This window comes from Fictibacillus sp. FJAT-27399, assembly GCF_001510655.1.
Lineage (GTDB): Bacteria > Bacillota > Bacilli > Bacillales > Fictibacillaceae > Fictibacillus_C > Fictibacillus_C marinisediminis.
Genome location: NZ_LMVC01000003.1, coordinates 399,881 through 457,551 on the forward strand (window position 1 = coordinate 399,881; position 57,671 = coordinate 457,551).

General features: G+C 43.2%; 51 protein-coding genes and 1 pseudogene (2 of these 52 running past the window's edge). 40 read left to right on the top strand and 12 right to left on the bottom strand.

Going from position 1 to position 57,671, the window contains the following annotated elements; genetic code table 11:
- The 7 genes from AR335_RS16045 to AR335_RS16075 all read left to right on the top strand — a co-directional run.
- Positions 1–472: the 3' portion of a flagellin gene (locus AR335_RS16045; RefSeq protein WP_062237773.1), read on the top strand. 704 nt of this gene lie to the left of the window's left edge; 472 of the gene's 1,176 nt are visible here — the last part of the coding sequence; its start codon lies beyond the left edge, outside the window; the stop codon is at positions 470–472.
- 241 nt (positions 473–713) lie between these two features.
- Positions 714–3,335 (top strand): Ig-like domain-containing protein, encoded by a 2,622-nt coding sequence (locus tag AR335_RS16050; RefSeq protein WP_062237775.1) that lies wholly within the window; start codon positions 714–716, stop codon positions 3,333–3,335.
- Positions 3,336–3,571: 236 nt separating this feature from the next.
- Positions 3,572–4,774, top strand: a complete 1,203-nt coding sequence (locus AR335_RS16055; RefSeq protein WP_062237777.1) for a hypothetical protein — start codon at positions 3,572–3,574, stop codon at positions 4,772–4,774.
- Positions 4,775–4,888: 114 nt separating this feature from the next.
- Positions 4,889–5,224 (top strand): flagellar protein FlaG, encoded by a 336-nt coding sequence (gene flaG / locus AR335_RS16060; protein ID WP_062237779.1) that lies wholly within the window; start codon positions 4,889–4,891, stop codon positions 5,222–5,224.
- 15 nt (positions 5,225–5,239) lie between these two features.
- Entirely contained in the window at positions 5,240–6,799 is a 1,560-nt protein-coding gene (locus AR335_RS16065) for a flagellar hook-associated protein 2 (RefSeq protein ID WP_062237781.1), read from the top strand.
- A 31-nt stretch (positions 6,800–6,830) separates the two neighbouring features.
- Entirely contained in the window at positions 6,831–7,232 is a 402-nt protein-coding gene (gene fliS, locus AR335_RS16070) for a flagellar export chaperone FliS (RefSeq protein WP_062237782.1), read from the top strand.
- A 1-nt stretch (position 7,233) separates the two neighbouring features.
- Entirely contained in the window at positions 7,234–7,584 is a 351-nt protein-coding gene (locus AR335_RS16075; protein ID WP_062237783.1) for a flagellar protein FliT, read from the top strand.
- Between the two features lie 91 nt (positions 7,585–7,675).
- Here AR335_RS16075 and AR335_RS25380 read toward each other — a convergent pair whose 3' ends face one another.
- Entirely contained in the window at positions 7,676–9,529 is a 1,854-nt protein-coding gene (locus AR335_RS25380; protein ID WP_062237785.1) for an acyltransferase family protein, read from the bottom strand.
- 444 nt (positions 9,530–9,973) lie between these two features.
- On the opposite strand from AR335_RS25380, the gene AR335_RS16085 reads away from it, so the two are divergent.
- The 3 genes from AR335_RS16085 (at position 9,974) to AR335_RS24255 (ending at position 14,829) form a co-directional block, all read left to right on the top strand.
- Positions 9,974–10,300 (top strand): hypothetical protein, encoded by a 327-nt coding sequence (locus AR335_RS16085; protein ID WP_062237787.1) that lies wholly within the window; start codon positions 9,974–9,976, stop codon positions 10,298–10,300.
- 835 nt (positions 10,301–11,135) lie between these two features.
- A complete protein-coding gene (locus tag AR335_RS16090; protein ID WP_062237789.1) occupies positions 11,136–14,510 on the top strand; it encodes a hypothetical protein in 3,375 nt (1,124 codons plus the stop codon).
- A 154-nt stretch (positions 14,511–14,664) separates the two neighbouring features.
- Positions 14,665–14,829, top strand: coding sequence for a hypothetical protein (locus AR335_RS24255; RefSeq protein WP_156419038.1), 165 nt, complete (start codon positions 14,665–14,667; stop codon positions 14,827–14,829).
- A 134-nt stretch (positions 14,830–14,963) separates the two neighbouring features.
- On the opposite strand, the gene AR335_RS16095 is transcribed toward AR335_RS24255, so the two are convergent.
- Positions 14,964–15,683: a PdaC/SigV domain-containing protein gene (locus AR335_RS16095; protein WP_062237791.1), complete on the bottom strand. Its 720-nt coding sequence runs from the start codon at positions 15,681–15,683 to the stop codon at positions 14,964–14,966.
- Between the two features lie 519 nt (positions 15,684–16,202).
- On the opposite strand from AR335_RS16095, the gene AR335_RS16100 reads away from it, so the two are divergent.
- Complete coding sequence (locus AR335_RS16100) at positions 16,203–17,708, top strand: malate:quinone oxidoreductase (protein ID WP_062237793.1); 1,506 nt, start codon at positions 16,203–16,205, stop codon at positions 17,706–17,708.
- 298 nt (positions 17,709–18,006) lie between these two features.
- The gene (locus tag AR335_RS16105; RefSeq protein ID WP_062237795.1) at positions 18,007–18,774 is read left to right on the top strand and encodes an SDR family oxidoreductase; all 768 of its coding nucleotides are present in this window, start codon (positions 18,007–18,009) and stop codon (positions 18,772–18,774) included.
- Between the two features lie 68 nt (positions 18,775–18,842).
- Here the strand turns inward: AR335_RS16105 and AR335_RS16110 are convergent, their stop codons facing one another.
- Positions 18,843–19,598, bottom strand: a complete 756-nt coding sequence (locus AR335_RS16110) for a Nif3-like dinuclear metal center hexameric protein (RefSeq protein ID WP_062237797.1) — start codon at positions 19,596–19,598, stop codon at positions 18,843–18,845.
- 44 nt (positions 19,599–19,642) lie between these two features.
- Positions 19,643–20,881, bottom strand: a complete 1,239-nt coding sequence (locus AR335_RS16115; protein ID WP_062237800.1) for a helix-turn-helix domain-containing protein — start codon at positions 20,879–20,881, stop codon at positions 19,643–19,645.
- 268 nt (positions 20,882–21,149) lie between these two features.
- Between AR335_RS16115 and AR335_RS16120 the strand changes: the two genes are divergently transcribed.
- The 4 genes from AR335_RS16120 (at position 21,150) to AR335_RS16135 (ending at position 24,684) form a co-directional block, all read left to right on the top strand.
- A complete protein-coding gene (locus AR335_RS16120) occupies positions 21,150–22,325 on the top strand; it encodes a styrene monooxygenase/indole monooxygenase family protein (RefSeq protein ID WP_062237802.1) in 1,176 nt (391 codons plus the stop codon).
- Between the two features lie 189 nt (positions 22,326–22,514).
- Positions 22,515–22,841, top strand: a complete 327-nt coding sequence (locus AR335_RS16125; RefSeq protein ID WP_062237804.1) for a hypothetical protein — start codon at positions 22,515–22,517, stop codon at positions 22,839–22,841.
- Positions 22,813–23,958, top strand: a complete 1,146-nt coding sequence (locus AR335_RS16130) for a pre-toxin TG domain-containing protein (protein WP_062237806.1) — start codon at positions 22,813–22,815, stop codon at positions 23,956–23,958. The genes AR335_RS16125 and AR335_RS16130 overlap by 29 nt, the downstream gene beginning before the upstream one ends.
- A 27-nt stretch (positions 23,959–23,985) precedes the next feature.
- Positions 23,986–24,684: a hypothetical protein gene (locus AR335_RS16135; protein ID WP_062237808.1), complete on the top strand. Its 699-nt coding sequence runs from the start codon at positions 23,986–23,988 to the stop codon at positions 24,682–24,684.
- A 56-nt stretch (positions 24,685–24,740) separates the two neighbouring features.
- On the opposite strand, the gene dhaM is transcribed toward AR335_RS16135, so the two are convergent.
- The 5 genes from dhaM to AR335_RS16160 all read right to left on the bottom strand — a co-directional run bounded on the left by dhaM (position 24,741) and on the right by AR335_RS16160 (position 28,936).
- Positions 24,741–25,106: a dihydroxyacetone kinase phosphoryl donor subunit DhaM gene (dhaM, locus tag AR335_RS16140; RefSeq protein ID WP_062237811.1), complete on the bottom strand. Its 366-nt coding sequence runs from the start codon at positions 25,104–25,106 to the stop codon at positions 24,741–24,743.
- Positions 25,099–25,701 (bottom strand): dihydroxyacetone kinase subunit DhaL, encoded by a 603-nt coding sequence (gene dhaL, locus AR335_RS16145; protein ID WP_062237813.1) that lies wholly within the window; start codon positions 25,699–25,701, stop codon positions 25,099–25,101. Before dhaL ends, dhaM begins: the two co-directional genes overlap by 8 nt.
- Before the next feature lies 1 nt (position 25,702).
- A complete protein-coding gene (dhaK, locus tag AR335_RS16150) occupies positions 25,703–26,689 on the bottom strand; it encodes a dihydroxyacetone kinase subunit DhaK (protein ID WP_062237815.1) in 987 nt (328 codons plus the stop codon).
- A gap of 192 nt (positions 26,690–26,881) precedes the next feature.
- Positions 26,882–28,477 carry an APC family permease gene (locus tag AR335_RS16155; RefSeq protein WP_082683570.1) on the bottom strand — a complete coding sequence of 532 codons (1,596 nt, stop codon included), beginning with the start codon at positions 28,475–28,477 and terminating at the stop codon, positions 26,882–26,884.
- Positions 28,478–28,606: 129 nt separating this feature from the next.
- Positions 28,607–28,936: a MerR family transcriptional regulator gene (locus AR335_RS16160; protein WP_053357005.1), complete on the bottom strand. Its 330-nt coding sequence runs from the start codon at positions 28,934–28,936 to the stop codon at positions 28,607–28,609.
- A gap of 211 nt (positions 28,937–29,147) precedes the next feature.
- Between AR335_RS16160 and AR335_RS16165 the strand changes: the two genes are divergently transcribed.
- The 5 genes from AR335_RS16165 (at position 29,148) to AR335_RS16180 (ending at position 32,619) form a co-directional block, all read left to right on the top strand.
- Entirely contained in the window at positions 29,148–29,510 is a 363-nt protein-coding gene (locus AR335_RS16165; protein WP_234293321.1) for a CidA/LrgA family protein, read from the top strand.
- Positions 29,507–30,208, top strand: a complete 702-nt coding sequence (locus tag AR335_RS16170; protein ID WP_062237818.1) for an LrgB family protein — start codon at positions 29,507–29,509, stop codon at positions 30,206–30,208. Before AR335_RS16165 ends, AR335_RS16170 begins: the two co-directional genes overlap by 4 nt.
- Positions 30,209–30,225: 17 nt before the next feature.
- Positions 30,226–30,369 carry a Fur-regulated basic protein FbpA gene (locus tag AR335_RS23260; RefSeq protein WP_082683571.1) on the top strand — a complete coding sequence of 48 codons (144 nt, stop codon included), beginning with the start codon at positions 30,226–30,228 and terminating at the stop codon, positions 30,367–30,369.
- Positions 30,370–30,621: 252 nt separating this feature from the next.
- The gene (locus AR335_RS25560; protein ID WP_062237820.1) at positions 30,622–31,869 is read left to right on the top strand and encodes a site-2 protease family protein; all 1,248 of its coding nucleotides are present in this window, start codon (positions 30,622–30,624) and stop codon (positions 31,867–31,869) included.
- 132 nt (positions 31,870–32,001) lie between these two features.
- Positions 32,002–32,619, top strand: a complete 618-nt coding sequence (locus tag AR335_RS16180; RefSeq protein WP_062237821.1) for a methyl-accepting chemotaxis protein — start codon at positions 32,002–32,004, stop codon at positions 32,617–32,619.
- A gap of 89 nt (positions 32,620–32,708) precedes the next feature.
- Here the strand turns inward: AR335_RS16180 and AR335_RS16185 are convergent, their stop codons facing one another.
- Entirely contained in the window at positions 32,709–32,981 is a 273-nt protein-coding gene (locus AR335_RS16185; RefSeq protein ID WP_053357009.1) for a YqhV family protein, read from the bottom strand.
- Positions 32,982–33,318: 337 nt separating this feature from the next.
- Between AR335_RS16185 and cspD the strand changes: the two genes are divergently transcribed.
- Positions 33,319–33,516 (top strand): cold-shock protein CspD, encoded by a 198-nt coding sequence (gene cspD / locus AR335_RS16190; RefSeq protein WP_053357010.1) that lies wholly within the window; start codon positions 33,319–33,321, stop codon positions 33,514–33,516.
- A gap of 163 nt (positions 33,517–33,679) precedes the next feature.
- Here the strand turns inward: cspD and AR335_RS16195 are convergent, their stop codons facing one another.
- Positions 33,680–35,104 carry an amino acid permease gene (locus AR335_RS16195; RefSeq protein ID WP_234293322.1) on the bottom strand — a complete coding sequence of 475 codons (1,425 nt, stop codon included), beginning with the start codon at positions 35,102–35,104 and terminating at the stop codon, positions 33,680–33,682.
- Positions 35,105–35,287: 183 nt separating this feature from the next.
- On the opposite strand from AR335_RS16195, the gene hpf reads away from it, so the two are divergent.
- From hpf to prfB, 5 genes are all read left to right on the top strand, one after another.
- Positions 35,288–35,845 carry a ribosome hibernation-promoting factor, HPF/YfiA family gene (gene hpf, locus AR335_RS16200; protein WP_062237825.1) on the top strand — a complete coding sequence of 186 codons (558 nt, stop codon included), beginning with the start codon at positions 35,288–35,290 and terminating at the stop codon, positions 35,843–35,845.
- A gap of 167 nt (positions 35,846–36,012) precedes the next feature.
- Complete coding sequence (locus AR335_RS16205; RefSeq protein ID WP_062237827.1) at positions 36,013–36,837, top strand: GNAT family N-acetyltransferase; 825 nt, start codon at positions 36,013–36,015, stop codon at positions 36,835–36,837.
- A gap of 79 nt (positions 36,838–36,916) precedes the next feature.
- A complete protein-coding gene (locus tag AR335_RS16210; RefSeq protein ID WP_062237829.1) occupies positions 36,917–38,170 on the top strand; it encodes a dicarboxylate/amino acid:cation symporter in 1,254 nt (417 codons plus the stop codon).
- Positions 38,171–38,492: 322 nt separating this feature from the next.
- The gene (gene secA / locus AR335_RS16215; protein ID WP_062237831.1) at positions 38,493–41,009 is read left to right on the top strand and encodes a preprotein translocase subunit SecA; all 2,517 of its coding nucleotides are present in this window, start codon (positions 38,493–38,495) and stop codon (positions 41,007–41,009) included.
- A 130-nt stretch (positions 41,010–41,139) separates the two neighbouring features.
- Positions 41,140–42,238 (top strand): peptide chain release factor 2 gene (prfB, locus tag AR335_RS16220; RefSeq protein WP_234293323.1). Its coding sequence is split into 2 segments (ribosomal slippage): positions 41,140–41,202 and positions 41,204–42,238, totalling 1,098 coding nucleotides; the frame shifts between segments, so codons are not numbered across the junction.
- Between the two features lie 309 nt (positions 42,239–42,547).
- Here prfB and AR335_RS16230 read toward each other — a convergent pair.
- Positions 42,548–42,802, bottom strand: a complete 255-nt coding sequence (locus tag AR335_RS16230) for a hypothetical protein (protein ID WP_062237836.1) — start codon at positions 42,800–42,802, stop codon at positions 42,548–42,550.
- A 333-nt stretch (positions 42,803–43,135) separates the two neighbouring features.
- Between AR335_RS16230 and AR335_RS16235 the strand changes: the two genes are divergently transcribed.
- From AR335_RS16235 to AR335_RS16290, 13 genes and pseudogenes are all read left to right on the top strand, one after another.
- Complete coding sequence (locus AR335_RS16235; RefSeq protein WP_234293325.1) at positions 43,136–44,008, top strand: YitT family protein; 873 nt, start codon at positions 43,136–43,138, stop codon at positions 44,006–44,008.
- Between the two features lie 458 nt (positions 44,009–44,466).
- The gene (ftsE, locus tag AR335_RS16240; protein WP_062237838.1) at positions 44,467–45,153 is read left to right on the top strand and encodes a cell division ATP-binding protein FtsE; all 687 of its coding nucleotides are present in this window, start codon (positions 44,467–44,469) and stop codon (positions 45,151–45,153) included.
- The gene (gene ftsX / locus AR335_RS16245; RefSeq protein ID WP_053357018.1) at positions 45,143–46,036 is read left to right on the top strand and encodes a permease-like cell division protein FtsX; all 894 of its coding nucleotides are present in this window, start codon (positions 45,143–45,145) and stop codon (positions 46,034–46,036) included. The genes ftsE and ftsX overlap by 11 nt, the downstream gene beginning before the upstream one ends.
- A 254-nt stretch (positions 46,037–46,290) precedes the next feature.
- On the top strand, positions 46,291–47,496 hold the full coding sequence (locus tag AR335_RS16250) for a murein hydrolase activator EnvC family protein (RefSeq protein ID WP_062237840.1): 1,206 nt from the start codon (positions 46,291–46,293) through the stop codon (positions 47,494–47,496).
- Between the two features lie 152 nt (positions 47,497–47,648).
- The gene (locus AR335_RS16255) at positions 47,649–49,109 is read left to right on the top strand and encodes a S41 family peptidase (RefSeq protein WP_062237841.1); all 1,461 of its coding nucleotides are present in this window, start codon (positions 47,649–47,651) and stop codon (positions 49,107–49,109) included.
- Between the two features lie 406 nt (positions 49,110–49,515).
- On the top strand, positions 49,516–50,712 hold the full coding sequence (locus AR335_RS16260; RefSeq protein ID WP_062237843.1) for a PDZ domain-containing protein: 1,197 nt from the start codon (positions 49,516–49,518) through the stop codon (positions 50,710–50,712).
- Between the two features lie 765 nt (positions 50,713–51,477).
- Positions 51,478–51,762, top strand: coding sequence for an EamA family transporter (locus AR335_RS25565; protein ID WP_082683573.1), 285 nt, complete (start codon positions 51,478–51,480; stop codon positions 51,760–51,762).
- A 197-nt stretch (positions 51,763–51,959) separates the two neighbouring features.
- Complete coding sequence (locus AR335_RS16265; protein WP_062237846.1) at positions 51,960–53,468, top strand: spore germination protein; 1,509 nt, start codon at positions 51,960–51,962, stop codon at positions 53,466–53,468.
- 6 nt (positions 53,469–53,474) lie between these two features.
- The gene (locus AR335_RS16270; RefSeq protein WP_062237848.1) at positions 53,475–54,665 is read left to right on the top strand and encodes a Ger(x)C family spore germination protein; all 1,191 of its coding nucleotides are present in this window, start codon (positions 53,475–53,477) and stop codon (positions 54,663–54,665) included.
- Positions 54,666–54,686: 21 nt separating this feature from the next.
- Positions 54,687–55,775: a GerAB/ArcD/ProY family transporter gene (locus AR335_RS16275; protein ID WP_062237850.1), complete on the top strand. Its 1,089-nt coding sequence runs from the start codon at positions 54,687–54,689 to the stop codon at positions 55,773–55,775.
- 448 nt (positions 55,776–56,223) lie between these two features.
- Positions 56,224–56,445, top strand: coding sequence for a hypothetical protein (locus AR335_RS16285; RefSeq protein ID WP_062237854.1), 222 nt, complete (start codon positions 56,224–56,226; stop codon positions 56,443–56,445).
- A gap of 151 nt (positions 56,446–56,596) precedes the next feature.
- A pseudogene (locus AR335_RS25385) lies at positions 56,597–56,848 on the top strand (ArsR/SmtB family transcription factor); the annotation flags it as partial.
- A gap of 15 nt (positions 56,849–56,863) precedes the next feature.
- A protein-coding gene (locus AR335_RS16290; protein ID WP_062237857.1) for an arsenic transporter crosses the window boundary here: on the top strand, positions 56,864–57,671 show its 5' portion. It continues 491 nt past the right edge of the window; the window shows 808 of its 1,299 coding nt (coding positions 1–808); the start codon lies at positions 56,864–56,866; its stop codon lies beyond the right edge, outside the window.

The following is a 57,671-nucleotide window of genomic DNA, read 5'->3' on the forward strand; positions in this document are numbered from 1 at the left end:
AGACGCTAGTAAAGTTAAGGTAGGGGATTCATTTACCCTAGTTACTCGTAAAGAAGAAAATGCTGCTGGAGGTGCATCTGGGGAAATGACATTCCAAATTGGTTCTAACTCGAACCAAACGTTAAACGTTGGAATTGAATCAATGAAAACAGCTGATCTTCACATCAATAATGTAAATGTTTCCTCTGCTGAGCAAGCAACGGCAGCTATCTCTTCTCTTGATGATGCTATTAAAAATGTTTCAGCAGAACGTTCAAAACTTGGTGCATACCAAAACCGTTTAGATCATACTATTAATAACTTAGGAACATCTTCTGAAAACTTAACTGCGGCTGAGTCTCGTGTGCGTGACGTAGACATGGCGAAAGAAATGATGAACCAAACTAAAAACTCAATTCTATCACAAGCTGCTCAAGCTATGTTGGCTCAAGCCAATCAACAGCCACAAGGGGTACTTCAACTTCTTCGTTAATTTTTGTTACTTCTTAAAGGAGGACCTTAGGAATTTCCTAAGGCCTTTTTTTTTCGATAGAACAATGTTACCTATGCCAAAACAATGATTTATTACTTGTTTCAGGCGGCATAGGATATCCCATACGAGATGGTTTATTTACTTTAGAAGGGTGCCGAAAACAAATGGAAGAGGAAAAGAATGTTTAGTCTGCCTGAATGGTTTATTCATATATTTGAAACATCAGAGGGAGAAAATTGGCTTGTATAAAAATAAAATTATAACAAAAATTATATTCATTATTTTATCTTTAATGTTAATACTTCCTAAGTTTACTTCTGTAAAAGCTGAGGAATTGAATTCGGTTCAATCTGTCGGGGATTTAGTGAATAACGGATTTGAGTCCGGAGATTTAGCCAGTTGGAATATATTAAACAAAACAGATAGTATCGATGTTATTAGTGCTGATAACTACACATTTCCTTACAGTGGTAATTATATGATGAGGCTGGGGACAGCTGCACTATCAAAAGATGTGAAACAGACAATTGGAGAGAATAGTGTCTATCAAGATTTTATTGCACAGTCTCAAAATTTAACATTTCATTATAATGTTTTTACGTTTGATTACACAGGTTTTGATGAGTTCCAATATAAACTTGAGCGACTTGATACAGGGGAAGTTGTAGCGGATTTTACTCAAGGTGGATGGGGACCATCGGGAGACACAACCTTAAAAAATACTGGATGGCAAACCGTAAGCCTTGACTTATCAAAGCAATTAGGAAAGCCACTTAGATTAACCTTTAATGGAGCAGGTACTAAAGATACTTTGTATCCTATGTGGGCTTACATAGATATGGATCAAACTGATAATTTGGCTGGTTCTATCCTGATTAATCAACCTTCAGCTAACATGAATATAACAGAGGGAGGGCCACCAATAAGTTATCAATTATCCTTATCCAAGCAACCAACAAATGATGTTGTTATTGATTTATCGGAAGATGCAAATACGCAAGTTTCTATACAACCGAAGCATGTTGTGTTTACAAAAGATAACTGGAATCAACCGATAACAGTACAAGTCTCCGCTATTGATGATAATGTTTACGAAGGAAACCATTTTGCCAAAATTAATCATAGTGCTACAAGCAATGATGCTAATTATAAAAATTCAACAAAATCTTTAACAATAAATATAGGAGATAACGATACTCAAAATTCAGGATATTTTAGCATAACCTCAACTGTTTCAACAGGAAAAGGAACTGTTGAACCAGCGGCCCAAAATATTAAATTAGGAGACTCTGCTAGTATCAATTTATCACCTGAAGAAGGTTACTTTCCTCAAGTTATGGATAATGGACTAAATGTATCAAATTTAATTATAAATAATAAATATTATATTGAAAATGTAAATCAACACCATAATGTAGTAGTTTCATATATTCCTATAACTCCACCAAAAATTATTAAAACAGTGCCATTAAATAACGAAAGTAATGTAGGTGTAGACCAGACGGTATCTATTATGTTTAATGATAATATAACTGCTAGCACTGCATTTAATAATGTCTATTTAAAAGACAGCAGTGGAAATAACGTAGCAATTACAAAAAAAATTACAAATAACATTTTGGAAATTGGTCATGTAGAACCTTTAAAAGCAGCTACAAACTATACCCTTACTTTACCAAAAGACTCAATCCAAGACTCTTATAAAATAGGTCTTCAGAGTGAATATAGTTTAATGTTTACAACCGATAAGTCCTCAGATTCAGAGAATATTATACAAAATATTATGTTTAAACCAGCAAGTATTACTATGGGGACAGGTGAAACTGAACAATTTATGTTAATTGCCGAAATGAGTGACGGGACCACAAAAGATGTGACAAATTTAGCGACGTATACCAAGTCAAGTGCATTTGTTACAGTGACAGGGACAGAAGGGATATTCAAGCTTGCCGGTACTACGCCAGTCGATCAAAAGATCATGGTAACAGCCAACTATGACGGAAAAACAGCAACAAGCGAAATCACAGTGGTCGATACCACCCCGAAACCAGTGAGCATTGCGTATGGCCCATCGAGTGTCACGATGGGTCCAGGAGAAACGAAGACGTTTAAATTAATGGCCGAGATGAGTGACGGAACCACAAAAGATGTGACAAGTTTAGCGACGTATACCAAGTCAAGTGCATTTGTTACGGTGACAGGGGCAGATGGGACATTCAAGTTGACAAGTACAACACCGATAGGGCAAAAAATTACGGTTACATCAAACTATGCAGGCAAGACAGCTACAAACGAAATCACAGTGGTCGATACCACCCCGAAACCAGTGAGCATTGCGTATGGCCCATCGAGTGTCACGATGGGTCCAGGAGAAACGAAGACGTTTAAATTAATGGCCGAGATGAGTGACGGAACCACAAAAGATGTGACAAGTTTAGTGACGTACACCAAGTCAAGTGCATTTGTTACGGTGACAGGGGCAGATGGGACATTCAAGTTGACAAGTACAACACCGATAGGGCAAAAAATTACGGTTACAGCAAACTATGCAGGCAAGACAGCTACAAACGAAATCACAGTGGTCGATACCACCCCGAAACCAGTGAGCATTGCGTATGACCCATCGAGTGTCACGATGGGTCCAGGAGAAACGAAGACGTTTAAATTAATGGCCGAAATGAGTGATGGGACCACGAAAGATGTGACAAGCTTAGCTACGTATACTAAATCAAGCGGCTTTGTAACTGTGACTGGAGTAGATGGAACTATCAAACTCTCAAACGCCACGCCAGTTGGTCAAAAGATTACCATAACGGCCAATTATGGTGGTAAAACGGGAACAATTGAAATTATGGTGGAATAGTACTAATTACAAATGGCCACCTCTCTGGAGATGGCCATTTTTATTTCTTATTTCCCCTAAGCTTATAGGCAACTGACCATTCGAGCGGTCAACGACTGGTTGCCACAATCAACTGACCATGAGTAATGAGGATAGCTATGTTTTCGGCTTTCCTAAAATTTGGTGTTTTTTTACCGATAAAACTACTAGACCGATTTTTCAGGGTCGCTTAAATCATCAAAAAGGGGGAAATTACAATGAATCAAAAATCAAGTAAACTGTATACAAAACTAATTACCAGTGCACTTGTAGCAGGAAGTATCGTTATGCCTGCTTTTCAAACTACTGCGTTTGCTGAGGGTTCAGACTATTTCGCAGTAAACAATAATGTAGGGACAGCTGATACTGTGACTTTTTTCAGTGCTAAAGCGAAAGATGTTGTTAAAGTATATAGTGCTGATGGAAATACGTTATTGGGATCGGGGAAAGCTTCGAAGGCAGGAGACTTAACCGTGAAACTAAAGAACCAATTAACGGAATCCAGTGTTCAAGTGAGCTTGACCAACTACAACAAAAGAGAAAGTGAAAAGGTAGATGTTGATGTACCTGAAGAAACAACGACAGAATCCTTATCATCAGACAATATCGTTGTTAACAATAATGTGGGTACTGCAGATACTATAGTAGTTAGTGGAGTTAAGGCTAAAGATGTTGTGAGAGTGTACAATGCTGCGGGTGAAATCTTGCTGGGATCAGCAAAAGCATCGAAAGACGGGGCCGTAACGATAAAACTTAGATCTCAGTTGGCAGAAGATACTGTTCAAGTAAGCTTGAGTACATATAACAGCCTGGAAAGTGACAAAATAGATGCTGAAGTACCTGAAGAAATGGCATCTGATGAGTTATCAGCGGATTCGATTACCGTTAGTAATAATGTAGGCAACTCAGACACCGTATTCATTACGGGACTTAAAGCGAAAGATGTTGTAAAAGTGTATAACGCATCTGGCGAAACCCTCTTGGGGACAGGAAAGGTATCTAAAGATGGAGATTTAACGGTGAAATTGAAGGCTCAGCTGGCAGAAGAAAGTGTTCAAGTGAGTTTGACCAGCTACAACAAAATTGAAAGTGAAAAAGTTGATGCTGAGGTACCTGAAGAAACGACAACAGAAGCTTTAACACCGGAAACTATTATAGTTAACAATAACGTAGATATGGCAGACACTGTAGTTGTCCCAGGCCGTAAAGCGAAAGATGTTGTGAAAGTGTACAATGGATCTGGTGAGACCCTGCTTGGTACAGCGAAGGCATCCAAAGGTGGCGATGTGACGGTGAAACTGAAGGCACAATTAACAGAAGAAGGCATTGTCCAAGTAAGCCTGACCAGCTATAACAGCCTGGAAGGTGAAAAAGTGGATGTTGATGTACCGGAGGAAGAAATCACAGAGTTTCCCAATTAATTTTATTTAGAATCCTAGCAAAGGCTAGGGTTCTTTTTTGATTTCATCTTGATTTTTATGGATGTTTACCGATAAAACTAGTAGATCAACTTTTTCATTTCAGGAGAGATTATTGTGAAATTAACTCGTATCACTTCATCTGTAGCCCTAAACACACCATTAGATCCAGCAGAAAAAGTCAGCGAATTCCCAACGGACAACAAATCAACAAGTGAAGGCCCTCCGAATCCAAAAAAATTAAAAGAATTGGTGAAAGGAATCAACGATTTGTTAATTCCGGCCCACACTTCATCCAAGTTTGTACTCCATGAAAAGTTAAATGATTATTACGTTCAAATTATTGATGATAAAACACAGGAAGTCATTAAAGAGCTTCCTTCCAAAAAGTTTTTGGACATGTATGCGTCCATGCTTGATTTTGTAGGACTGTTTATTGATAAAAAAATTTAATGAGAGGTGAAGTGAATGACTACACGAATTAGCGGACTGGCCAGTGGAATGGACATTGATTCGATGGTTAAGGATCTAATGAAGGCAGAGCGGATACCCTTGGACAAGCTGACACAGAAGAAACAGCTTCTGGAATGGCAGCGGGATGACTATCGCGATATGAATAAAGTGCTGAAAGACTTTGATCAGCTGATTTTTAACGGGGTAGGAAGGCAGAGTACTTTTCTGAAGAAAACGGTGACGAGTACAAATGAATCTGCTGTGACCGCTACTTCAAACGGTTCCTCTGGAAATATCAGCACGACGATGGATGATATTACTCTAGCTACAGCGAGAACCTGGATAGGCAACGGAGTAAAAGATTCGAACGGAAAGGTACCTGGTTCTGATGTGAAACTGAAGGATGCTGGATTGCTGCCATTGAATTCTACTTTGAAATTTAACCTAACAAAAGCTGGCGCAACAGATTATGTCAAAGAAGCTGACGGAACTACCAATAAAATATTTTCTATAACTATTGATCCGGAAACTGAAACCATGGACTCTTTGGCGAAAAAAATTTCTGATTCTGAACTAGGAGTAAATGCATTTTATGACAGCCGCTCAGGTCAGATGGTTATCACCAACAAGGAAACAGGTACAGGTTCAAAAATTAAACTTTCAGATTCAAACACCCAGGGTTTTTTTAAGTCTTTAGGTTTTACAACAAATACGTATAACAATTTGACAGGCAATTCTAAGAGCACCCAAGGTACAGACGCAACCTTCACTCTTAATGGACTTAAAATGACTCGTCCATCCAATTCCTTCACTGTTTCTGGGGTTACGTATAACCTTAAATCCAATACAACGGATCCGGTTACTATATCAAGTTCAACGGACTCACAGGGGATTTTTGATTCCATTGTAAAGTTTGTAGATCAGTACAATACGACCATTGGAAAGATCAACGATAAAGTTTCTGAAGAGCGTTATCGTACCTATACGCCTCTAACCGACGAACAGCGGAAAGATCTTTCGGATAAAGAAGCTGAATTGTGGGATGTCAAGGCTAAGAGCGGGATGCTAAAGGGAGACACCATTTTATCGAGCGGACTTAACCAACTGCGAAGCAACATGTATGCCAGTGCGAATACCGGAAAATCCGACTATGATCAGCTGGCGAAAATCGGCATTCAAACGTCTGCCAACTACCTTGAAAAAGGCAAGCTGATCATCACTGATGAAAATAAGTTGAAAGATGCCATCGCAAAAGATCCAGAAGCTGTTATGAAACTATTTACGAATAATGGAACAACAAGTGATACAAAAGGAATTGCCTACCGTCTTCGTGATACCATTGACTCTATTATGGATAAGGTTGAAGCGAAAGCAGGTAACGCGCTTCGTACGAACAATCAGTTTGCGATCGGAAAGCAGCTTATCGATATGGACACACGAATCACAAATTTCAACACGAGGCTAACGCAGGTAGAAGACCGCTATTATCGCCAATTCACCGCCATGGAACAAGCCATCTCACGTTCCAATCAACAAAGTATGTACTTGTCTCAACAATTTGGCGGCGGACAATAACAAAAGCAACAAAACCTAAGGGAGTGACATGATGTCTTTACCAAACCCGTATCAGTCGTACCAGAATAACTCGGTTCAGACGGCTTCGCCCGGTGAACTGACATTGATGCTATATAATGGCTGTCTGAAGTTTATTACTCAGGCGAAGCAAGCCATACAAAATAAAAACCTTCAAGAGAAAAATACAAATCTGCTTAAAGCACAAAAGATCATCCAGGAGCTTATGGTGACACTAAACATGGATGCTCCAGTATCACAAACGCTGATGCCGATGTACGATTATTTGAACCGCCGCTTGATCGAGGCGAACGTGCAAGGCAGCATTGAGATTTTGGATGAGGTGGAGAGTTTTGTGACGGAATTCCGTGATACGTGGAAGGAAGTTATCCAGATCAACCGCCGTCAGCAATATGGTCAGGGAGGAAGAGTATAAGATGGGAGCGGTCAGCGTTTTACTTGAGATCACACATAACCTGCACGGCCACGTGGCGAGCGGTCTTCCGAAAGAAGAGCGCGAACCCTACATTGAGCGGTTGAATGAGCTGTTGGATCAGCGGGAATCGCTGCTGAGCGAAATCCCGGTTTCTTTTACGGAAGAAGAAAAGCGGATGGGACTCGCCATCCTCCAGCTGAATGAAGTCGTTCAGCCTTTGCTCGACCGCCAGCTCGCTGAAATTAAGCGTGACATTACTTTGATGAACCAAAAGAAAACCCATTCTGCGCAGTACGCGAATCCGTACGCAGCAGTTTCGGGTGACGGCATGTTTTTCGATAAAAAGAATTAAGGAACTCTGGCCTATATGAGCCGGAGTTTTTTTCTTTGCCATAAAAAAGCAACGGCAGCTAAGCCGTTGCTCTCTTTTTCCTTCTATTATTCTAGTTCACTGCGCTCTCAACAAGCTTCGCATAGGCAGAAGCGCCTTTTGGCTTGAGATGGACGCCGTCATTATAAAAATACGAGGTTTGTCCATTGCTTGCCTGGTTCCAGTTTACAAGCTTGGTATGAGGATGTGTAGAAGCCACTTCCGCGAGCATCCGGTTCACATCTTTTTCCCACGAACGGGGAACCTGGCTGTTGATCAGTACGATTTCTTTGTCTTTACCAACTTTATCGAGCACGTTTACGAGCTGGTCTTTTGAGAAAGGACCGTTCGTTCCGAGACCGATGACGACCGTGTGGCCGAGGCTTCCGGTTGCCTTCATGTGATCGATGACATCTGAAGCATCCTTCAGCTGGCGGCCGATCTTGGCGTCAACCGTTGCCTTTGGAAATTTTTTCTTGATATAAGGTGCCACGTTCACCATGACCGAGTCACCGATTACTGAGATTCGTTCGTCCGCCGGTTTAGACGGCGGGGCAGGTGCTGGTTTTGAATCTGGTTTTTGGTCAGGCTTTGGTTTCGGTTTATCTTCCGGTTTTGGATGCTCATGTTTTGGTTTTTCCTTGTGCTTTTCAGCGTCAGGATTCATGATCGCCTGCTCGGCTTTCTTTTTCTGTCCTGCTTCAAGCTTGTGAAGCTCCGGAACGACAACCGTGAAGAAGATGACCACTATAACCGCTGCTGAGCAGCCAAGGATCGATTTTTGAACGAGTGTCGCGCGTTTCCATGAACGGGTCGTGACATTTAGTTTTGCTCTCCAGCGTTTCAATGCACCGTGCCGGACAGGCTCCTCGATAAAGTGCCAGGACAGGGCGGACAGAATAATGATCAAAGCAAACTGAGCGATTCTGAGCCATACGGATGGATGGGCGTTTTCCTGTGCCGGGTTGGTGAGAACAATGACCGGAAAGTGCCAAAGGTAAATTCCGTACGACCGGACACCGATCCAGCGAAGCGGCTTCCATCCCATCGCCATGCCGAGCCGGCTGGACGGATGGGCAAGCGCCGCTACGACAAATAAGGTGAAAATCGACAGAATGACCATACCGCCTCGATATAAGAAGCTATCAAATTGACTGGTGAATCCGATTAAGAGCAGAATGCCTAAAAGACTGAGTGTTCCTACGATATCCAGTGCTTTGCGCTGTTCTTTCGGCAGGCGGGTGGACAGCTTTCGGCTTGGCCAAATGATCGCAAGTCCGGCTCCGATCAGCAGGGAAAAGGCTCTCGTGTCGGTTCCGTAATACACACGGCTCGGATCTTCTCCCGGTGAGTAAATCATAGCCATCGCAATGGCTGAAAGGATGGCTGCGGCGAGTATGCTCCCGAGAATCAATCTATTATTTTTTATGTAGCGAAGGCCGAGTAACAGCACGAGCGGCCATATGAGATAGAACTGTTCCTCCACCGCCAGCGACCATAGATGGTTGAGCGGAGAGGGAGGACCGAACTGCGCGAAATAAGACACTTTGTGAAAAATGAGCCACCAGTTGCTTACGTACGTAAGGACAGATAGAACATTGCCCCAGAGGTCCAGTAAAAACGATCGTTCAAAAAGAAGGACCCAAAGAATGACAAGAGCAAGCATGGACAGTAAAGCCGGCAAGAGTCTGCGTGCCCGTCTGATCCAGAACTGTTTAAAGTCGATTTCTCCGGTTCGATGGTATTCCGTTATGATTAAATCTGTGATCAGGTAGCCGGATAGAACGAAAAAGATGCCTACGCCCAATAATCCGCCAGGTGCCCATCCAAGATTTAAGTGATAAGCGATGACGGCGAGAACAGCGAACGCCCGCAGCCCGTCAATCCCGGGCATATACCGCTTGTTTTTCTGGGTAGGTTCAGGCATCCAACTCCTCCCTTACCCTGAAATTTTTCTTCTTTTTATATTGTAACGTTGCCGCCTCATAACCCGCAGTGAATTCTTGCTGCTGGCAGCATGCGATGTAAAACATGGTCGTTCTCCCTTCGCATAAAGCAGATCTTTTTATCTCCCATAATAGTTTAGTGGTTTTCAAGGGTATTGGAAACAAAACAATTCTACTATTTTCGACAAATTTTTATGTTAAAAAATCCCTGCTGACAGGGGAATTTAGCCTAGAGTCTACTATAGTGCAATTGGATTTGCCGAATCAAGGAATAAATGGCTAATGAGGCGGGAATAGGAAATATGTCGCAGTGGAATGGGGATAAAAGGCCGAGTAATTACCTGATTTTAGTAAAATCGGCTAGTACCTCTGCCCGTGTGCCTTCTTTACAATAGGAAGAGAGAGAATAAGCAGGCGGTGATCGGATGTTTTTTGACAAGCAAAAATACAGGATGCAGGCGGAAATGCTGGATTGGTATTCCGGCAAGGTAACGGAGTCGATGCATAAGCTGGGTCGCCTCGGACGAGACCGCGCACATGTATTGACCAAAGCTCAAGACTGGGAAAGCAAAAGCAAAGCGAGCTATAAGCAGATCATGTCAGAAGCAGCAAGTACTTATTTTTCATCAGCCAGTACGGGAGAACAGTTGAAGGATGCGTTGAAAAGAGAAGCGACAAGGCTTAGGGAAAAGGCGAACGATATCGAGAGGCAGGAAAAGCTGGAAGAAGCAAAAAAGTTAAATAAGCATTGATCTGAGGTAACCATGACGAGAGAGGTGGCTTTATAAAATAAATCAAGTAGTAACAGAAAGGACTATCGTAATATGGGTTGCTTAGGTTCAGTTTTTCGATTTTTTTTATTAGTCGTATGTTTAATCCCCATTATATGTTTCGGTTTCTTGTCTATTTATACTTTTTTCTCTGCCTTATTTGGAGGGAACTGGATCGCTTTTGGTAAGGTTTTTTTCGTATGGCTCACATTAAGTTATATTATTGGGTGGCTGTTTGATGTTCCGTGGAAGGATACAGATATGGGGGATAGTTTTCTGGGAATAGTCCTTGAAATGAGCAGTATCATAGTTTATCGAGGGGTGAATCGAGTTGGCAGGTTGGTTACAAGAAGTTAATTTGCTCCTTTGATTTAAGAAAAAGTAATCCCTCTTTATTCCAATAACTAGTTTACTAGGCTAAAGGATATATTTGGTAATGAGGAGGATTCGGCCTTTGCTAAAAAACCATTCCTGGATTTTTCCACCTCGAAATGATCATTGTTATAATTCCGGCTCTTATCGTAGGTTATGTCAGGGGGGGCATTCCTCTGTACGTCTGTATAGGATTGATTATTTTGTGTGTAGTCTTGTATTCCTATTTTGTAAAGAAAACAAAGAAAAACGGGAAGGTACGAGAGATATAAACGTTAGAATCCAAGCTTTAGAGGCTGTGCTTCTAAAGCTCATTTTTTGTAGAAATGTCTGCAATAGGGACCCTTTTATTTCCAAAAGTGATGTATAATGTGGTTGATACATAGAATGAATAAATGTTCATTAGTTGGTTTTTAGCAATAACGATGTAAAAGCGGGGTGTCGCATGAAGGGTCCAGAATTGATCAAGGACTTGTTTGACCTGAAGGAAAAGGGATATTTAAAATATGAAGATTACTTAAGAGTGGTTGAAGGGATCAACCGCTATGAAAAGGACCAGAGAAGGATTGCGGAAGGGAAGGAACCGTATATACAGGCAACATCCGGACCAAAGCGCTCGGAGGAAACACCCCAGGTTGAGAGGGAACAGCCGAACATGACCAGCACGGTGCCAGCGGCTCAGGATCAGCCTGTACCGAAGCCGAGGCCAGTGACTCAACCAGCCCCCAAGCCGGCACTGACCGCTGAACAAAAGCGGGAGCGGAACTTGACGCTGCTCATGACAGCGGGTGTCGTGCTTCTTCTGCTTGGCGGGCTTACCCTTGCAACGAGCAACTGGGACGTATTCAGTTCTCTGGCGAAAACCTTGCTTGTAGGCGGAATCGCCGCTCTATTCGGAGGGCTCGGTGCATTGTCACAGCGGGTGCTTCACATCAGGAAGACAGCATTTGCGTTCTTTGTGCTGTTTGCGCTATTCGTGCCGATCACCATTCTGTCGGCAGGATATTTTGAGCTGTTTGGCAGCTGGCTGAGTTTTTCGGGGAACGGTAAGTATGTGCTGGGGGCTGTAACCAGTCTAATCTGTCTGCCGATTTATTGGATGTTCACGAAGTCGTTTTCATCCAAATTGTTCGCCTGGTTTACACTGATAGCTTCAGCTATCGGCTATGCGTTTGTTCTTTTGGCGTTCGGCATTGAGAAGAACGCTTTCTATTTTGCATATGCACTCGGAAATGCGGGTTACATCTATCTTTTTCATGTGCGAAAAGCGAAGGAGGCAGACATTTATCAAAAGGTCTTGCCCATCTTTATTCAAAGCAATCTGATCCTATCCACGTTATTCATTATCATTTCGTTTGAACAGCCGCTTTCTCAGAGCTTTAACCTGATATTGACCGCTGTTCTGTATTTGGCGATGAGAATGGTCAACAAACGGGTGGAGTATGAGCTCTTGTTTATGGCTTTTGTTTCGTATGGCCTCTATCAGCTCGTTGAACAAGCCGCTGGTGCCGGGCTGAGCCTGGTCCTCATTCCAATTGTGCCGGTGGTGCTGCTCGCTGTTGCCCGCTATTCGAAGGGCAATTTGAAAAAGTACTACCAGATCGCCAACGGGGCTGTCTCTGCTCTTGCGTTTTTACTCGTTACGGGAAAAGGGCTGATGCTTTCAAGCGGTGAGGGAAGCGTGTGGATGTTTCTGGGGTATATCGTGATTGCCGGTAACTTTGTTTACTTAAGCTATAACACGGCTTTCCGCCTCTTTACGTATCTTGCGCCTTTTTACATTTTCAGCGCTGCGCTGGAGGTGTATCATCTCACCAGCCCGTCCAGCATAAAGTATTGGCCGCTTGCTATCGGAATATCCGGGCTGGTTGCGTATGTGATCGGCCAGTTCATTGTGCCGATCCGTCGTTCCAGCCTTTATGTTGGCGGAGCGTTCCTGATGGCTGGTTTCGGATTGACGCTGCTGATTCCTGAGTATTGGCAGACAGTGGGTCTCGCCCTCCTGTTGACAGGACTGGGGGCCAGACATTATTTGACCGAGCAGGGCATCTCTCAAAAAGTATTTGGTGCAGGTGTCTCTGTCTTCCTGTTCTTTGCGGGCTTTTCAATGGGAATGGCGCTTATTCCTGACCCAGATCGTGCGCTCGCGACTGGACTGGGAACAATACTTCTGGCTGCACTTTATTATTGGAAAAAAACAGACCGCATTCTCGGTCAATACGCATTGATCGGTGCGATGTTCGTTTCTCTTATCAGTTTTCTTGCCTCCTTTGACACGGAAGCCGACTGGATCCGTCTCGTTTGCAGTTTGCTGTTTAGTTGTATGATGTTCGTGGGGACGCGGTATTTTAAACAGAGTGTCGGTTATGGAGTGGTGCAGGCAGGATTGTTCTTTGTTTTTTATGCGCTGCTTCACTTGACGGCAGATCCGCTGAGCGAACGGCTCACACTGATCACGATTGCCGCTCTCCTTTTTGTTTCCTATGAAGTGTTAAAGCGGGTGGAACGCCAAAGCCATCTGCCTGCGCTGGTTGTCGGCCAAGCGGCTCTTCTGTACGCGGTATTCTATAACTTCATTACTTCGGGTGAAACGCTGCCGTATCTCTTGCTGACGATTTTATTTGGGTTATATGTATGGCGTTCGGTGTTTGAAGCGGAGAGAAAATACAGTCTGTACGCTGGACTGACCGTTTTATCCGCGGCATTCGGTTTCATGGTCAACGAATGGTTCCCTAACGAGAATCGTCTCGTCTACAGCTTGTTGCTGCTGGCTGCTTATTTTGTTCTTTCAAAAGCCTGGAAGGAACGGCTTAGATGGTATATCGTTCCGTTCTCCATTCTGGTGATGGCCGAATACCTGGCTGATTCCTATTACAGCGGAGACGTAATCTCTCTTTGGTTCTATATCGGTGTCATCTTTGTGTTCATGGCGTTTTTCCACTCACTAAAAGGGTATTGGAGAACGGCTGCAGCCTTTCCGTTGATTTTTTTCTGGCTCGGAATGGCCGATTTGATGGATATTTACAGTCTTTCTTCTCCACTCCGTGCGGTCGTGTGGTATGCGATCGGTATTCTGTTTACCGCAATCGGAATGTTTTTATATGAAAAGCTGTATCATCACGAGAATGAGGAAAAAGTTGATTTTTACGGAATAGCGGGGCTGGTCTATGTATGGGCCGGCTGCATGCAGGCTGTGGAATGGGTATTTATCACAGGATTCACCCTGATTGCGTTATTGCTGTACCAGCATTCAAGACGGATCAATGAGGTTCCTATCGCACAAAAAGTGCTTCAAACGCTGTCGCTGCTCGTTGGTCTGTTAACCTACTATACGATCATCGACATGATTGATTTCCCTGAGTATCTTATGACAGAGCTGTATGTCTTGCCTTGGATCCTAGTCAGTTATCTGCTGACGCGAAAGACGTGGAATCTGAGCGAAAAGGTGATCATGTATGTTCAATACAGCTTGATCGGCGTCATCTCATTGATTCTTATGATTGATGCGATGTACAGCTATAAAATAATCGATGCAATTATTCTTGGCACACTGGCTGTTATCGCTATCCTCTATGGCTTTGTTTCCAAACAAAAAAGCTACTTTTTCAGCGGTTTGATCGTGCTGCTGGTCAATGTACTCGTGCAGACCCGGCCATACTGGGGCAACATGCCGTGGTGGGTGTACCTGTTGATCGCAGGAATCCTGCTGATCGGGTTTGCCGGCTATAATGAATTTAAAAAACAGAAGGGCATTGAGTCTCCATCGCTGAAAGAGCAGCTCCTCCGAAAATGGGGCACGTGGTTCGGGGCCTGGAAGTAAAATAGCGAAAGGACAGTTCCTCTTATAGGAGCTGTCTTTTTTGGGGTGTTTGTGGAAAGATTGTTCATCGTACTTGTACATTATTGGTATAAAGATGCTATATAGCATTTAATAAAAGGGCTTTTTTCGTAAGCTTTGTTGCTTTTGGGAGTGGTTGATTTCCGTTTCAGGATGCTCGCTTTCCGCGGGGCGTGCGGTGAGCCTTACCGGCGCCAGCGCCTACTTTCTCGGCGCATGCGCCTGTGGGTCTCACCTGTCCCGCTGCTCCCGCAGGACAAGGAAGGCTTCGGCAGCGTTATATCGCACGAAGAAAATGTGAAATTCATTTTCGAGGAGTCTCGCACCTTACACTCCAATCAACTTATCAATGAAGCTTCTTTACAAGAAGGTTCCCAAGCAACAATCTTTTAGAAAACAGCTTAATAAAAAATATCTTACGCCAATTCGGGTCACTTATTGATAAACTGACTTTGGAATTTTAATAAATGGATTCCCATCATCATATGATGCAATTTCATATTCATCATAATCTTGAAATAGCAGATAAATTCCGTCTTTATAAAACGAGAATTGAGAGTTTTTGTTAACTGGAACGTCGCTTAATTGAAATACAGAATCAGAATACGGTTTATGTGTACTAAGATATTTATATGCATACTTTTGTACTTTTTTATAATTGCAAGATGTTTTAAGAATATCATTAATTTTATAGTGTTTACCTGTTGAAAGGTCAAAGTTATACATTGTTACTTTGCCTTTTCCATGTGCTCCACCAGTATAAGTGTATTCCAAATAATAGATACTCAATTTACCATTTGAATTATGCTTTACTTGATAAAGAGAGTTGAATGAATATTTACATTTTTTAGGGGTTTTTTTACAGAAATCTTCTTTTTGAATCACTTTTTCTGCTTTCTTTACATTAAGGTATGATTTATACGAATTTTCAGCTGCTTTTTTAAGCGTGGAATTAATCTTACTAGCCGTATTTTTATTGATTCCGTAAACTTGAGGATACCGTAATAAATAAATACCTTTATATGAGTGTTTTGTAAATTCAGCTTTTTGTGAGCTTGCATCAGAGTCTGTACTTGGCACGAAAAAAGAAAAGGAAAAAACCATGATTAACAGAACTGCTGAGATCATTCTCAAAAAAGATGATCGTTTTTTCATGTGAAATCCTCCCAGTCCCAAAAGATTTCTAATTGAACATATAGGTAAAGAAATTCTCCGCTTGAACTTTGGTATTAATATCCACGCCAATAACCCTTTATATGTTTAGACGAAATGTATGTTAGGAAGTTACAAAATTTTATTTAAGGGCATGTATATTGCACAGTACGTTGATGATATGCAGCAGAGTTTGAATAGATACGCGGGTAAAATCTCCTTAATATATTTCATCCCAAACTGCATTTTAACCATACGGTAAAAGAAGTTTTTGGGACAAAAAATCATTAATGCTTTGGTTTTTGTGTGTTTCTAGGCCTTTTGGACGGACTAATCACTTTTAACAACTTTTAAAAAACTTATAATTATCATATAATAGTAGATGATTTAGTATTTAAATGATTGTAATACATTATGATATGGTTATAACTGGGACAGAAAAAGTGTGTGACTAGATCGCATCTTAGCTTGGTGTGAGGCCTGCATCTTTTCTGCAAATTTTAGGCGAAAAGGTTGGTAAAAATGAGCAGCAGAGAAACTAACACTGACGTCATTTTAATTGGCGCCGGAATCATGAGTGCGACTTTAGGGACAATCTTGAAAGAATTAGTACCGGAATGGGAAATTAAAGTGTTTGAGAAGCTCGAAAACGCAGGAGAGGAAAGCTCTAACGAATGGAATAATGCGGGAACGGGGCATGCGGCACTGTGCGAGCTTAACTACACGGTCGAAAAACCGGATGGGTCTGTAGATATTAGTAAAGCTATAAAAATTAATGAACAGTTTCAGCTTTCAACGCAGTTCTGGTCCTATCTTGTAAACGGCAAGCTGATACGTAATCCAGAGAATTTTATCAAGCCATTGCCCCATATGAGTTTAGTACAAGGGGAAGAAAACGTAGCGTTTTTAAAGAAACGTTTTAAAGCGCTGTCAAACAATCCGCTATTTCAAGGGATGGAATTTTCCGATGTTCCGGAAAAACTGTTGGAATGGATTCCGCTTATCATGGAAGGCCGTTCATTGAATGAACCGATTGCAGCTACCAAAATTGACTCTGGAACAGATGTCAACTTTGGTGCGTTGACGCGTATGTTGTTTGACCATTTAAAGACTAAAAACGTCGATATCAAATACAAACATAGTGTTGATAATATTAAACGTACAAGCGATGGGTCGTGGGAATTGAAAGTGAAAAATCTCGATAGCGGGAGCGCAGAACGCCATACGGCAAAATTTGTCTTTATTGGTGGCGGAGGAGGAAGCCTGCATTTACTGCAAAAATCCGGTATTCCTGAAGGGAAACATATCGGAGGATTCCCGGTAAGCGGAATCTTCATGGTATGCAAAAATCCGGATGTCATAGCGCAGCAGCATGCAAAAGTATACGGCAAAGCTAAGGTTGGGGCTCCGCCAATGTCTGTTCCGCATCTTGATACCAGATATATCGACAATAAGAAATCGTTGCTATTTGGACCATTTGCCGGCTTCTCACCAAAGTTCTTAAAAACTGGTTCCTTGTTGGATTTAGTAACTTCCGTAAAACCGGATAATGTCTTAACGATGCTGGCGGCAGGTGCAAAAGAGATGTCATTGACAAAGTATCTGATTCAGCAAGTTATGTTATCAAAGGAACAGCGCATGGAAGAGCTGCGGGAATTTATTCCGACCGCCAAAAGCGAGGATTGGGATTTAGTCGTAGCTGGCCAACGTGTGCAAGTTATTAAAGATACAGAGGCAGGCGGCAAAGGAACACTTCAATTTGGTACGGAAGTGATTACTGCTGCTGATGGCTCGATCGCAGCATTACTAGGCGCATCTCCGGGTGCTTCTACTGCCGTTCACGTTATGCTTGAGGTAATCAAAAAATGCTTCCCGCAGCATATGGAAGAGTGGGAACCGAAAATCAAAGAAATGATTCCTTCTTATGGTGTTTCACTAATGGAAAACCCAGAGCTTCTGCACGAAATTCATTCTTCAACAGCACAGGCGCTTGGTCTAAGGAAAAAAAAAGAGATGGCCTTTAGTTAATTCTTTGGATGTAGAAACCATTAATGGACAAGCTTTCTATGATGAAGAGATTGAAAAGACAATGATTGAATAAAACAGAGATAAAATAAAATATTAAAAACAGAACCTTTGATCCATCTTTGGATTGAAGGTTCTGTTTTTTAAATTCGCATCAACTAACGGGCTGCAATTGCAGAAAGGCATCTAATTAAATGTCTTTTTATTTTGGCCTCAATAGGTTTTTTTACGTTCAATTGTTTGTATAAAAGAAAGGGGGTTGATAGAATGAACCTAAAAATCCCAGTCAGGAGGAACAGCAATGGATCTTACGGGAAACACCATTTTGATAACAGGCGGGGCTTCAGGGATCGGATTTTCTTTCGCTGAACGTTTTATAAAAAAAGGAAACAAGGTCATTGCAGTTGGCCGGCGGGAAGACAAGCTGGCAGAAGCAAAAGAGATGCTCCCAGAACTGCATATAAAAGTGTGTGATGTTTCCAAAGAGGAAGAACGCATTGAACTGGTTGAGTGGGCAGTCAATGAATTTCCGGATCTCAATCTATTGGTGAATAATGCCGGAATTCAGCAGCGAGTAAATTTGAAAAACGCCACTCATGACTGGAGTTATTATCAAAATGAGTTGGCGATCAATATTGAAGGTCCCATCCATTTGTCCATGCTGTTAATTCCTCACCTGAAAAAACAAAAAAGGGCAGCCATCATGAACGTAACATCAGGATTGGCGATACAGCCAGGAGTCTGGGTTCCGATTTATAGTGCGACAAAAGCTGCGATGCACTCCTTTACGCTTACACTAAGACATCAGCTGGCAGACACGAATATTGAGATCGTGGAAGTGATTCCTCCTGCTGTAAATACCGACCTGGGAGGGGTAGGTTTGCATACGTTCGGTGCTCCGTTGGATGATTTCGCAGATACCATTTTTGAAGGATTAAAAAAGGAACAATTGGAGGTTGGTTACGGCGGGACAGAAGAGCGTCTTAGCGCTCCGAGGGAAGAAATTCAACAAGGAATCAAGATGGCGTGGCAAAACTTTCAGAAGAACAATCCGGATTTTATGAAGTGATCTTAATCCCCTTTCATTTGGAAAGGGGATTTTGTTGTTACAGGGTGAATAACTCCATTTTGTGCTCTTTATCTGGCCTCAAAATGAGACTCTTCAATCCTGACGATACTGATCTCTTCATGCTGCTCTTTTATTTTTTTTGCCAGGCTTTCTACACCAAATATCTCGGTAAACGTATGGCTTCCGGCAATAAGATTGATTCCTGCAAACTGGGCATATTGGATACTGTATAACGTAGCTTCACCTGTTATGTAGGTATCACATCCGGCATCCACTGCCTTTTTGATAGTGTTGGAGGAATGGCCCGCTCCCGTCACCATACCGATCCGTTTCACTGGCCGGTCATGATGCTTCCAGGCACGAACGTGTTCGTTTAAGGTTAGGGTTGTTTTTACAGTCAGGACTTCAAAGGATTGCGGTTCAGTCAACTCGCCGATCCCTGGAATGTCGCCCTCATCATAGATGGAGAGTTGAATGATATTGTTGATCTCAAGTTCGTTCATCAGCGATGTGCACGTTCCAAATTCCACATAATCAAGTGGCCCGTGAATATAGAAGTGGCTCATGTTGTATTCTTTTAACTTTTCCATGCAGACATCCCGTAAACCGTAGAGGAAATCCCACGCATCATGATGCGTCAGCAGCAGGTCAACGTTTTGAGCGGCAGCAAGCTCTATAGCTTCCAGGGAAAGATTAGTGCAGTAGCCAACTCTCTTAATCTCGTTCTTTACACAGCTCGTGAAACCATAATCATTATGAAACTCACTAAGAAGCTCTTCAGGAAAAAGTGATTTAATCGTATCTTCAAATCGATCCAGGTTCATAAGTGGAACTCCTTTTGATTTTATAGGTGCCTGGCACCCGGTTTTTAAATGAATGAGCTCTCGACGCTGTTGGCTTCACAGTAGCATTCGCTTGAGCGCTTGTACTGTTTCTTCCGGTAATAATAATCGCCCAGCTGTTCATAGCACATCCGGATATACATGAATTCATCCTTCTGCTTGAAGATGGGAAGGGCGGTCTCTTCAAGAAAAATCTTATAATCTTCTTCGTTACGTCTTTTTTGCACTTGAAATTGCAGGATCTTCAGCAGGCAGTAGGTTTCGTTCAGTTCGCCTTTTAACAGCACTAGCCCTTTTTCAATCCAGCGGGTGGCATCTTCAATCTCGTTCAGCTGAAAAAGGTTACGGGCGAGAAGGTAGATCGTAAGCTCCCCGCCTTGCAGATCTTTGCGCACATTAAGAGATTTTAAGAAATAATCGATCGCTTCCCACGGCTTCTTTTGCTTATGATAGACAATCCCAATATTATGATAGATATGTATCTTTAAATGGCCGATGTCCGGCAGGGATTCGATGCCTTTCAGCGCCTTTTTAAAATAGGAGAGGGCAGTTGCGTGTTCGTTAATCCGGTTGTAGTTGATGCCCAACAGGATGTAGCAATCGACCACTTTAAAAAATAAGATGTTTTTGTTGAACTCTTCCATCGCCCGCTCGGAGTGAAAGATGGAAAGTGTAATCTTACCCAACCGGCTGTAGATGAGTGCAAGCTGGTAATGGTACTCCGGCTCATTTACATATTCGCTTGCTTTTAAATACAGCTCCAGCGCTTTTTGAAAGTGTCCTTTTAAGTATTCATTCAATCCTGAAAAGTAAAAGTAGTATCCTTCAATCTCTTTTGGCATATACGTCATGTATTTTTCTGCAAAAGCCAGCTGCTCTTCGGCTTTGTTAAATTCTCTAATAAGCAAAAAATGCCGGGTAGCGGCCAGGTGAAACATCGTTAAAAGTTCTATGTCGGTGATGCCTTTAATCTTTTTCTCGATCGCTGCGTAATGGTCGGCGGAAGCAGGTCGATTTCTTGCTTTTATATCTTCATACCAATTAAAAATCATCTTCTTGATGCCATCGCTTGAGGAGGATTGCAGCAGCTCATCGTATTCAATATTCAGCCTTTTGCAAAGCAAAATTAGAATTTCCCGAGAAGGGACGATGCTGTTGTTCTCGACTTTACTAAGGTAGGGAACTGAACATATGCCAGAAGTGAGTTCTTTTTGGGTAAGTTTATTTTTTTCTCTAAAATACTTAATTTTCTCCCCTCTAATCATGATCCACCTCTTTAATCCATTCTAGTTTTTTCTATCATATCATATAAAAAAACTGATTTTTCCTATTATATACATAATTTTGCCGATTTCTATCCTATTTTGTCTGTAAATGGCAAGGAGGTTTGATTTCAAAGAGGATAAGTCGAATTTCCTAGGAAATAATCTGTCGAAACCTGTTCTATATTTCCTGTTTTTAAAGGTAAAAAAGGACTTTACCCATCAAAGAAGAAGTTAGGCATAAGAATTTTTAATAAAGGAGTTGAGGGTTTTGAAAAAGCGTATTGGAATTGTGGGAAGCGGAACGACCGGATTGCAGCTGGCTTATGCTTTAAAGGATGATTTTGAAGTGGCCATTGTTTCTCATCGTACACCAGAACAGCTGCGCAGCGGGCGGATCATGTCCACGCAGGTTCATTTCAGTCCAACACGAGCCCGCGAGGAACGATTTCATATGCCGAAGTGGGAAAGCGATTCAATGATTGAAAGCATTCATATCACGGTCGGTGACCAAAAGCTGTTTGCGGGTATGCTTGAAAAACCGGCATTATCCGTCGATCAGCGTCTGGCATACTCTCGTTATGCAGAAGAATTAGAGAGAGCTGGTGTGTCCTTTCAGCAGAAAAAGGTCATAAAAGAGGAGATTGAAGCATTCAGTGACGAGTTTGATCTGGTTATTGATTGTACAGGGAAAAACGGTCCGCTTGTTCCGTTTCCAGTCGAAAAAGAACTTACTCCATTTCAAACCCCGCAGCGAAAATGTATCGTCGGGTATTTTAAAGGAGTGAAACCAACTTCTCCTCTAGGTGTAAGTGTGACGGTGATTCCGGAACTTGGGGAAATGTTCGAAATTCCTTCTGAAACGGAGTACGGTCCTGTTACGATCCTGTTCATCACGGCCGTTCCTGAAGGGCCGCTGGATATGTTTAAAGGCATCAAGACACCTGAAGCATTCACGATAAAAATGAGAGAAGCCGTCGAAATGTTTTTTCCTGAAATCCATGAGCGAATTGTAGATATCGAGTTCGCTCTATGTGATGGGAACGGCTTCTTACAAATCGCGATTACTCCAGAGGTACGCATTCCTTATCTCAACGTGAACGATAAGCTGTTCCTTGGCTGTGGAGACAGTGTAATTCTCAACGATCCGATTACCGGACAGGGAAGCAATCTCTCATCCTATTGCGCGGAACAGCTGTCTGACTTGCTGATTGAACATAAGCATTCTGATCGATGGGATGAAGAACTCGGCCGTTTATACTGGGAGCGTATAAAGTCCTTCGTCAAAGAGGTGACAGAGTGGACGAACGCCATGACACAACCACTTCCAGGGCATGTCATTCAGATGCTGCTGAGTGCTGCAGAAGATCAGCAAAAAGCGGATCAGATCGCCCGCTGGTTCGAAAACCCATCCACCGCTCACCAGGCATTTCTCGCGAAGGTTTAAGAGAGAGGGTGCCAGGCACCGTTTTTACACACTTGTGTAATCTCGGTGCCTGGCACCCTTTTCTTTTTTTTTTCTCATGTCTAGTCCAATCATCCCGTCTTTTAGCAAATTTTAGTAACTTAGTCTAGTACCTCCATCCCTTTTTCTTTTTTACAATAGAGAGACAGAGATTGAGCAGGCGGTGATGTCGTGATTTTTGATAAGCAGAAATACAGGATGCAGGCTGAGATGCTGGATTGGTATTCGCATAAAGTGAATGAATCGATGCAAAAGCTCGACCAGCTTAGATGGGATCGAAACCGTGTGCTGACAAAAGCTTATACATGGGAAAGCAAAAGCAAAGCCACCTACCTGCAAATCATGTCAGAAGCAGCAGTCACTCACTTTGCTTCGGCAAGTACAGGAGAACAATTGAAAGAAGCGTTAAAAAGAGAAGCAGCCCGGCTGAGAGAAATGGCGAATGAAATGGAAAGGCAGGAGAAGCTGGATGAGCCAAATCAACGTCAAGCCCGATGAACTCGAAGCCCTGGCCAATGATATAGAAAAATTGGAAGATCAATGCGATGACATTAAAGATGCGTTAAAATGGAACTATAATCTCCTCCATGCAACCTACTGGGATATCGACAGTACCCATGCAGGAGGACTCTACCATAGCCTTATTCAAAAACTCGATCATTATAGAACCCTGCTGAACAATGCACAGGAAGTCGTCAAAAGAACGGAAGCCCAGTTTCGTGAAGCCGATCAGGGTTGGTTTGGCAAGGCGAAGGAATGGGGCATGGAGCTCGTCGGCGTAAATGACGTTGTCCGTATTTTTGCCGAGTATGACCCGGTAACCGGTGAAAAACTTGATGGATGGGACAGGCTTCAAGCTGTTGGCTGGACGGCGCTGACCATCTTTCCACCTGCAAAACTAGCCGGATTGGGAGGCAAAGCGATCATTAAAGGTGCGAAGGTTTTAAAGATGGGCGACAAAGCCGTCGAAACTTTCCGCGGTATGATGAAGGTGCTAGATCCTAAGATTATAAAAAATGCTTTTAACAGAGCATTAGCTGGCATAAAAGAGTTCCCTTTGTATCCTAGAACGATTTCTCAATTAACTACTGGGCATAATGTTATTGATTTTTATAAGGTTAAAGATTTAGGACAATTATTTTCTGTCGCAAATGGCAGCGCAGGAACAACTTTAAAAAAATCCGGAAAAGTTTTAAGAACCTCTTCAGGGGGTCTTAAATACAGAACCACACATGGCGAAAATGGAGAATTATTGTCCGCATTTGCAAAAATTGAAAAACATCATATAAACACAGGTACCGCTACCAATACTTCATCTCGTGAATTGGCTAGAGTACTTGGCAAATCAACGGATGATGCAGGGCATGCGATAGGGAAAAAATTAGGAGGACCTGGAGGGTCTAATTCTGGTAATATCTTTCCTCAAACTCCAAGCGTAAATCGTGGTGACTTTAGACAATTTGAAAAAGAAATTTCGCAAGAGGTATCCTCAGGTAAAGAGGTTTTTGTTAGGGTAGTGCCTAAATATCATAGTGGATCTACAAGACCTTATGAAATACTTTATCAGGTACGTATTGATGGTCAGACGATTAAAAGGATTTTTCCTAATCCCTAGTAGTTCTAGATTAAAGGAGTGTTAATTTTGAGTGACTGCTATCGAATAAAGATAAGTGATAGTGAAGAGACGCAAAGTCAGAGCGACCTTTCTTTTTTAGGTGGAAAACCTAGAGTACCTAATTCTATTGATATACCTAAATGTGAATTATGTGGAGAAGAACAATCTTTTTTCTTTCAAATTGCTTTTCCAGAGAATCATAAATGGAATGAATTCAGTATGGCAGTTTTTGCATGCACTTCTTGTGCTCGTGAAGGATATTTTATTCCAGAGATGCTTGAGGACGAGCTATCTGGAATTAATATACCGAGTGATTTTTTAAGAGAATATCAGAAAAATTTCAGAATAGAAGTTTTTAAAACAACTGATGGAGCTATTCAGACTAACTATAAAGAAAAAGTAAAATTCAAAAGGATTATTTTGATTGAAGAGATTGATAAAGAAATATTTAATAATAAAATTGGAGGTTCCCCAAATTGGGTAGCTGATGATGAAACTCCGGGCAGCTTTAATAAAACAGAACCTATGGTTTTCCTGATGCAGTTGCTTGAAGATTTTAAATTTGAAAAATTACCTGATGCACCTTCACAAGTGAAACTAAGCTTAACTAAAAAGCAAGAACCTTCAAACAGGGATTATTATGAACTCTTTTTAGGTAATAATATTTACTTTTTTGGGACAGCAAGCCTTGAGAATCCGCTAGTTTACGTTCTTACTCAAATATAATAATTAAGAGTGAAGAAGCCCTGGATTTATTATTCCAGGGCTCCTTTTTACCTTTATTAAGAAAACTCCCCCTCCAACGCCTTCACAATCTCCTCCACCGATTGGCCCTGACCACTCTGGACAGCGGCCAAAAACGCGCCTTCCACAAGGGGAACGTCCACAAATTGAATGGTTCGGTCACCGGTGTAGAGCTCCAGTGCCATCTCGGCGTTCATGGTCGCTGAGCCGATGTCGGTTAAGATGATGGCGTCGTCGGTTACTGAAGAAAAAGCTTCTTCAATCCGGGAGACATCTGTTCCGATCTTTCCGCCTTCTAAGCCTGCAGCATTGTGAATCTCCACATCCGACGCCATTTCGGCGAGCAGTTCTTTAAGACCGTCAACCAATTTTTCACTATGAGATACGAGAATCAGATTAACCATTAAGCACCTCCGCGAACTGGCGAAGCAGAATGGAACTGGACAACGCACCTGGATCCTGAACACCCTTGGAGGCGTCGCCGAAGTAGGAAGCCCGTCCTTTTGTTGCCTTCAATTCCTTCGTATCACCCAGAGCTTTTTCTATCACCTTCTCAAGGGGTTCATCGCTCTTAAGAGCTTCGGTAAACGGCTCCCAAACATCCAGCATGGTCTTTTGGCCGGCCTCGGATTTTCCGCGGGCGGAAATGCCATCAACGGCTTCTTTAAATCCGTTGTACAACTCATCGCCTTCCACCGCATCTTTGCCGTTCCACTTGGCTGCGAATTTTACAAAAACGGTACCGAAGAGGGGTCCGGATGCGCCGCCGACTGTTTTGATCAAGGTCATTCCGACAAGCTTGGAAAGCTCACCGAGATCTTCAAAAGAATCCTTGTTCTCCAGTTCTTTTTTTACCGCCTGATAACCGCGTGACATGTTGATGCCGTGGTCACCGTCTCCAATTTCGCGGTCAAGGTCTGTGAGTTCATCTTTTTGCTGTTCGATCTGTTCTGCGGTTTGAAGCAGTACTTTTTGCAATCCTTCTGCAGTTAGTTTCATCTTATTCACCTCTCACTGGAAATCCGATCGTATTTGACGGGGCATCCAAGTACCCCAGTAATTCATCATCTACAGCTAGCAGCGTGATGGAAAAACCGTGCATCTCTAGAGCTGTCATATAGTTTCCTGTATAGCTGCGGACGATTTCATATTCTTTCTGTTCCAATTGTTCACTCACATATTTATAGGTTAGATAGAGTTCGGACACCGGGGTGCCGCCCATCCCGTTCACCATGACGGCGATCCGTTTGTCTGTCACTTCTGCGGTCAGTTTCTCCAGCAGCTGAGCGACAATCTCTTTTACCGAAGCAATGGGTTTCCGTTCGATGCCTTTCTCTCCATGGATGCCAATGCCGATCTCCATTTCATCTTCGTGCAGTTCAAATCCCGGTTTTCCGCTTTCCGGCATATAGCAAGGGGAGAGGGCCATCCCAATGGAACGCACCTGGGCAATGGCTTTTTCTGCGATCTTTTTTACATCCTTTAACGATTTCCCTGCAGCCGCTGCGGCTCCAGCAATTTTATGAACGAACACAGTACCTGCAACACCGCGCCGGTCATCATGGTTCTTTATGGCGATGTCGTCGTTGACGATTAACGTTTCGACCTGGATGCCTTCAAGTTCTGCCAATTCCTTCGCCATGTCAAAGTTCATCACATCGCCTGAATAGTTTTTTACAATGAGAAGGACACCAGAACCTCCGTCTGCCGCCTTGATTCCTTCGAGCACCATGTCTGGCGTCGGGGAGGTGAAAATTTCTCCGCATACTGCCGCACTAAGCATGCCATCACCGACATAGCCTGCGTGGGCAGGTTCGTGCCCGCTTCCTCCTCCGGAAACGAGACCGACGTGTCCTGAAGGTGTACCGCCTTTTCTTTTAATCACATTTACGCTTTCCACTTTTTCGTATTGATCGGGGTGGGAACGTACGAGTCCGTCAACGATGTCTGATACGAATTGATTGGGATCCTGCATGAGTTTGTCCAACTTCATCTCTCCTTCTCTGCTTGAAATCGAGTACTGATAAGAACCCGTTATTATAACTTTCGCTGGAATTCTGGAAAACTGTCAAGGAATTAAAACGCTTTCTTACTATTCCCCGCGCTCTTTTGCTTTAATCATAGAATAGCAGTCTCGAAATTTAAAAACCCCTGCCGCTTAACTGACAGGGGTTAACGATCAATGGGTGCTTTCCACATCATCCATTTTGATCTCTGGGTCGTCGAGGGCTGAATGAACGCCCCAATAATAGAATATGAGTGAAAGAACGCCGGCCACCAACGTGTCCCAAGGTGCGTGGATGAGATGGTCTGCTCTCGTTCCCGGGCCATAGCTGCCGACATATGACATGGCAAGCAGGAATAAGTAATAGATGATGAGCCACCATCCGGATTTCAAATGAAGCCTGACTTTTTCTTTTGAATATGATGCTTCACGGTACGCAAAAATGAAATATAGAATAAGTGATAAAATAATGATCGGAATGATGAACGAGACAACCTTCCATTTGCTCCAATAGATCACCAGTGTTGCACCGACAAAAGCAAGCGGAGTGACGATGTTGGCCGCTTTGAGCAAGAATGGACGCTTGAGTTCGGGCGCTCTATGGCGAAGGGACATTAAGGAGACAGGCCCGACGACAAAGGTTAGCGCTTTCAGCGAGGTGCTGGCATCGACCAAGTCTGCCCATGCCTGGAACCGGTAGGGAAGCATCCAGATGATGGCCAGCGCAAGAGTAAGCCAGAGTGCCGCACGCGGCAATCCGCTTTTTTTATCAATCTTCTGAAAGATTTTAAAGAAATAGCCATTCTTTGCCCAGGCGAAGAGAGAGCGGGCTGTTGCTGAGAAATAGATATTCCCGGTAGCGGAAGGCGAGATGACCGCATCGACGAGCACCAGGTTGGCAAGCCATACGATTCCGAGTGCAGAAGCCAAGTCTGCCCATGGAGAGTCGAAGTGGAGGCCACTCCAGCCTTTATCCAGCATATTTGACGGTACGGCTCCTATGTAGGCAATCTGCAGCAGCATGTAGACAAGGAGGCCGATCAGTACGGCGTAGATAATGGCAAACGGAATGCTTTTCTCCGGACGCTTCGCTTCACCGGCAAATTCGATCGGCTGTCGGAAGCCGTTAAAAGCAAACACGATACCGGCTCCTGTAACGGCAGCGAATATCCCTTTAGCTCCGCCAGGCTGTGCACCGCTCACAGCGAAGTTAGAAGCATCAAAGTGCATGAAAAGCACGATGATAATGATGGAAGGAACGACGAATTTAAAGACAGTAAGAAAAGTATTGATCTTGCCGAATAATGCGACGCTCCAGTAATTCAGGAAAAAGAACAGAAGGATGAGACCGATCTGAACGGCAAAACCTGCGAACGTAGGCGTTCCGTCTTTATGACCGAGGGCGTCAAACCAGTATTCCAGGTACCCCCTGACCGCTTGCGATTCAATACTGATGACCGCTGAATAGGCCAGCATGGAGATGAATCCGATCAGAAAACCGACGATGGATCCGTGAGTGAAATCCGGATAGCGGACAAAGCCGCCTGCAACGGGGATAGCCGCGCCAAGTTCTGCATAAACAAGTCCGATGAACATGATGATGACAGCCCCGATGAGCCAGGAAATCCAGGCATAGGGTCCTGCGTATTGAGCACCGGTGGCCGCTGCATACAGCCATCCTGATCCGATAATGGAACCGAGCCCGAGAAACGTTAAGTCCAATGTGCTTAGTCTTCGTTTAAATTTACCATTGCTTTGATCTGCAGACACTTAAGGCACCTCCTTAATTTTGGTAAAGTGTATATATAGTAAAATTCCCCTGAAAATCAGCGGCATAAACGCTGTTCAAAATAAAAACCAGTTCTTTCAGGCTATAACCTGCAGAAACTGGCATCTTTTCTATCTTTTTATCATATTAAAATGCGCGTTCAACTGCCCCCTGATCATCGTATCCCGCAACTGTTCTTTTCTCGTTCGTTCCTCTGCTTTTTTCAGCTCCTTCCTGATTTCATGCGTCTGAACCCCGTCTTCTCTCTTGTCTGCTATGCTCATCAGCATCTCCACATCTGAAAAGGAATACTTGCGTGTGCCTTTTTCCGTCCGGGCAGGAAAGATTAAATTCCGCTCTTCATAATACCGGATCTGCCTGACCGATAACCCCGTTAAGTCTTTAACCGTGCCGATGGAAATCACTTTTTTCTCTTTATATGAGGAACTCTCATTAGACACCCACATCACTCCTTTGTCAGTGGTGGCACGAAGTTCTTTCCATTACTATAATGTTTTCTTACCTTAATGAAAAGAAGTATGTTAGATTTTCTCACATGAGTTTTTGCTCTTTGAAAAAAGTGCGTAAGGTAATCTGACAGAATGGGAGATTTCTGTATTTTTCTTTTTTATAATAGCCTTAACCGTTCCGGGTAACTGAGGGGGGATCATTTTGAAAACATTGCTATGGCAGTTTGGGATCATCCTTATGGCCTTAGGAGCTGGAAACGCAGCTGCATCATTTTTTCATTTGCCGCTGTCCGGAAGTATCATCGGAATGTTTTTACTGTTGCTTGGCTTGCTGGCCGGAATCGTGAAGCTGGAATGGGTGGAAGGAGCGGCAAACTATCATCTCCGGCACATGACGCTTTTGTTTATTCCGCCGGTTGTCGGACTCCTGTTGAACTGGGGAACCGTTCATGTTCAGATATGGAAGGTGCTGCTCGTGCTTTCATTGAGCAGTTTATGTATTTTACTGGGTACGGGATTTTCTGTTGAATACTACGAAAAGAGAAAGAGGAGGAGAAATCGATGAGCATGATGTTGGGGAATGCCATGATAAGTATTGTCACAACGAGCCTCGCATATTTGTGTGGGTTGAAGGTCTATCGCAAGTCCAATCATAGCGTCTGGCTGAATCCGCTATATACGGTTACGCTGCTGCTGTTTCTTCTGCTGCCTTTTCTTCATATGGATGTAAAAACGTATGAAAAAGGAAGCAGCATCTTTTCCATTCTTCTTCAGACGGCGATTGTATCGCTTGCTATTCCTGTTTACAAACAATACCCGCTCATTAAGAAAAATATAAAGAAAATCACGGTCGGAATTGTCAGCGGCGGGCTGGCAGGAGTTGTCTCTGCAGGTGCGTTCGCTGTCCTGCTCGGATTTAAAGGAAACGTGGTCGCATCATTGCTCCCAAAAGCGGCAACCTTGCCCGTAGCTTTATCTGTTTCGAATTCTCTTGGAGGAACAGCATCCTTAACTATTCTTTTTGTATTGTTCTCTGCTTTATTTTCGCTGATCGTCGGCCCCCGCGTACTAGACCGATGCAACATTAAAAGTAAAACGGCCCGGGGACTGGCAATGGGTGTTTCAGCACAGGCGCTCGGAGCCAACCGGTCGTTCCAGTGGGGAGAAGAAGAAGGTGTGATGGGAAGCGTCGGAATGACAACCACAGCTGTTCTTGTTTCTGTTTTCATTCCAGCGGGCATGATAATAATTGCGTATCTATAAAGGAGGTTATCATCAGTATGGAACAGAAAAAGCAGGTCTTGATCAGTAAGCTGATTGATGCAGGCTACTATAAATCAGAGAACGGCCATCTGCACGAACTGAGCGTAGAGGAACTACTGAAAGAATACCAGACGCTGAAACTTAAGGCGCTGTATCAATAGAGCGTGGCATTGGTGGTGCCAGGCACCGCCGTTACACAAGTATGTAAAAGCGGTGCCTGGCACCACAGTGCTGAGGCACCACGTGCTGAAAAAGTGAAGATGGAGAGTCAAAATAAACCGCCTGATCCTAGGCGGTTTTTCTTCTGCGGGTCTGTAACTTTTTCCACATTGGTACGTATATGTGGTATGGTTTGGATAGATAAAATTACAGATTCTTACTTCTTGCCGCAGAGATTATTGGGGGTATGATGAATGGCTGAAAGAGCTGAAAAAAAGAGCCAGTCTAAATTTTTGACGGTTCTGGCTGCAATTGGTGTATTTATTCTAGGAAAATTAAAATGGGTATTTGGATTATTGAAGCTTGGAAAATTTGCAACGCTCATTTCCATGTTCCTGTCGGTCGGTGCCTACGCCGTCTTTTACGGATGGAAGTTTGCTGTTGCCCTTGTGTACCTCCTTTTTGTCCATGAGATGGGCCATTTGGTCGCCATGAAGCGAAAGGGCATACCTACCTCGCCGGCGATTTTTATCCCCTTTATGGGTGCGGTCGTGGGAATGAAAGAAATGCCCAAGAACGCAAAGGATGAAGCATTTGTAGCTTATGCCGGGCCGCTGTTCGGTTTGCTGTCCTTTTTGCCGGCCGTTTATTTGTACGAGACACAAGGATCGCCATTCTGGGGATTGGTTGTATTTTTAGGCGCGATGCTGAACCTTTTCAACCTGTTTCCGGTATCTCCGCTGGACGGGGGCCGGATTGTAGGTGTTCTTTCCACAAAATTATGGCTGATCGGGCTGATCTGTATGATTCCATACATGTTTATTTCACCTGATCCAATTATCTTTTTGATCTTCCTGTTCGGAATCGCCACGTGGTGGAGAAGGGTGAGAGAGGATTATGTCCTGCAGGAGAGCAGCCAGGCGCTGGAAATCTGCCGCAGAGAAGAAGAAAAAATTCATTCTCTCGTGGAAGACATGAGTGAATACCGGGAGCTTCCTAACTTTCCATACATCGTGGATACTTTTATCGATGAAGGAAGGGTGCAGCAGCAGCGTTTGATGCGCCAGATTCCAACAGGAAGGAATATTCCATTCTTTCATGATAAAAAACGTCTGAAAAAAGCCGCATTGCTGACGGAGCTTGAATTGCTCGCTAAACGGGAAAAATGGTTCCTGCTTATCTACAAAGAAGAAGTCATGAAAGCGCGGGAGAAAGCGCGTATTCTTGCTGAGAGGTCTTTGCATCCAGAGGAAGAAACCCATTGGGAAGAGCCGGAGGGCGGACGTCCTGAAATCGTGGTTGAGGCCTATCTTTCGGCTGTGAGAGAAGAAGCAGATAAACAGCAGGAAGAGGTCGAACGGCGTAAGAATTATTATGTCGCAAACATGAAAACGAAAGTTATAGTGCTGATCCTGTATCTTGCACTCGCTGGTGTGTTATCCTACTTTGCCGTTTATGGGCATACCATCATGGAAGTCCACCGCGAGCTGCTGGGGAGATAATATTGAAAAAAATTCAGGTGCCAGGCACCGTCGTTACACAAGTGTGTAAACGCGGTGCCTAGCACCCTATTTCTGAATTTTCGTATAAATTTTTTCTCCTTATTGGATGAAAAATCGGAAGAGACGAGTAATGTGCTCGAAACAATCGGCTTCGTTATTCTAGGGCTATCAGAAAAAGTACAGGAGATAGAAGAGGTTGTTCAAACCATCACCGACATATCCAATCAAACGAATCTATTAGCTCTCAACGCCAGTATTGAGGCTGCCAGGGCTGGAGAAAGCGGAAAAGGCTTTGCGGTTGTTGCGAATGAGGTCAGAAAACTGGCAGAGCAATCCAAAAACGCGACTGAGCGTATCCGCCAAACCATTGAGGGAATTGAAACGGAGACAGAACGTGTCGTTAAAGAAATGGAGAACACCAAAAACATCTCAGTTGAGCAAAAAGAAAGTGTTAAGAACACCATCGAAGCTTTTCAGCTGATCTCAAATACGGTCCTGCAAATTGTAGATTCCATCTCAGGCGTTCGTAAAGAGGTAGAATTTGTTCAATCATTTAAAGAAGAAGTTGTGGGATCCATTCAAAATATCGCTGCAGTAGCGGAACAATCTGCAGCAGCTTCAGAACAAGTCAGCGCTTCAACCGATGAACAGGTCCGTGCACTTGGTAGTGTGGCTCAATCGGCAAACGAACTCAATGCAGCAAGCAGCCATTTACAGGATCAGATTAAGCACTTTAACCTCGAGTCGTAAAATTAGATATCTTACTATAGCATTCGAATGTTAAGCACTGCCTTTAATCGATGTTAAGGCAGTGCTTTTAGCATTTTGGGATAACTTATTCATTTTCTTATTCCGTAGACGATGAGCCCCAGTCCTGCCAGGATCCACAGCAGTTTACCTGTACTGATCTTGGCGGTGATGCCGACTAGCCCCAGGGACATCGTGGAAAAGAAAATGAATGGGCCGATGATGGATAAAGTGGAATTGATCAGCAGTGCTTTTTCCACAGAATTAAAGCGGAGCATCAGGAAAGCGGCGGATACTTCACATAAGCCGGAAACCATTCGGATCAATGCCATTCCAAGGACAATCTTCTCAAACACCTGAAACATATCTTCAACCCCCATTGCGGGTGCCAGGCACCAGGATTACACACATATGTAAAAGCGGTGCCTGGCACCGTCTGCTCCATACACTATATGTTGTCCACATGGAAGTAGAAGTGAATAATATTTCCCGGATTCTTATCCTTGGATTAAGAAGGATTTTTCACAAATCCGGGTGTTTTTATTTAGTATTTTAAAAGAATATATCCGGAAAAAGATTATTCGACAAAACTTCTCACTATTCGCTAAATGAAGAGTTTGACAACAAATTTTTAAATATGTAATACTATGATTGTATAGGGCAACTATACAGATCGTCATGATGAAGGGATAGTGAAAGTGCATGCAAGGTAAAGTAAAATGGTTTAACGCAGAAAAAGGTTTCGGTTTTATTGAAAGAGAAGACGGAGACGATGTATTCGTACATTTCTCAGCAATCAATTCTGATGGTTACAAATCTCTTGATGAGGGCCAAGAAGTTGAGTTTGAAATCGTAGATGGAGCTCGCGGACCTCAAGCAGCTAACGTAACGAAACTATAATTTAAACTAACCGATACATCGGATAATAACCCGGCATTCACAGAATGCCGGGTTATTTATGTTCTGATTTTTGATGTGGTGCCAGGCACCGTTATTACACAAGTGTGTAAACGCGGTGCCTGGCACCACAATGGGCACCAACTAATGGCACCGCATAAACCAATCAATACTCTTCTTCGGATTTGTGGACTTTCTTGAACTTGCCGAAGCGGGAGCCGAGGAAGTAAGCGCCGAGGATGACGGCGACGAAGCCCAGACTGATAAAGAAGCCGACGCGCTGGTTCGTGTGGAGCAGGGAACCAGCGATTGTAAATGCGATCAGCGCGATTCCTAAATAAGAAGTCACCGGGTAGGATGCAGAACGGTAATGTTCTTCCTCCGCACCGATCAGCTTTCTTTTTTTAATATGAGAGGCCAGGATAATCAGCCAGTTCAAAATAAGCATAATGCCTGCAGAGGTGGTCATGTATTCATAAACGGTATCCGGAAGCAAAAAAGAAAACAGTACAGAGATGGCAAGCCCGATTCCGCTGAGCATCAGCGCTCCTGAAGCTACACCTCGACTGTTTTTCTTCTGCAGGCGCCCCGGTGCGTCACCGTCTTTAGCCAGTGAAATCATGATGCTGGTAATGGAGAACAGCGCACCAACCATCGTGGAGAATGCGGCGCTGATTAATATGACGTTAAAGATACTGTCCAGATAGGGAATCGGGAAATGGGACAGTGCTTTGACAAACGGACTTTTATCCTCATTGATCGCCCTAAAAGAGACCATCATCAGGATAAAGAAAATACTGATGGCATACATCACGGTTAAAGCGATGACAAGAAATGTGCCGGCTTTTGGCACGTCTTTTTTATTTCGTAATTCGGTAGATAAAACGCCGAGAACTTCAATGCCGCCATAGGAAAACAAAATAAAGATCACCGCGGACCAGAAGCCGGAAAATCGGTTCGGGAACCAGCCGCCGGAAAAGGAGGATGACGACAGTCCATCATGGACGGTCCCCGGTGATATCACCCCGGTTACTGCCAATGCGCCAAATCCGATAAAGGCAACGAGGGTAGATATTTTGATGACTGCAAAAAAAGATTCAATGCTGCCAAAGTTTTTTACGCCAAGAAGGTTAATTCCAAGAGCCAGCACAGAATACACAACGGATAAAAGCCATAGAGGCACATGTGGAAGCCAGAGCTGTGTAAAGATGGCCAGAGCCGTTACCTCACTGGACATGATCAGTACGCCTGCCGTCCAATAAATCCATCCGCTCATAAAACCGGCCGGGTGGCCGAATGCCTGGCCGGCGTATGTCCGGAACGAACCTGGCTGCGGATCCTGCACCGTCATCTCTGCCAGGGCGCTGAATACAAAATAGGCAGTCAGGCCTGCGAGAACATAACCGATCAGAACCGAGGGGCCTGCTGAATGGATGGAAAGGCCTGAACCCAGAAAAAATCCAGCTCCAATGACTGATCCGATCCCGATCAGTGAGAGCTGCCACCAGGCAAGCTTATGGGACTTGCCTTTTTCAACCTTGCCCTTTTGCACATTTTTAACACTTTGTTTTACAACATTTTGATTATGCACGGTCATCCCTCCTGATTTATACATACCCATTGTTCCCGGAACCTATCACTTCCATAAATGTAAATGCAAAATGAAAGATATGTCGATAAAGTAAATTTTTTGTCAAGAGATTTTTAAGTTTACGAAGGAATTGATAAAGGGTATATCGAAATATATATACATCACGGAAGGAGGAGTTAAGATATGCAATTTAACATTCGTGGAGAAAACATTGAGGTGACTCCAGCTTTAAGGGAGTATGTGGAAAAGAAAGTTGCTAAACTTCAACGCTATTTTAACGAAACTCCGAACACTGACGCGCATGTCAACTTAAGGGTCTATAACAATGACCAATCTGTTGAGGTGACCATCCCTATGACAGGGTTGCTGCTCCGTGCTGAGGAAAGCCATACGGATATGTATGCTGCAATCGACCTCGTGATTGAAAAACTAGAGCGTCAGATTCGTAAACATAAAACGAAGGTGAACCGCCGTTCCAAACAAAACGGAGGCATTCATGAAATGATTGCCAACAGTGCAGATGCAACAACAACTTTAGTCATTGATGACGAAGAGGAAGACGAGTTTGAAATCGTCCGTGAAAAACGATTTGATTTAAAACCGATGGATACTGAAGAAGCCATCTTACAGATGGATCTGCTGGGCCACAACTTTTTCGTATATAATCATGCGGAAACCGGTACTACAAACGTGGTGTACAAACGCAGAGATGGAAGATATGGCTTGATCAGCCCAGAATAACTTTTTACTTTTACTAAAAATAAAAAAATCAGCCGGCTCGAGGGACATACAGTGCCCTTTGAGCCGGCTTTTATTTTGCCTGCCTTTTCCTCATTCCTGATTTCATTAGAGGACTTTTGCTGCTCGGCAAGAAATGAGAAAGAAAGAGAAAAAATTGGGGGATCCACATGCTATCAGAAAAACAGCTGTCAGATATCAAAAAACTTCAGCATCAATGCGAATCAGATGAAAACCTGCAATTAAAGCTGAACTGGGACATGCTTGAACAGCGGACTGACGAGAGAAAGGAGGATTTTTTTCATTATGAGGCAGGTGAATTAGCTGCTTTTATTGGCCTTTACAGCTTTGGAAATAAAGTAGAGCTCTGCGGGATGGTCTCACCGGAATATCGGCGAAAAGGACTGTTCACCTCCTTGTTCAAGGAAGCGCTGGAAGCTGTTAAATACCAGGGCTATGAACAGATCCTTTTGAATGCACCAGCCAATTCGAATACAGCAAAAGAATATTTAAAAACCGTTCCGTGCCGTTTCGCGTTTTCTGAACATCAGATGAAATGGCAGCAGGGACCGATTCAGCTTGAAGAGGGAGTCACGTTAAGGGCGTCCCGTCCAGAAGATCTGATGTTTGAGGTACAGGTTGATGTTGACTGTTTTGGGTTTAACCCTGAAAAGGCAAAAGACTACAACCATCGAATAAAAAATGATGATAAACAGCAATTCTACATCATTGAGAATGATGGAAAAGCGGTAGGAAAAGTACGAGTGGCAGCTGATTCTGGTGAAGCTTGGATTTATGGTTTTGCGGTTACTCCGTCGGAACAGGGAAAGGGAATCGGCCGAAAGACACTGAAGACCATTATCGCAGCTCAGAACGCGAAGGGAAATTCGGTCTTTCTGGAAGTGGAAGCGAAAAATAACCATGCCTTGAAGCTTTATGAAGCTTGCGGTTTTAAAGCGTACTACACTCAGGATTATTTTCGTTTATCCAATTGATTGATCTGTTGAACACTCATTGTAATTTTCTGCAATAATGCCTATAATTTACATGATCATGATAAAGGGGATATTAACTATGAAGAGTATTTTAAAGACTTACCGTTTTCCGCTCATTCTTCTGCTGTCGATCGTCATCGGAAGCATCATCGGTTTTACGGAAGGCAAGGATGCCGCCGTATTAAAACCGTTTGGTGATATATTTTTAAATGCGATGTTTATGATCGTCGTACCGCTCGTTTTCTTTTCCATTTCATCAGCCATTGCCTCTATGGGAGGAGTCAAGCGGTTCGGAAAAGTGATGGGCTCAATGATGGTCGTTTTCCTTTTTACAGGAGTCGTTGCTTCCGTGATAGCCATGGCAGGAGTAAAGCTTTACTCGCCATCTAAAGGAGTTAACATTGATCTTGTAAAACCTGAAGATGCTGCGGAAAAGGTGTCGCTGGGTGACCAGATTGTCCAAACATTAACCGTTTCTGATTTCTCTGAGCTGTTTTCACGCAATAACATGCTCGCTCTCATCCTATTTTCTGTGTTGATGGGAGTAGCCGTTTCTATGATCGGTGAAAAAGGAAAACCATTCGCGAACTTCCTGAAATCAGGAAGCGAAGTGATGCTGAAGATGGTCAGCCTCGTCATGTATTATGCGCCGATTGGTCTTGGTGCTTATTTTGCAGCCTTAATTGGAGAGTTCGGACCGACGCTTCTTGGATCTTATTTCCGCGCGGTTCTGTATTACTACCCGCTTGCTATTATTTATTTCTTTGGATTTTTCTCGCTGTATGCGTTTATGGCCAGTGGAAAAGAAGGTGTCCGTCATTTCTGGAAAAACATGCTTTCTCCATCGCTGACGGCTCTTGCCACTTGCAGCTCGGCCGCTTCTATTCCGGTTAACCTGGAAGCCTCCAAAAAGATGGGTGTGCCACACGATATTAGTGAGACAGCCATTCCGCTCGGGGCGACGCTTCATAAAGACGGCTCAGTAATGGGCGGTGTCCTGAAGATCACTTTCTTGTTCGGGATCTTCGGACATGATTTCTCTGGGATCGGTACGTACCTTCTCGTTCTTGTCGTTTCTTTATTGGTAGGAATGGTCATGGGTGCGATTCCGCAAGGCGGGATGATCGGTGAAATGCTGATTCTTTCACTCTTCGGGTTCCCGGTTGAAGCCTTGCCGATCGCCGCTGCGATCAGTACGATTATCGATCCGCCGGCTACCCTGCTGAATGCAACTGGAGATAATGTGGCCAGCATGCTGACAGCACGACTCGTAGAAGGCAAAAAGAGAATGAAAGAAACCGTCATGAAACTTGGAGAACAAAAAGGAGCGTAACAGCTCAGGGCACAGCCATGGAGGCTGTGCTTTTTTGTATGTTATCATGCGTTTAAAAGGACAGCAGGGAGTGTATCCTTATGGATGAAAGGAAAATGCCTTTGCCAATTTAGCTTTAGCTTGTGTTACGGCTTTTTGTAAATTCTTTTACATTTCCACCATTCAATTCATTTTTCTTTATACTGAGAAACAGAGAGTTTGTGAAAGGACGTGCCAAAAATTGAATTGACAGTTGAAGAGATTTCAGCTTTCTTGTCGTAAAATTCACAAACTGATAGAATAAGTAATAGCACTTATTTCCTGAACAGAGGAGCGTTAGCAGATGATAGGATTGCTTAAAAAGATTTTTCCAAGTACGAACGATCGAAATTTAAATAGATACCAGAAGATCGCTGATCAGGTAGATGGACTGGGGGATGCTCTTAAAGGTCTTTCCGAGGATGAACTTCGTCAAAAAACGGAGGGATTCAGAGAGCGCATCGCCAAAGGGGAATCTCTGGATGCCCTTCTTCCTGAGGCGTTTGCGGTTGTCAGAGAAGCGGCAGAACGTGTACTCGGAATGCGTCCATATCCTGTTCAAATCATGGGGGCGACTGCACTTCATGAAGGAAACATTTCTGAAATGAAAACCGGTGAAGGTAAAACACTCGTAGCGACGATGCCTGTTTATTTGAATGCCCTTGAAGGTAAAGGCGTTCACGTGGTCACAGTCAATGAATACCTTGCCCGCCGTGACTCCGAATTGATGAGTCCTCTGTATAATTTTCTTGGCCTTTCGGTTGGTCTGAACATCTCCGACCTTTCCAGAGAAGAAAAGAAGGAAGCGTATGCAGCCGACATCACGTACGGTACAAACAACGAATATGGCTTTGATTATCTTCGTGACAACATGGTTGTTTATAAAGAACAAATGGTTCAGCGTCCGTTGAACTATGCCATTGTCGATGAGGTGGACTCCATTCTTATTGACGAAGCCCGTACACCGCTGATCATTTCTGGTTCAGCTCAAAAGTCTACGGAAATGTACATGATGGCCAACATGTTTGTCCGCACACTGAAAAAAGAAGAAGATTACACCGTTGATGTGAAGACAAAAAACGTTCAGCTCACAGAAGATGGGATTACAAAAGCAGAAAAATATTTTAATATTGATAACTTGTATGATTATAACCACGTTACCCTGAACCACCATATCAACCAGGCGCTTAAAGCGAATATCATTATGATTCTAGATGTGGATTACGTTGTTCAGGATGGCGAAGTTGTCATCGTTGACCCGTTCACCGGCCGGCTGATGGCAGGCCGCCGCTACAGCGAAGGTCTCCACCAGGCGATTGAAGCAAAAGAAGGTCTGGAAATTCAGCGCGAGAGCATGACGCTTGCAACGATTACCTTCCAAAACTACTTCCGTATGTACAATAAGCTTTCCGGTATGACGGGTACAGCAAAAACGGAAGAAGAAGAATTCCGCAACATTTACAATATGGAGGTTGTCGCGATTCCGACGAACCGTCCGATTGCGCGTGAAGATAACTCCGATTTTGTTTATAAATCAATGGCAGGCAAATTCCGCGCCATCGTTAAAGAAATTCAGGAACGCCATGAGACCGGACAGCCGATCCTCGTCGGTACGGTTGCAGTTGAAACATCTGAGCTGCTTTCACAAATGCTTCGCAAAAAAGGGATTCCGCATAATGTTTTGAATGCGAAAAACCACGAGCGTGAAGCGGAAATCATTGAAAATGCAGGCCAGGCCGGCATGGTTACCATCGCCACAAACATGGCGGGCCGTGGTACGGATATCAAGCTTGGAGAAGGTGTCCGTGAACTTGGAGGCCTCCATATTTTAGGTACAGAACGCCATGAATCACGCCGTATCGATAACCAGCTCCGCGGACGTTCCGGACGCCAGGGAGATCCAGGCTCTTCTCAATTCTACATCTCCATGGAAGATGAGCTGATGCGCCGATTCGGTTCAGATAATATGATGAACATGATGGAACGCCTTGGGATGGATGAAGATACGCCAATTGAAAGCAAGCTCGTCACCAAAGCGGTTGAATCTGCGCAAAAACGTGTTGAAGGATCCAACTTTGATGCTCGTAAGCAGCTTCTTCAATATGACGATGTTATGCGCCAGCAGCGTGAGATCATCTACAAACAGCGCCAGGAAGTGCTTGATGCTGAAAATCTAGGTGACATCGTTCTTAGAATGGTGGATTCCGTTATTGACCGTATCGTTAAAGCACATACTGCTGACGAAATGGTTCAGGAAGAATGGGATCTTACTGAGATTGTAAATTACGCTTTCGCTACTTTCCTAAATGAAGATGACGTGACAGTCAAAGAGCTTGAAGGACTGGATCAGGAAGAAATCATCGAGCTTCTGAAAGAAAAAGCGCACAACGCGTTTGCTGAGAAAGAAGCGATGATCGAGCCTGAACATATGCGCGAGTTTGAAAAAGCGGTCATCCTGCGTTCTGTTGACTCCAAATGGATGGATCACATCGACCAGATGGAACAGCTTCGACAAGGGATCCACCTTCGTGCATACGGACAAAACGATCCACTTCGCGAGTACCAGTTTGAAGGATTTGAGATGTTCGAGTCCATGATTGCTGCAATTGAAGAAGAAGTCGCAATGTATATCATGAAAGCTCAAGTGGAGCAGAACATGCAGCGTGAGCAAGTGGCTGAAGGTAAAGCGGTTGTTCCTAGCGATAAGCAGGAGACCAAGCGCCAGCCAGTTAAAAAGAAACAGGATATCGGCCGAAACGCCTTATGTCCTTGCGGCAGCGGCAAAAAATATAAACAATGTCACGGTGCAGCGGAGAATTAATCCCGCCGTGGTGATATAATAAAGGAAGAAGCAGGAGAGTCGGGTTTTAAGGCTCTCTTTGCTGTGTTTTTTCACAGCAAAACAACATATACTCACGATTAGGATATAACCAAAAACACGAGGTGGCAGAATGGAATTAGTAGAGATTAAGCAGGAACTGAACATTATGGCTAAGCGATTAGCGGACTTCAGGGGGTCTCTTTGACCTCGATAACAAAAAAGCAAAGATAGCAGAGCTCGATGAAAAAATGAGCGCACCGGCATTCTGGGATAACCAGAATGCTGCGCAAACGGTCATCAGTGAAGCAAACGGATTGAAAGAGCAAGTGAACCAGTTCGAAGATTTAAACGGACGTTACGAAGATCTTGAAGTCGCACATGAAATGCTGAAGGAAGAACCCGATGCTGACATGCAGAAGGAACTTGAGCGTGATTTAAAGGAACTGTCCAATGCTTTAAATACATTTGAGCTTTCTCTTCTTTTAAACCAGCCATACGACAGGAACAATGCGATACTCGAACTTCATCCGGGTGCTGGGGGGACCGAGTCACAGGACTGGGCTTCCATGCTTCTCCGCATGTACACACGCTATGCGGAACGTAAAGGATTCAAGGTAGAAACGCTGGATTACCTGCCTGGAGATGAAGCGGGTGTAAAAAGCGTAACGCTTGGCATTAAAGGCCACAATGCATACGGTTATTTAAAAGCGGAAAAAGGAGTTCACCGATTGGTCAGGATCTCTCCATTTGACTCATCGGGACGCCGGCATACGTCGTTCGTATCATGCGACGTCGTTCCAGAGATCAATGATGATTCTGAAATTGATGTTCGTACCGAAGATTTAAAAGTGGACACGTACCGGGCCAGCGGAGCAGGCGGCCAGCACGTTAACACGACGGACTCGGCCGTACGGATTACCCATATTCCTACAAACACCGTCGTATCGTGCCAAACTGAGCGCTCACAGATCAAGAACCGTGACCATGCGATGAAAATGCTGAAAGCGAAACTTCTTCAGCGGAAGATTGAAGAGCAGCAGGCAGAATTGGCTGAAATCCGCGGAGAACAAAAAGAGATCGGGTGGGGAAGCCAGATTCGTTCCTACGTTTTCCATCCATACAGCCTCGTAAAAGACCACCGTACCAATACGGAGATGGGGAACGTTCAAGCAGTTATGGACGGAGACATCGAAAGCTTTATCGACGCGTATCTGCGTTCTAAAATTTAATAGGATAAGGGAAAAGGCTGGTCCTGTGTGGGCCAGCCTTTTTTTGTATTTTTTTTATGAAAATGATGCGTTTTGCAAGTAAACCTAGTCGAACCGCAAGTAAGTCTTTTCGAACTGCAAGTAAACATAGCATTTTCGCAAATAACGCGAACCGAACTGCAAGTAAAGCGTGTCGAACCGCAAGTAATGGCACGTAATGGCACGCACGAGCCTCGGCAGAGCCTGCTAACATAGATCTTTTCATTCCAAAATGAACAAAAAAACTATCCAGATCGCACCCTGGATAGTTTCGATTCTTTCTCTATGTAATTATTGCAGAGGCAAGGCCTCATCAGCTCCGGGCACATTGCGCTGAAGTATTTCGATCTCATGCTCCAGGTGGGATATATAGTGTTCCATCTGCTCAAAACGCTGGAGTACGGCGGAATGATAGTTTTCCATTCCTTGATCAAGCTTATTGAAATTGGTTTCAATGATTTCAATTTTAGCTTGATAACGGTCGAGTCTGCCGAGTGCTTCCTCCATACGCTGCAAAAGGAGGAGAAACAGCTTTTTTTCATCCATCTCAATTTTTATCCCCTTTCCTGTCCCTCAATATGTTGTTACTAGTTTAACGGAAAGCTGTCTGAATTTGTAAAAAACCGTTCGACAAAAGAAAGCCCGCCAGGTTCCCGGAAGCAGACCGGACGCAGCGGCCATCTGCTGAAGCGTATTGTTTAATTCTTGTTTAAATAAATTTCATCTAATTTACGGTTAAAAATATAATCGGAAATTTCAATTTTATTCCTTTACCGCGTCATCGGGATCACGTTCACAGGGCAGACTAGTAGTGATATAATGATTCGGGTTTTACCATTTTACGAACTTAGGTGGTTTAGAAAGTAGGGTAATGTAGCAATGATGACAGCTTTGCGAAGACGTAATGGGGTTTTGCCGCCAAAGGCAGAACTCGCTTTGGAATATATATTTGTGGTGATCGGTTCGGCCTTCGTAGCGCTTGCCTTTTCTGTGTTTTTGCTGCCGAACAAGATTGCTTCCGGCGGGGTGAGCGGGATCAGTACCATCTTAAAATGGGTTGTAGGCTGGGATCCGTCGATTGTCCAATGGGCACTTAACATTCCGCTATTTTTTGCCGGTATAATTTTTCTCGGAAGGCAGTTTGGCGCTAAAACACTCGTCGGCACTGTCGTTTTACCCCTCTTCGTTTTTGTATTCAGCGGTTGGGGACCAGCTACGAACGATCCGCTGCTTGGTGCATTATTCGGAGGATTGGGTGTTGGAGCCGGACTGGGCATCGTATTCCGAGGAAAAGCATCAACAGGCGGTGTTGACTTGCTGGCGCAGATCCTTCACAAATATGCCGAAATCTCCCTCGGGACATGCATTCTGTTTATTGATGGAACGATTGTTTGTACATCCGCACTTGTTTTCGGTCTTGAAAAAGCTCTTTACGCTTTGATCGCCATGTTCCTGACGGCAAAAACGATTGACGTTGTGCAAATGGGGCTTGGGGTTTCTAAAGTGGCACTGATCATTTCGGATCAGGAGGAAGAAATGCGCCAAGGGATTCTTACCGAGATCTACAGAGGTGTAACAAAGATCAATGCGTTCGGGGGATATACACAGGATGAGCGTCCGATGCTCATGTGTGTAGTCGCTCAATATGAGGTGACCAAACTGAAGCAATTTGTCAAAAGTATAGATCCTTCTGCGTTCATTATCCTGTTGAACGCCAATGAAGTACTGGGCGAAGGATTTAAGCGTGCATAATCGATAAAAAACACACCGGTGAGCAAATTGCTCGCCGGTTTTTTTATGAAAAGACTGAGAAATGATGGATTTTGTCCGATTTCATGAAACGTACCGACATGATAACAGAAAAAAATACGAATGGGTATGTTTGTCGGCTAAGTAAATAGCAGTGATTTTTTGGAACCTTTCAGCTTGATTAAAATCGTAAATAACGTATTCTCCAACCGCTGACAGAAAAATGCGAATAATGTCGTAATATATTTGTCGAAAAGCTGTAAAGATAGTGAAAAAGTCACTTGTTATTCGAAAATAACGTCGTAACTTGAAATGAAACTGTAATAAATTTTACAGTTTCCGATGTTATAATAGGAATTACGGGAAAAAACACTGATTTTAATAAATTGGTTGTTATAGATTGTCGAATTTAAAAGGCGGATGGGGAAATACGCAGTTCTGAATTAAGGAAGTGATGAATTTTGATAGAAATGAAAGATGTATGGAAAACATATCCCAATGGTGTTATGGCTTTAAATGGGATCGATATCTACATAGATAAAGGAGAATTTGTTTATGTAGTAGGGCCGAGTGGAGCCGGTAAATCTACATTCATCAAGTGCATGTACAGAGAAGAGAAGCCGACAAAAGGTTCGATCCTCATACAAGGCACAGATCTGGCAAAATTAAGGGAACGAAACATTCCTAAAATGCGCAGGAAAATTGGAGTAGTCTTTCAGGACTTTAAACTTTTGCCAAAGCTGACAGTATATGAAAATGTTGCTTTTGCACTTGAAGTTATCGAAGAGACTCCAAAAGTAATCCGCCAGCGCGTCATGGAAGTTCTCGATCTGGTTCGGCTGAAAAACAAAGCACGTTCTTTTCCCGATGAGCTATCAGGCGGAGAGCAGCAGCGTGTATCGATCGCCCGTTCCATTGTTAATCATCCTCCAGTTATTATTGCGGATGAGCCGACAGGAAACCTTGACCCTGAAACGGCATGGGAGATCATGGACATCTTCAAGGAAATCAACGAACGTGGTACGACAGTTGTCATGGCCACTCACAATAAAGATATTGTTAACAGTTTTCAAAAGCGCGTAATCGCCATTGAAGGCGGACGAATCGTGCGTGACGAGCAGAAGGGGGAATACGGCTATGAAATCTAGAACCCTAAAGCGTCACTTTACAGAAGCATTTAAAAGTCTTGGGAGAAATGGCTGGATGTCATTTGCCTCCGTTAGTGCAGTAACGGTTACTTTATTGCTTGTCGGCGTTTTTCTAGTGGTCCTATTAAACTTAAATCATCTTGCAAGCCAGATTGAAGGCGATGTAGAGATTCGGGCGTATATTGACCGCACGACAAAACAGACAGAGTATGCTGATCTGCAGCAAAAAATGGAACAGGTTCCGCATGTCAATGAAGTGAAATTCCAATCCAAAGAAGATGGATTGAAAGAATTGATCAAAAGCCTTGGAGATGAAGGAAAAGCTTTCTCATCTCTGAAAAAAGAGAATCCATTGCCAGATGCGTACATCATTAAAACGAAGAAGCCTCAGGATACCGCATCTGTTGCTTCTGAAATAGAGAAATTTGACCACATCAAGAAGGTTGATTACGGCCAGGGAACCGTAGAACGGCTGTTTAAAGTGACAGGCGCTGCCAGAAATGTTGGGATTGTATTGATCGTTGGATTGATCTTTACAGCAATGTTCCTCATTTCAAACACGATTAAACTTACAATTGTATCCCGGCGTAAAGAAATTGAAATTATGAAACTTGTTGGCGCAACAAATGGCTTTATTCGCTGGCCTTTTTTCATTGAAGGGTTTGTACTGGGTGTGATGGGGGCGATTGTTCCGATCCTCGTTATCGTGTTCGGATACGAATTCCTCCACGGCTCAGTCAATAATCAGCTTGATACCGTCTTTGTCAGACTGCTGCCGGTCTATCCGATGGTGCTTCAGCTTTCAGCATTGCTGGCCATTATCGGTGGATTGATTGGAGTATGGGGAAGCATTTCATCCGTCCGTAAATTCTTAAAAGTATAAATTCATTTTTAGCAAGATTGTGCTTTGGAAACAATTTTGCAAAGAGACTTCATGGACAAGTTGATGGAGTGCAAGATGCGAGACTACGGCTAGGAGAAGCGTGAAGGGTGAAACCCACAGGCGCATGCGCCGAGGGGTTCAGCGCACGCCCCGCGAAAGTGAGCAGCCTGGAACGGAAATCAACTGCTTCCAAGAGCCACAAAGATTACGAAAGATATACATGAAAATTGGGGTAGAAAAGGGGAGGACTTGATTTGAACAGAAAGATCGCAGGATTAACACTTTCATTAAGCCTCGCTCTTAGCGGTATTACAGCATACCAATCATCCACGACAGCCAGCGCAGAAACGCTAAAGAGCATACAAGAGAAAAAAGAGGCGAATAAAAAGAAACAAGGCGCCGCTAACGCAAAACTAAAGCTCAACGAAAAGAATCAGGCAGCTACAAAAAAGGAAATTGAACGCATCGATAAATCAACGATGGCTACAGAAAGCCAGATTAAAAAGAAAGAAAACGAGATCCAATCAACGCAGGATCAGATCGATCAGCTTAAGAACGAAATTGATCTTGTTCAAAAGCGGATTGACAAGCGGGACCAGCTGCTGAAAGAACGCGTCAGCTCCATGTACGAGAGTGGCGGAGCTGTCCAGTATCTTGATGTGGTTCTCGGATCAAAAAACTTCGGTGACTTTCTTGACCGGGTTGTCGCATTGAACCTGATTGCGGATCAGGACCGCCAGCTATTGGAAGAGCAAAAGAAAGATAAGGACCTTTTAGAGCAGAAGAAACAAAAGGTTGAAGATCAGCTTTCTGCTCTCCAGGATAAAATGCGTGAGCTTCAGGATCTGAAGAAGCAGCTTGATGCACAAATGGAAGAGAAAACCCGTTTGATGTCTTCATTAAAGAAAAAGCATTCTGAAATTGAGGACGAAGTGGAAAAGTATGAGCATTCAGCTGAGCTTCTAAGCAGCCAGGAGAAGGCCATTAAAGAAGAACAAGCTCGAGCCAAACAGGCTGAGGAGCAAAACAGCTCGAAGGGAAGCGCAGGCGGAAATGCTGCGAATACCGGATCAGGAATGATCATGAAGCCGGCAGCGGGTATCTTTACTTCCGGGATCGGTTCTCGCTGGAACAAGTTCCACGCGGGTGTTGATATTGCCAAGCCAGGTACAGTTCCGATCTACGCAGCGGCAGATGGTACTGTCATCCGTTCAGATTACTCTTCATCCTATGGAAATGTAATCTTCATTACCCACTCGATCAATGGACAAACGTGGACCACGGTTTACGGGCACATGAGAGAGCGTGTCGTTCAGGGCGGTTCTGTAAAACGCGGCCAGCTGATCGGATATATGGGGAACACCGGCCATTCAACAGGCCAGCACTTGCATTTTGAACTTCACAAAGGGCCATGGAACGCATCGAAATCCAATGCAGTTGACCCTCGTCCGTATATGTAATCAGAGAAATATATGGACATAAAAATACAAGCTGTTCATAATATAGAGTAGGAGTTTCGGGCGGACACATCAGGTCCATCTCTTACTTTGAAAATTGGCATCGCATCGGGAAGGTGTGATGCCTTTTTCTGCCAAAAATGAGGTGAGCGAAATTGAAAAGAAAAGTTGTTGCGCTTCTTATGGTTTTATCGCTTGTTATTGGAGCCGGCGGAATGTACGGCTACATGCAATGGTCCAATAAAGATCAATCATTGGGCAACGCCGGTTCGGTCAGTGAGATGAAAAGCACCAAAGCGCCGGTGAATCAGGATCAGGAATTTGCGAAGCTTCAAAAAACGTACGAGCTGATCTCCTCGAGGTATTATCAGAAAGTAGATTCAGAGAAACTGCTTGAAGGTGCCATCGACGGGATGGTAAGGACATTAAAAGATCCTTACTCTGTCTATATGGATGAAGACACGGCCAGCCAGTTTACCCAATCACTGGATTCTTCCTTTGAAGGTATTGGAACAGAAGTAAGCATGCAGGACGGAAAAGTAACCGTTATCGCACCATTTAAAGATTCACCTGCAGAACGTTCAGGTGTGAAGCCGAATGACCAGATCGTTTCAGTTGACGGCAAAAGTCTCGAAGGGCTTGATCTATATCAGGCTGTTCTAAAAATCCGAGGCAAAAAAGGTTCTACAGTTACACTCGGCATTAAGCGAAAAGGTGTTAATGACACGCTTAACATCGATGTGAAACGCGACACGATTCCGATTGAGACGGTTTATTCTAACGTTCGAAACGTAAACGGCAAAAAAATCGGTGTCCTCAACATTACCTCTTTCTCTGAAGATACAGGAACCGATTTTAAAGATAAACTGGGTGAACTTGAGAGCAAAGGTATACAAGGGCTTGTCATCGATGTCCGCGGAAATCCAGGCGGCTATCTGAATGCGGTCGACAGCATGCTGAAGGAAATTATTCCGGCAGGCAAACCTTTCGTTCAAATTCAAGACCGCAAAGGCAACAAGGAACGGTATGTTTCTCAGCTGAAAGAGAAGAAAGCCTATCCTATTGTCGGTCTCGTAGATGGAGGAAGTGCCTCAGCTTCTGAAATCATGGCTGGAGCATTAAAAGAAGCAGGCGGTTATCCGCTAGTCGGCGAGAAAACGTTCGGAAAAGGAACGGTTCAGCAGACCATCGATCTGGGGGATGGCAGCAATGTGAAGCTGACGCTTGCTAAATGGCTGACTCCGGACGGCAATTGGATCCATAAAAAAGGCATCAAGCCAAATTATGCCGTAAAACAGCCGGCTTACTTCTACACAAGCCCGCTTACAATCGAAAAACCTCTTGTTTTTGACATGAACAGCGAACAAGTAAAAAATGCACAGAAAATGCTTCAGGGCCTTGGCTTTGATCCGGGACGCACAGACGGCTATTTTGACGAAAAAACAGAAACAGCCGTTACTGCTTTCCAAAAAGCCAACAAGCTCAGCCCATCCGGCAAAGTGGATCAAAAAACAGCCGGCAAGCTGGAAAGCAAGATCATCACTGAGATCAGAAACAAGAAAAACGACGTCCAGCTTCAAACTGCTTTGGAGATGGCAGCAGAAAAGAAAAAATAACGAAGGATTCCGCAGGTTTCTGCCTGCGGAATTTTTTTTGTTGATTGAGAAGCTGGAGAAATGCTGTGTTTGGCATGTAAAAGGTGGAAAGTGGCACGTTAAGGCAATAAAGCCGCACGTAAAGGGATTAACTGGCACGTAAATGCTAAAAACCCGCACGTAATTCATGAAAAAACGCATGTAAACCCAACCAAACGTCTGCTTATCTTCTGACAAACGATCTGTAAGCGCCTTTCTTTATGAAAAGCTACACATTTTTCTCACACTCCTTGTTCTTTTCGGGTTATACTTAAAAATATTAACTACATAATGCTTGTGTAAATTTACATTCCAGGCAGAAGCCGGAATCACATTTTGAATAGATTACGAACGTTGAGAAAAGAAGCATTAAGGAGAGGTTTGCGTGATGGATATCTATGTAAAGGAACTGCTTGAGGGCATAGCGGCTCTTTTTTTACATCCACTTTCATACGTGTTTGTGATTGTTGCTTTTGTTATTGGTTTTAAGCGAGTAAAACGGGAACGAAAAGAATTTAAAGTAAAGGTCCACCCTGTGATTGATAATTTGATTCAATCGTTTTTTCCTGGTCTTGTCATTGGTATTATTTTTTCAGTTGTTCTGCTCGGCGCCGGTGTCGTCGTTCCGATGGGAATGGTGGCCTTGATCGGCGCAATGTACGCGTTGCTTGGCTTAACACTGAGAACAAGGTTTTTAAACCCGGCTTATGCGATCGGACTCGCATCAATAGTTGCACTTGTTCTCCCGCATATCTCGACAAATGTTGATCTGCTGGATACATGGCTGAGGGATATCCGCAACACACCGCTTGATGCTCTCGGTATTCTAATGGCTCTCCTCCTCATTCAGGAAGGGATTTTGATCATCTGGAAAGGGTCAAACCGAACGTCTCCCCGTCTGTTGAAAGGCAAGAGAGGTCAATACGTGGGTGCGCATGAGGCAACAAGGTTCTGGCTTGTCCCGCAATTTTTCCTCATCCCGATAGGTGCCATTCCTGCACAGGGAGATTGGCCGATCTTCGGACTGCAGACTGTTGGATACTCCATTCTCCTTGTCCCGTTTGCGGTAGGTTTCCGTCAGCTGAATTCTCATTCCCTTCCACAGGAGGCAATTAAAGCGACCGGAAAACAAGTACTGGCTCTCGGCGCACTTATTGTGGCAATTGCGCTGGTTGGTTTCTTTACTGGCTTGCCGCTGCTTGCGGTTATCGCTATCATTGGAGGAACGCTCGGCCGTGAGCTCATTACCGTAATTAACAGCCAGCGTGATGAGAGCGGCAAGCCATTCTTCACACGCCGGAATGAAGGACTCGTCGTCCTCGGTGTGGTGCCTGGCACCCCTGCTGCCAAGATGGGAATCCAGGTTGGAGAAGTCATCATGAAGGTGAACGGAGTCGCCTTGAATAATGAGCGTGAATTCTACCGTGCTTTGCAGATTAATGCAGCCTTTTGTAAACTCGAAGTTCTGGATCATAGAGGAGAGCTCCGTTTTTCCCAGCGGTCGCTCTATGAGAATGAACATCACGAGCTCGGCTTGCTGTTCGTGCATGAAGTGACAGAAAAGAAGAGTGTGGTAGTATCGTAATTGTGATTTTTCATAATTTCTTGGGATTCTTTCAATATTTGTTAGAAAATATTTCATAAATAAATGAAAGGACTCAAGTGAGCTTGCCAAAGGTAAGCTCTTTTTTTATTTAACAAACGGGCCATTTTCTTATATAAGAACAGGGATTATGATATCAAACATTGGTGTGATCGATTTTGCTCAAATATACCGAGTTATTGTTTGCTTCAATCAATAAATGATTTGGTCAAAACAGGTGGACGCTTATAGCCATTATTACATGAAGCCACTCTCTTTTTCCTTAGCTTCATCATTACAAAGCTATGTTTATGATAAAAGTTTTTTTGTGGTGCAAGACTTGATACATATGTACAAGCAATTTTTATTATTCCTCATAGTATTAAATAAGAAAAACTATTTAGAAGGGGACTTTATTTAGGTGGGGTTAGTGGTTGTTATTAATTATAAGTACATTAATAGTATTAGGTTATAGTGGGCATGGAGAAATAGAGGAGTTCTATGATACTCCTAAATATTCCTTATAATGCACCTATGCTCCACGTCACCCTTGGAGGCTTTGAAAAGTTGTATTTTCTCTAGATTATAGATTTCTCGATTCTTTGTCATTCCTACGAGGAAACGAGCGAACTTACCAATCAGCTTCATTCTTCTGATGCCTTTTCGTGTACATTATTATTGTGTCTGGCTTTGAACACCTGTTATTATTGATCAAATTTATGGTGGTCAAATAAAGGATTTTCGTAATCGTGATCGTCCTCTTTTTGTATGACCGTTTGCAGTGCGATAAGCTGTATCGGAAGGGTACATCCAAATATGATTCAAATGACAACAAATGCATGGATTTGTATTTACTATGTGATGACATTTGCTTCTGTTATTGCGTATTTTTCGTGGAATACAGGAGTTGAAATTGTAGGAGCAGGGCGAGCAGCTCCATATATTAACCTTCTCCCGGCTTGGACTGTTTTATTAGTGTTCATTACAAGAACATATATCTTTAATCACCCTTTTAGGCGGAATAGTTACGATTTTGGAAGCAGTACCAGCTAGTTTATGAGGTTGTGTTTGGTGTTTTTTATCCAGTTTTTCATCGAGTTGCTCCGGCAACTCTTTTTTTATGGTTTCTTACCATTCATTATCACACCAAAACTCATTGAATAAAATGAGTGCTAACTTTCCACACTAGAAAAATAACATATTGTATTTGGGTTTAGGTCTTTAAACCTAAATCTAAAGAGGGGGTTGCTTTGGTTTCCAAGCGTCGAAAGTCAGGAGTGGATCAGACAGAAACTTTGTTAACGTCTAACTTGTTGTCTAATATTGATCTTTTAAAAAACAAGCTTGGAAAAACATCCGATCTGGTAATTCGGAAGTTTGAGATTTCAAGCTTTCATATTGCAGCCATCTATATGCAAGGAATGGCGGATTCTAAAACGATTAGTGATTTTCTCTCGCTGCTTATAAAGAATGAAAATCTAAATTCTGAGACATTATCTCCACCGGAAGCCTTTCATTTTATGAATGAAGAATGCATTTCGATCGGTCAAGTGAGTACCGGCAAATCGTGGGACTCCCTATTACTGTCCATTCTTACAGGAAATACAGTTCTTCTTCTCAATGGACATGATGAGGCAGTGGTCGTAGGCACACAAGGCTGGGAAAAACGCGCGATCAGTGAACCGACAACAGAAGCGGTGGTACGCGGACCAAAGGAATCCTTTATTGAATCTACGGAAACCAACATCACCATGGTGAGAAGGCGGATTAAAAATCCAAAACTGAGGGTAGAAACGGTTGAGGTGGGTACCATCACCCATACTGGTATTTCAATTATGTACATAAACGGGCTGGTTGAGGAAAATATTTTACAGGAAGTAAGAGAAAGACTGTCCAAGATCTCCTATGACAGTGTGATCGACTCGGGGTATATTGAGGATTTTATTCAGGATACGACCTTCAGCCCCTTTCCTCAGATTTATCACACAGAAAGACCCGATGTAGTGGCAGGAAATTTACTGGAAGGCAGAGTGGCGCTATTTGTGGATGGATCTCCGTCTGTTTTGTTAGTACCGGTTGTTTTTTCGCAGTTCTTCCAGTCAGCAGAAGATTATTATGCAAGGTGGGATATCGGAACATTTTTACGGATTCTGCGATTTTTTGCCTTCTTTCTCTCCCTTTATGCTCCCGCCATTTTTATTGCGACGATTACGTTTCATCAAGAAATGCTTCCGACAGAATTATTGATCACCTTGGCAGCGCAAAGAGAGGGGTTGCCTTTTCCTGCCTTTCTTGAAGCCATGATTATGGAAGTATCCTTTGAATTGTTAAGAGAGGCAGGAATACGCTTGCCTAAAGCAGTCGGACAGGCTGTATCGATCGTTGGGGCGATCGTTATCGGCCAAGCGGCAGTGGAGGCAGGGATTGTATCGGCATCCATGGTGATTATTGTTGCCATTACGGGAATCGCAAACTTTTCCATTCCATCGTTCAGCCTGGCGATTTCTGCACGATTAATCCGGTTTATTTTAATTTTTGGAGCTTCTTTTTTGGGCTTGTATGGAATAGCTGTTTTAACCTTTCTTTTATTGGGCCATGCTTGCAGCTTACGTTCCTTTGGTGTTCCTTATCTTTCGCCCATTGCTCCCTTTAACGTCCAAGATCAAAAGGACGTATTTATCCGGTTACCGCTTTGGGATTTATTCAGGAGGCCAAAGATGTTGACTCCTAACGAAAAACGAATGAAGAGTAGAGGATGAAGACTAGTGAAAAACAAAAACATTCTGAGGTCTTTAGTGGTAATTTTGTTTTCTCTGGTCATGTGTACAGGATGCTGGAACAAAAGAGAGATGAACGAAATGGCATTCGTGATGGGGATCGGCTTCGATAAACTCGGCAAGAAAAATTATGTCGTCTCTTTTCAGATTGCAAACCCCGGTTCCTTTATTAAAACCACTTCCTTGCGTGGCGATGGTCAGGCCTTTACTGTATTTACGGGGAAAGGAAGAACCATTTCCGCTGCAGCAGCAAATGCCTCCAAGAAAGTTTCGAGAAAATTATTTTTTGCGCATACCCAGGTTATTATAGTTGGAAACTCGTTGGCAAAACGGGGGATTGACGGGGTGCTGGACTGGATGGACCGGTCCATGGACTTCAGAACGACCACCAAAATTGCCATCGCACGGCATGAGCATGCGGAAGAGCTGCTCGAAGTCCAGACTCCTCTCGAGAAACTATCGGCCAATCATTTTAAAGACGAGCTGGAGACGTCGAAAAACCAGTGGACAGAAGCATTATCAATGGACATCGATACTATCATACAGTCATTGATCAGCAAGGGAAGTGAACCGATGATCAGCGGGGTGCAGGTATTGGAAAAAAAAGCGGGTAAAGCACCAAATCCATATCCTTACTATCTTGAATTTAAAGGGCTAGCCTATTTCAAAGGCCAAAAACTGAAAAAGTGGGTGGATGGAAAAGACATAGAAGGGGCTCTCTGGGCGAAAAATAGTGTTTCTAAATTGATTGTTGCTGCAGATTGCAGAACCAAAGAGGATGGAGTTAGTGTGGAAGTGATCCGTACTAAATCAGCTATTGCCACTCCCTTGTTGCATGGCCAGCCTGAATTGAACCTTGATGTTAAAGCAGAAGGGTATATTAAAGAAGTGAACTGTCCCGTGGATCTCGCAGATCCTAAAACCATAAACCGAATAGAAAAAAACTTGAACGGAAAAGTAAAAAGGCAAATAGATGACGCCCTGCATATTGCCCAAAAGGAAAGCACAGATGTTTTTGGGTTTGGTGATGTTTTAAGCAGGAAAGAACCTGAATATTGGAAAAAGGTGAAAAATAATTGGGGCCATCATTTTTCAGAGGCTAAAGTGAATGTGAATGTACATTTCCTTTTGCAAAATTCAGGTAAACGAAATAAACCCTACTTAAGTCATTATAAATAATGATACCTAGGAGACTAAATCATGAGAAAAGAAAAAGTTGATACTTTTCAACTTCTTGCTCTTATCATTTTGTTTGAATTGGGAACCGCAATGATTGTCGGTGTGGGGCTGCAGGCAAGGCAGGCAGCATGGTTAACTGTCATCATCAGCATGGTTGGCGGAGCCTTGCTTTATCTGCTCTATCACTATTTATATAATCAGTTTCCTACACTTTCATTCATCGAATATCTTCCTGAAATTTTAGGAAAGTACATGGGGTGGACTCTGGGACTGGTTTATGTCATCTATTTTATTTATCTTTCAGCAAGGGTCCTGCGTGATTTCGGAGATCTACTAACAAACGCTTATTATAACTATACACCTGTTTTTGTAGTGAATTGTATATTTATCTTTACCGTGTTTTATCTGCTTTCTAAGGGAATAGAAGTCCTTGCTAGAGTTGGGGAGATTATGTTTGGCATATATATGCTTCTTTTTCTTATTGTTAAGATATTAATGTTTTCCTCAGGTATCGTAAAGTTCGATTTATTATTCCCTATCCTGCCCAATGGCTGGACACCTGTTTTAAAGTCTGTATTTCCTAGCGGGGTAACGTTCCCATTTGGTGAGCTTATTGCATTCCTAATGATATTGCCGTTCTATAATCAGCAAAAGAAAGCTAAAAAGATTGGGTTGCTGGCGATCCTGATTAGCGGGATACTTTTAAGCTTCTCTATAGGGCTTGATACAGCTGTAATAGGGCCGGATAGTATGCAGCGTTCCACATTTCCTACGCTTGAAGCCATCAGTAAAATACAGATAGGGTTTCTACAGCATTTAGATGTTTTTTTTCTTTTTAAATTAATCATAGCCAATTTCTTCAAACTGGCTATTTTTTATTACGCAGCGACGTTCGGAGCAGCGAAACTATATAAACTTCCGAATGATAAAAGCTTGCTGTTTCCAATTGGTATCATCATTCTATTCAGTTCATTGATCATCGCGGGCAATTTTGCCGAACATATAAAGATTGGATTAGACTTTGTACCGCTGTATATCCACCTTCCGATTCAGATCGGAATACCGTTTCTTTTGGTGACGATTGTTTTTATCAGAAAAAAAATCAATTAGTTTTTTTCTTTCTGGCAAGGTATATGATATTACCGAAAAAGAAGATAAGTAACAATATGATCAAAGCGAACTCATAGCTGTCCATGACCCAAAACGGATTTAGCAGATTTTCCTTCGCCTTTGCATAACCAAATAAATATAGCTGGATAAAAAAGATAAGCGAAAATGTTAAGCTGCAAATACATAACAATAGAAGAATGATTTTCAAATCGTGTGCCCCTTTATTTTTTGCTTTATTTTGCCCAGACAAAATGAAACAATCCCTGCTTGCTTTTTAACGATTGTACCCGTCAATCCTCCTCATTGTAGAATCCGCAATTATTTGAATATGAATTTTATTTATTAACACAGTTCCCTTATACTCAGTAATGGATATCATTACACATTCAAAAAACGTGGACAACTTAATACAGTGTTTCGATAAGACTTAAGAAGGGGGAATGGGAATTTGAAAGAGAATGAACTGCACCTGATGTGGAAGTTGTTTGTGAAGGAGTGGAAGCTGAATAAGGATTTAGAGCCGATTCTCAGGAAATCCTTGTTACGGTCCAAACGGAATAATGTGGATCCCTTTCAGACGGTTGGAAAAGTGAAGGACTTACGGTTGTTCCCAACTCTGGACGAAATCCGGATCCATAACTCATTTAAGGGAAAATGTGATGAGGTATAAGATTAGTGAAACAAGATCAATAAGAGGCAAAAGGGGCCACAAACAGAATATGTAGTTCTCATTTGAGAATACGTTTTTCTTTAACCTGTTTTTACAAATAAAGAAATTCATATTTCGATTAAACTAATTAAAAAGCCTTTAGGCTTTTAGGAACGAATGCTGTGTCTGTGAATTTGTCGATCTGTTTCAGATGAGCCAGCCAGCCGTTAGTCAGCACCTGCGAAAGTTAAGGGATATCGGATTAGTTAAAGAACGGAGAAACGGGCAATGGATCTATTATTCATTAAATGCTGCTTATCCTTTTCGTTCGTTTGTCCTGCAAGTCATTCAGGGCTTACCGAGTCAGCAGTATCGTATAGAAGAATTAGAGGCACAGGGAAAACGAATTTCTTGTGATAGTTAAGGAGGTAATATATTTGTGAGTTCAGTCATTATTGCCAGTATCATTTTTTTAGCCACACTGACGTTTGTGATCTGGCAGCCTAGAGGTCTTAGTATTGGGTGGTCAGCTTGTGGAGGAGCTTTTATTGCTTTGCTCTTTCAAGTGGTCTCCTTTAAGGATGTAATAGATGTAACGGGAATTGTTTGGAACGCTACTCTCACATTTGTTGCTATTATCATTATTTCTCTTATTTTAGATGAGGTAGGGTTCTTTGAGTGGGCGGCTCTTCATGTGGCCCGCTTTGCGAATGGAAACGGGATCAGAATGTTTTTGCTGGTAACGGTATTGGGAGCAGTGGTGTCCGCTTTCTTTGCCAACGACGGAGCTGCGTTAATCTTGACTCCGATCGTTTTAGCAATGGTTCGCCATTTGAAATTTGAGCACAAAATGGTGATTCCATTTATCATGGCCAGCGGGTTTATTGCAGATACGACTTCCTTGCCGCTGATCGTCAGCAATCTGGTGAATATTGTGTCAGCTGACTTTTTCGGCATCAGTTTTTCGGAGTATGCCAGCCGTATGATCATTCCCAATCTATTTAGTCTGCTGGCAAGCGTTCTTGTACTCTATCTGTATTTCAGAAAAAGCATACCAAAGACATACGATGTCAATCAGCTGAAAAAACCGGCAGAGGCCATTAAAGATGTAAAAATGTTTACATTGTCATGGTATGTATTAGCTGTTCTGCTCGCTGGATACTTTATAGGAGAATTCTTCTCTGTACCTGTATCCTTCATCGCAGGAGTCATCGCGGTTATTTTCTTGGCAGCTGCAAGAAAAAGCT

Excerpts from the sequence above, each read along its gene's own strand:
- AR335_RS16055 (WP_062237777.1), top strand. The coding sequence starts at position 3,572 with ATGAATCAAAAATCAAGTAAACTGTATACAAAACTAATTACCAGTGCA.
- AR335_RS16065 (WP_062237781.1), top strand. The coding sequence starts at position 5,240 with ATGACTACACGAATTAGCGGACTGGCCAGTGGAATGGACATTGATTCG.
- fliS (WP_062237782.1), top strand. The coding sequence starts at position 6,831 with ATGTCTTTACCAAACCCGTATCAGTCGTACCAGAATAACTCGGTTCAG.
- AR335_RS16075 (WP_062237783.1), top strand. The coding sequence starts at position 7,234 with ATGGGAGCGGTCAGCGTTTTACTTGAGATCACACATAACCTGCACGGC.
- AR335_RS25380 (WP_062237785.1), bottom strand. The coding sequence starts at position 9,529 with ATGCCTGAACCTACCCAGAAAAACAAGCGGTATATGCCCGGGATTGAC.
- AR335_RS16085 (WP_062237787.1), top strand. The coding sequence starts at position 9,974 with ATGTTTTTTGACAAGCAAAAATACAGGATGCAGGCGGAAATGCTGGAT.
- AR335_RS16090 (WP_062237789.1), top strand. The coding sequence starts at position 11,136 with ATGAAGGGTCCAGAATTGATCAAGGACTTGTTTGACCTGAAGGAAAAG.
- AR335_RS16095 (WP_062237791.1), bottom strand. The coding sequence starts at position 15,683 with ATGAAAAAACGATCATCTTTTTTGAGAATGATCTCAGCAGTTCTGTTA.
- AR335_RS16100 (WP_062237793.1), top strand. The coding sequence starts at position 16,203 with ATGAGCAGCAGAGAAACTAACACTGACGTCATTTTAATTGGCGCCGGA.
- AR335_RS16105 (WP_062237795.1), top strand. The coding sequence starts at position 18,007 with ATGGATCTTACGGGAAACACCATTTTGATAACAGGCGGGGCTTCAGGG.
- AR335_RS16110 (WP_062237797.1), bottom strand. The coding sequence starts at position 19,598 with ATGAACCTGGATCGATTTGAAGATACGATTAAATCACTTTTTCCTGAA.
- AR335_RS16115 (WP_062237800.1), bottom strand. The coding sequence starts at position 20,881 with ATGATTAGAGGGGAGAAAATTAAGTATTTTAGAGAAAAAAATAAACTT.
- AR335_RS16130 (WP_062237806.1), top strand. The coding sequence starts at position 22,813 with ATGAGCCAAATCAACGTCAAGCCCGATGAACTCGAAGCCCTGGCCAAT.
- dhaM (WP_062237811.1), bottom strand. The coding sequence starts at position 25,106 with ATGGTTAATCTGATTCTCGTATCTCATAGTGAAAAATTGGTTGACGGT.
- dhaL (WP_062237813.1), bottom strand. The coding sequence starts at position 25,701 with ATGAAACTAACTGCAGAAGGATTGCAAAAAGTACTGCTTCAAACCGCA.
- AR335_RS16170 (WP_062237818.1), top strand. The coding sequence starts at position 29,507 with ATGAGCATGATGTTGGGGAATGCCATGATAAGTATTGTCACAACGAGC.
- AR335_RS23260 (WP_082683571.1), top strand. The coding sequence starts at position 30,226 with ATGGAACAGAAAAAGCAGGTCTTGATCAGTAAGCTGATTGATGCAGGC.
- AR335_RS25560 (WP_062237820.1), top strand. The coding sequence starts at position 30,622 with ATGGCTGAAAGAGCTGAAAAAAAGAGCCAGTCTAAATTTTTGACGGTT.
- AR335_RS16185 (WP_053357009.1), bottom strand. The coding sequence starts at position 32,981 with ATGTTTCAGGTGTTTGAGAAGATTGTCCTTGGAATGGCATTGATCCGA.
- cspD (WP_053357010.1), top strand. The coding sequence starts at position 33,319 with ATGCAAGGTAAAGTAAAATGGTTTAACGCAGAAAAAGGTTTCGGTTTT.
- hpf (WP_062237825.1), top strand. The coding sequence starts at position 35,288 with ATGCAATTTAACATTCGTGGAGAAAACATTGAGGTGACTCCAGCTTTA.
- AR335_RS16205 (WP_062237827.1), top strand. The coding sequence starts at position 36,013 with ATGCTATCAGAAAAACAGCTGTCAGATATCAAAAAACTTCAGCATCAA.
- AR335_RS16210 (WP_062237829.1), top strand. The coding sequence starts at position 36,917 with ATGAAGAGTATTTTAAAGACTTACCGTTTTCCGCTCATTCTTCTGCTG.
- secA (WP_062237831.1), top strand. The coding sequence starts at position 38,493 with ATGATAGGATTGCTTAAAAAGATTTTTCCAAGTACGAACGATCGAAAT.
- AR335_RS16230 (WP_062237836.1), bottom strand. The coding sequence starts at position 42,802 with ATGGATGAAAAAAAGCTGTTTCTCCTCCTTTTGCAGCGTATGGAGGAA.
- AR335_RS16235 (WP_234293325.1), top strand. The coding sequence starts at position 43,136 with ATGATGACAGCTTTGCGAAGACGTAATGGGGTTTTGCCGCCAAAGGCA.
- ftsX (WP_053357018.1), top strand. The coding sequence starts at position 45,143 with ATGAAATCTAGAACCCTAAAGCGTCACTTTACAGAAGCATTTAAAAGT.
- AR335_RS16260 (WP_062237843.1), top strand. The coding sequence starts at position 49,516 with ATGGATATCTATGTAAAGGAACTGCTTGAGGGCATAGCGGCTCTTTTT.
- AR335_RS25565 (WP_082683573.1), top strand. The coding sequence starts at position 51,478 with ATGACCGTTTGCAGTGCGATAAGCTGTATCGGAAGGGTACATCCAAAT.
- AR335_RS16275 (WP_062237850.1), top strand. The coding sequence starts at position 54,687 with ATGAGAAAAGAAAAAGTTGATACTTTTCAACTTCTTGCTCTTATCATT.